General features: G+C 67.0%; 55 protein-coding genes and 1 tRNA gene (1 of these 56 running past the window's edge). 12 read left to right on the top strand and 44 right to left on the bottom strand.

Annotation, left to right across the window (positions count from 1 at the left end):
* From AC4BAR_RS08830 to AC4BAR_RS08735, 20 genes are all read right to left on the bottom strand, one after another.
* A protein-coding gene (locus AC4BAR_RS08830) for a pyridoxine 5'-phosphate synthase (protein WP_490627482.1) crosses the window boundary here: on the bottom strand, positions 1-469 show its 5' portion. The gene continues 269 nt to the left of window position 1, outside the view; only the first 469 of its 738 coding nucleotides appear in the window; it begins with the start codon at positions 467-469; its stop codon lies beyond the left edge, outside the window.
* A gap of 127 nt (positions 470-596) precedes the next feature.
* On the bottom strand, positions 597-1,370 hold the full coding sequence (gene recO, locus AC4BAR_RS08825; protein WP_490627481.1) for a DNA repair protein RecO: 774 nt from the start codon (positions 1,368-1,370) through the stop codon (positions 597-599).
* A 133-nt stretch (positions 1,371-1,503) separates the two neighbouring features.
* Positions 1,504-2,457, bottom strand: coding sequence for a GTPase Era (gene era, locus AC4BAR_RS08820; RefSeq protein WP_490627921.1), 954 nt, complete (start codon positions 2,455-2,457; stop codon positions 1,504-1,506).
* A 41-nt stretch (positions 2,458-2,498) separates the two neighbouring features.
* Positions 2,499-3,194: a ribonuclease III gene (gene rnc / locus AC4BAR_RS08815; protein WP_490627480.1), complete on the bottom strand. Its 696-nt coding sequence runs from the start codon at positions 3,192-3,194 to the stop codon at positions 2,499-2,501.
* Position 3,195: 1 nt separating this feature from the next.
* Positions 3,196-3,537: a DUF4845 domain-containing protein gene (locus AC4BAR_RS08810; protein ID WP_490627479.1), complete on the bottom strand. Its 342-nt coding sequence runs from the start codon at positions 3,535-3,537 to the stop codon at positions 3,196-3,198.
* A gap of 19 nt (positions 3,538-3,556) precedes the next feature.
* Complete coding sequence (gene lepB / locus AC4BAR_RS08805) at positions 3,557-4,525, bottom strand: signal peptidase I (RefSeq protein ID WP_490627478.1); 969 nt, start codon at positions 4,523-4,525, stop codon at positions 3,557-3,559.
* A complete protein-coding gene (gene lepA / locus AC4BAR_RS08800) occupies positions 4,522-6,333 on the bottom strand; it encodes a translation elongation factor 4 (RefSeq protein WP_490627477.1) in 1,812 nt (603 codons plus the stop codon). Before lepA ends, lepB begins: the two co-directional genes overlap by 4 nt.
* Before the next feature lie 540 nt (positions 6,334-6,873).
* Complete coding sequence (locus AC4BAR_RS08795; RefSeq protein WP_490627476.1) at positions 6,874-8,352, bottom strand: DegQ family serine endoprotease; 1,479 nt, start codon at positions 8,350-8,352, stop codon at positions 6,874-6,876.
* 22 nt (positions 8,353-8,374) lie between these two features.
* Complete coding sequence (locus AC4BAR_RS08790) at positions 8,375-9,421, bottom strand: MucB/RseB C-terminal domain-containing protein (RefSeq protein WP_490627475.1); 1,047 nt, start codon at positions 9,419-9,421, stop codon at positions 8,375-8,377.
* Positions 9,421-10,080: a sigma-E factor negative regulatory protein gene (locus AC4BAR_RS08785; RefSeq protein ID WP_490627474.1), complete on the bottom strand. Its 660-nt coding sequence runs from the start codon at positions 10,078-10,080 to the stop codon at positions 9,421-9,423. Before AC4BAR_RS08785 ends, AC4BAR_RS08790 begins: the two co-directional genes overlap by 1 nt.
* 64 nt (positions 10,081-10,144) lie before the next feature.
* Positions 10,145-10,795: an RNA polymerase sigma factor RpoE gene (rpoE, locus tag AC4BAR_RS08780; RefSeq protein ID WP_490627473.1), complete on the bottom strand. Its 651-nt coding sequence runs from the start codon at positions 10,793-10,795 to the stop codon at positions 10,145-10,147.
* A gap of 13 nt (positions 10,796-10,808) precedes the next feature.
* Positions 10,809-11,258, bottom strand: a complete 450-nt coding sequence (locus AC4BAR_RS08775; RefSeq protein WP_490627472.1) for a hypothetical protein — start codon at positions 11,256-11,258, stop codon at positions 10,809-10,811.
* Between the two features lie 35 nt (positions 11,259-11,293).
* A complete protein-coding gene (gene fabF, locus AC4BAR_RS08770) occupies positions 11,294-12,541 on the bottom strand; it encodes a beta-ketoacyl-ACP synthase II (protein ID WP_490627471.1) in 1,248 nt (415 codons plus the stop codon).
* A gap of 129 nt (positions 12,542-12,670) precedes the next feature.
* Positions 12,671-12,913, bottom strand: coding sequence for an acyl carrier protein (gene acpP, locus AC4BAR_RS08765; protein ID WP_490627470.1), 243 nt, complete (start codon positions 12,911-12,913; stop codon positions 12,671-12,673).
* A gap of 106 nt (positions 12,914-13,019) precedes the next feature.
* A complete protein-coding gene (gene fabG, locus AC4BAR_RS08760) occupies positions 13,020-13,769 on the bottom strand; it encodes a 3-oxoacyl-ACP reductase FabG (protein WP_490627469.1) in 750 nt (249 codons plus the stop codon).
* Entirely contained in the window at positions 13,766-14,716 is a 951-nt protein-coding gene (gene fabD / locus AC4BAR_RS08755) for an ACP S-malonyltransferase (protein ID WP_490627468.1), read from the bottom strand. Before fabD ends, fabG begins: the two co-directional genes overlap by 4 nt.
* Before the next feature lie 63 nt (positions 14,717-14,779).
* Complete coding sequence (locus AC4BAR_RS08750; protein WP_490627467.1) at positions 14,780-15,757, bottom strand: beta-ketoacyl-ACP synthase III; 978 nt, start codon at positions 15,755-15,757, stop codon at positions 14,780-14,782.
* Positions 15,758-15,760: 3 nt separating this feature from the next.
* Positions 15,761-16,831: a phosphate acyltransferase PlsX gene (gene plsX / locus AC4BAR_RS08745; protein ID WP_490627466.1), complete on the bottom strand. Its 1,071-nt coding sequence runs from the start codon at positions 16,829-16,831 to the stop codon at positions 15,761-15,763.
* A 91-nt stretch (positions 16,832-16,922) separates the two neighbouring features.
* A complete protein-coding gene (gene rpmF / locus AC4BAR_RS08740; protein WP_019575026.1) occupies positions 16,923-17,105 on the bottom strand; it encodes a 50S ribosomal protein L32 in 183 nt (60 codons plus the stop codon).
* A gap of 97 nt (positions 17,106-17,202) precedes the next feature.
* Complete coding sequence (locus AC4BAR_RS08735) at positions 17,203-17,757, bottom strand: YceD family protein (protein ID WP_490627465.1); 555 nt, start codon at positions 17,755-17,757, stop codon at positions 17,203-17,205.
* Positions 17,758-17,782: 25 nt separating this feature from the next.
* Here AC4BAR_RS08735 and AC4BAR_RS08730 point away from each other — a divergent pair, with 25 nt between their 5' ends.
* Entirely contained in the window at positions 17,783-18,397 is a 615-nt protein-coding gene (locus AC4BAR_RS08730) for a Maf family nucleotide pyrophosphatase (RefSeq protein WP_490627464.1), read from the top strand.
* Complete coding sequence (locus AC4BAR_RS08725) at positions 18,394-19,170, top strand: SAM-dependent methyltransferase (RefSeq protein WP_490627463.1); 777 nt, start codon at positions 18,394-18,396, stop codon at positions 19,168-19,170. The genes AC4BAR_RS08730 and AC4BAR_RS08725 overlap by 4 nt, the downstream gene beginning before the upstream one ends.
* A 10-nt stretch (positions 19,171-19,180) precedes the next feature.
* On the opposite strand, the gene AC4BAR_RS08720 is transcribed toward AC4BAR_RS08725, so the two are convergent.
* The 4 genes from AC4BAR_RS08720 to AC4BAR_RS08705 are packed head-to-tail and all read right to left on the bottom strand — an operon-like array spanning position 19,181 to position 22,273.
* Positions 19,181-20,173: a S49 family peptidase gene (locus tag AC4BAR_RS08720; protein WP_490627462.1), complete on the bottom strand. Its 993-nt coding sequence runs from the start codon at positions 20,171-20,173 to the stop codon at positions 19,181-19,183.
* Between the two features lies 1 nt (position 20,174).
* Positions 20,175-20,543 (bottom strand): Rieske (2Fe-2S) protein, encoded by a 369-nt coding sequence (locus AC4BAR_RS08715; RefSeq protein WP_490627461.1) that lies wholly within the window; start codon positions 20,541-20,543, stop codon positions 20,175-20,177.
* A 20-nt stretch (positions 20,544-20,563) separates the two neighbouring features.
* The gene (locus AC4BAR_RS08710) at positions 20,564-21,229 is read right to left on the bottom strand and encodes an HAD family hydrolase (protein WP_490627460.1); all 666 of its coding nucleotides are present in this window, start codon (positions 21,227-21,229) and stop codon (positions 20,564-20,566) included.
* A 24-nt stretch (positions 21,230-21,253) separates the two neighbouring features.
* Positions 21,254-22,273: an RluA family pseudouridine synthase gene (locus AC4BAR_RS08705; RefSeq protein WP_490627459.1), complete on the bottom strand. Its 1,020-nt coding sequence runs from the start codon at positions 22,271-22,273 to the stop codon at positions 21,254-21,256.
* Positions 22,274-22,850: 577 nt separating this feature from the next.
* Here AC4BAR_RS08705 and AC4BAR_RS08700 point away from each other — a divergent pair.
* Positions 22,851-25,919: an Rne/Rng family ribonuclease gene (locus AC4BAR_RS08700; protein ID WP_490627458.1), complete on the top strand. Its 3,069-nt coding sequence runs from the start codon at positions 22,851-22,853 to the stop codon at positions 25,917-25,919.
* 83 nt (positions 25,920-26,002) lie between these two features.
* Here AC4BAR_RS08700 and AC4BAR_RS08695 read toward each other — a convergent pair whose 3' ends face one another.
* From AC4BAR_RS08695 to AC4BAR_RS08660, 8 genes are all read right to left on the bottom strand, one after another.
* Positions 26,003-26,848, bottom strand: a complete 846-nt coding sequence (locus AC4BAR_RS08695; RefSeq protein WP_490627457.1) for a DUF4198 domain-containing protein — start codon at positions 26,846-26,848, stop codon at positions 26,003-26,005.
* 79 nt (positions 26,849-26,927) lie between these two features.
* Positions 26,928-27,932 carry a GGDEF domain-containing protein gene (locus tag AC4BAR_RS08690; RefSeq protein WP_490627456.1) on the bottom strand — a complete coding sequence of 335 codons (1,005 nt, stop codon included), beginning with the start codon at positions 27,930-27,932 and terminating at the stop codon, positions 26,928-26,930.
* A 29-nt stretch (positions 27,933-27,961) separates the two neighbouring features.
* Complete coding sequence (locus tag AC4BAR_RS08685) at positions 27,962-29,239, bottom strand: heme biosynthesis protein HemY (protein WP_490627455.1); 1,278 nt, start codon at positions 29,237-29,239, stop codon at positions 27,962-27,964.
* 9 nt (positions 29,240-29,248) lie between these two features.
* Entirely contained in the window at positions 29,249-30,304 is a 1,056-nt protein-coding gene (locus AC4BAR_RS08680; RefSeq protein WP_490627454.1) for a uroporphyrinogen-III C-methyltransferase, read from the bottom strand.
* Complete coding sequence (locus tag AC4BAR_RS08675) at positions 30,301-31,110, bottom strand: uroporphyrinogen-III synthase (protein ID WP_490627453.1); 810 nt, start codon at positions 31,108-31,110, stop codon at positions 30,301-30,303. The genes AC4BAR_RS08680 and AC4BAR_RS08675 overlap by 4 nt, the downstream gene beginning before the upstream one ends.
* A gap of 21 nt (positions 31,111-31,131) precedes the next feature.
* On the bottom strand, positions 31,132-32,058 hold the full coding sequence (hemC, locus tag AC4BAR_RS08670) for a hydroxymethylbilane synthase (protein ID WP_490627452.1): 927 nt from the start codon (positions 32,056-32,058) through the stop codon (positions 31,132-31,134).
* Positions 32,059-32,127: 69 nt separating this feature from the next.
* Positions 32,128-32,877: a LytR/AlgR family response regulator transcription factor gene (locus tag AC4BAR_RS08665; protein WP_490627451.1), complete on the bottom strand. Its 750-nt coding sequence runs from the start codon at positions 32,875-32,877 to the stop codon at positions 32,128-32,130.
* Entirely contained in the window at positions 32,874-33,914 is a 1,041-nt protein-coding gene (locus tag AC4BAR_RS08660; protein ID WP_490627450.1) for a histidine kinase, read from the bottom strand. The genes AC4BAR_RS08665 and AC4BAR_RS08660 overlap by 4 nt, the downstream gene beginning before the upstream one ends.
* 92 nt (positions 33,915-34,006) lie before the next feature.
* Here AC4BAR_RS08660 and argH point away from each other — a divergent pair, with 92 nt between their 5' ends.
* Complete coding sequence (gene argH / locus AC4BAR_RS08655) at positions 34,007-35,404, top strand: argininosuccinate lyase (protein ID WP_490627920.1); 1,398 nt, start codon at positions 34,007-34,009, stop codon at positions 35,402-35,404.
* Between the two features lie 9 nt (positions 35,405-35,413).
* Here argH and AC4BAR_RS08650 read toward each other — a convergent pair whose 3' ends face one another.
* Positions 35,414-35,881 carry a nitrate reductase associated protein gene (locus AC4BAR_RS08650; RefSeq protein ID WP_490627449.1) on the bottom strand — a complete coding sequence of 156 codons (468 nt, stop codon included), beginning with the start codon at positions 35,879-35,881 and terminating at the stop codon, positions 35,414-35,416.
* Between the two features lie 160 nt (positions 35,882-36,041).
* Between AC4BAR_RS08650 and AC4BAR_RS08645 the strand changes: the two genes are divergently transcribed.
* The 3 genes from AC4BAR_RS08645 to dinB all read left to right on the top strand — a co-directional run bounded on the left by AC4BAR_RS08645 (position 36,042) and on the right by dinB (position 39,045).
* Positions 36,042-36,527 (top strand): hemerythrin domain-containing protein, encoded by a 486-nt coding sequence (locus tag AC4BAR_RS08645; protein WP_490627448.1) that lies wholly within the window; start codon positions 36,042-36,044, stop codon positions 36,525-36,527.
* Positions 36,528-36,673: 146 nt separating this feature from the next.
* Positions 36,674-37,825: an alpha-hydroxy acid oxidase gene (locus tag AC4BAR_RS08640; protein WP_490627447.1), complete on the top strand. Its 1,152-nt coding sequence runs from the start codon at positions 36,674-36,676 to the stop codon at positions 37,823-37,825.
* Between the two features lie 29 nt (positions 37,826-37,854).
* The gene (gene dinB, locus AC4BAR_RS08635; protein WP_490627919.1) at positions 37,855-39,045 is read left to right on the top strand and encodes a DNA polymerase IV; all 1,191 of its coding nucleotides are present in this window, start codon (positions 37,855-37,857) and stop codon (positions 39,043-39,045) included.
* Between the two features lie 67 nt (positions 39,046-39,112).
* Here the strand turns inward: dinB and AC4BAR_RS08630 are convergent, their stop codons facing one another.
* Entirely contained in the window at positions 39,113-39,382 is a 270-nt protein-coding gene (locus AC4BAR_RS08630) for a hypothetical protein (protein WP_490627446.1), read from the bottom strand.
* Positions 39,383-39,391: 9 nt separating this feature from the next.
* A complete protein-coding gene (locus AC4BAR_RS08625) occupies positions 39,392-40,963 on the bottom strand; it encodes a DUF4331 domain-containing protein (protein ID WP_490627445.1) in 1,572 nt (523 codons plus the stop codon).
* A 263-nt stretch (positions 40,964-41,226) separates the two neighbouring features.
* On the opposite strand from AC4BAR_RS08625, the gene AC4BAR_RS08620 reads away from it, so the two are divergent.
* Positions 41,227-43,299, top strand: a complete 2,073-nt coding sequence (locus tag AC4BAR_RS08620; RefSeq protein WP_490627444.1) for a TonB-dependent receptor — start codon at positions 41,227-41,229, stop codon at positions 43,297-43,299.
* A gap of 139 nt (positions 43,300-43,438) precedes the next feature.
* Entirely contained in the window at positions 43,439-43,717 is a 279-nt protein-coding gene (locus AC4BAR_RS08615) for a hypothetical protein (protein ID WP_490627443.1), read from the top strand.
* Between the two features lie 12 nt (positions 43,718-43,729).
* On the opposite strand, the gene queF is transcribed toward AC4BAR_RS08615, so the two are convergent.
* The 5 genes from queF to AC4BAR_RS08590 form a co-directional block, all read right to left on the bottom strand.
* The gene (queF, locus tag AC4BAR_RS08610; protein ID WP_490627442.1) at positions 43,730-44,599 is read right to left on the bottom strand and encodes an NADPH-dependent 7-cyano-7-deazaguanine reductase QueF; all 870 of its coding nucleotides are present in this window, start codon (positions 44,597-44,599) and stop codon (positions 43,730-43,732) included.
* Positions 44,596-45,495 (bottom strand): alpha/beta fold hydrolase, encoded by a 900-nt coding sequence (locus AC4BAR_RS08605; protein WP_490627441.1) that lies wholly within the window; start codon positions 45,493-45,495, stop codon positions 44,596-44,598. Before AC4BAR_RS08605 ends, queF begins: the two co-directional genes overlap by 4 nt.
* Before the next feature lie 20 nt (positions 45,496-45,515).
* Positions 45,516-46,295: a peroxide stress protein YaaA gene (gene yaaA / locus AC4BAR_RS08600; protein WP_490627440.1), complete on the bottom strand. Its 780-nt coding sequence runs from the start codon at positions 46,293-46,295 to the stop codon at positions 45,516-45,518.
* A 70-nt stretch (positions 46,296-46,365) separates the two neighbouring features.
* Positions 46,366-46,950 (bottom strand): DUF3501 family protein, encoded by a 585-nt coding sequence (locus tag AC4BAR_RS08595; RefSeq protein WP_490627439.1) that lies wholly within the window; start codon positions 46,948-46,950, stop codon positions 46,366-46,368.
* Between the two features lie 10 nt (positions 46,951-46,960).
* Positions 46,961-47,383, bottom strand: coding sequence for a rubrerythrin family protein (locus tag AC4BAR_RS08590; RefSeq protein ID WP_490627438.1), 423 nt, complete (start codon positions 47,381-47,383; stop codon positions 46,961-46,963).
* A 164-nt stretch (positions 47,384-47,547) separates the two neighbouring features.
* On the opposite strand from AC4BAR_RS08590, the gene AC4BAR_RS08585 reads away from it, so the two are divergent.
* Both AC4BAR_RS08585 and galU read left to right on the top strand, forming a co-directional pair.
* The gene (locus tag AC4BAR_RS08585; protein WP_490627437.1) at positions 47,548-50,517 is read left to right on the top strand and encodes a valine--tRNA ligase; all 2,970 of its coding nucleotides are present in this window, start codon (positions 47,548-47,550) and stop codon (positions 50,515-50,517) included.
* Between the two features lie 15 nt (positions 50,518-50,532).
* On the top strand, positions 50,533-51,420 hold the full coding sequence (gene galU, locus AC4BAR_RS08580; RefSeq protein WP_490627436.1) for a UTP--glucose-1-phosphate uridylyltransferase GalU: 888 nt from the start codon (positions 50,533-50,535) through the stop codon (positions 51,418-51,420).
* A 12-nt stretch (positions 51,421-51,432) separates the two neighbouring features.
* Here galU and AC4BAR_RS08575 read toward each other — a convergent pair whose 3' ends face one another.
* From AC4BAR_RS08575 to cysM, 3 genes are read right to left on the bottom strand one after another with little or no spacing between them, the layout of a single operon-like run.
* Entirely contained in the window at positions 51,433-51,660 is a 228-nt protein-coding gene (locus AC4BAR_RS08575; protein WP_490627435.1) for a sulfurtransferase TusA family protein, read from the bottom strand.
* 47 nt (positions 51,661-51,707) lie between these two features.
* Positions 51,708-52,241, bottom strand: a complete 534-nt coding sequence (locus AC4BAR_RS08570; RefSeq protein WP_490627434.1) for an NUDIX hydrolase — start codon at positions 52,239-52,241, stop codon at positions 51,708-51,710.
* A gap of 16 nt (positions 52,242-52,257) precedes the next feature.
* Positions 52,258-53,160 carry a cysteine synthase CysM gene (gene cysM, locus AC4BAR_RS08565; protein WP_490627433.1) on the bottom strand — a complete coding sequence of 301 codons (903 nt, stop codon included), beginning with the start codon at positions 53,158-53,160 and terminating at the stop codon, positions 52,258-52,260.
* Between the two features lie 41 nt (positions 53,161-53,201).
* Between cysM and AC4BAR_RS08560 the strand changes: the two genes are divergently transcribed.
* A tRNA-Leu gene (locus AC4BAR_RS08560) sits at positions 53,202-53,286 on the top strand.
* Between the two features lie 122 nt (positions 53,287-53,408).
* Here AC4BAR_RS08560 and AC4BAR_RS08555 read toward each other — a convergent pair.
* Positions 53,409-55,419, bottom strand: a 2,011-nt coding sequence (locus AC4BAR_RS08555; protein ID WP_490627432.1) for a Calx-beta domain-containing protein, incomplete at its 5' end; no start/stop codon positions are given.

Raw genomic sequence — 55,419 nt, 5'->3', positions numbered from 1 at the left:
CCACCCGGTCGGCGCCCACCGCACCGGCGGCGGCCATGGCCTCGGGCAGCGGGTCCATGAACAGACTCACCCGCACACCTAGTGCCTGGCACTCGCTGATCAGCGGCGCCAGCCGCTCGGCATCGGCGGGAAAGCTCCAGCCATGGTCGCTGGTGAACTGGCCTTCGCCGTCGGGCACAAAGGTGGCCTGGTGGGGCCGGTGCTGGCGCACGAAGTCCATCAGGTTGTGGAAGGGGTTGCCTTCGATGTTGTACTCGCGGTCGGGCCAGGCTTGCAGCAAGGCGGCCAGATCGGCCACGTCGTCGGCCCGGATGTGGCGCGCGTCGGGCCTCGGGTGCACCGTGATGCCCTGCGCGCCCGCCTGCAGGCACAGCGTGGCCGCCCGCGTGACCGACGGAATACCCAGGTGCCGGGTGTTGCGCACCAGGGCCACCTTGTTGAGGTTGACGGACAACGATGTACGAATCACAGACGATTCCTCTGAACAGCGGCAATGGCAAAGCCAGACATGTTTTTCCGCCGGGCCGCCCCAAGGAAAAACGCTGCCCCCTCGGGGGGCAGCGAAGGACACGAAGTGACGAGCGTGGGGGTCATGTTCATAGATTTTGAAGGTCCACCATCAGCTGCCGGGTGTGCAGCGTAGCCACCCCACAATGGTAGTGCAGCACCTGGCGCAGCTGGCTGCGCAGCGGGCCCAACGCGGGCGCGCAGGCGCGCAGCGTGGCGGCGAACACGCTGGCCGAGGTGGGGCCGCTGTCCAGCGCCGACTGCAGAGCCAGCCACTGGGCACCGGGCAGGTGGGCGCGGTCGTCGGCATGGGCTTGGCGCAGGCCGCCTTCGGCCAGCAGCACGTAGTCCAGGTCCTCGGCCAGCGGCGCCAGCGACGCGGTTTGCAGGTGCAGTTCGGGCAACAGGCCGATCTCGCGCAGCAGTACCAGTTCAAAGGCCCGCAAGGCCAGCTGCAGGCCGTCGTTGCCGGCGCTGTTGAACTCGGTGGCCAGCAGGCGCACCGCGGCGGCATAGGCGTCAAACAAACCGGGGTGCGGGTCGTCACGGGCCAGCAAACGCATCAGCAACTCGTTGAGGTAGTAGCCCGACATCAGCGCGTCGCCGATGGGCATGATGTGGCCACCCACCCATTCGGCGCCCTTGAGGGTGCGGATTTCGGCGTCTCCGCCGAAGGCCAGTTCCAGCGGCTGCAGCGGCAGCAGCACCGGCCGGAAATTGGAGCTGGGCCGCTTGACCCCCTTGGCCACCAGCGCCACCCGGCCCTGGTGACGGGTGAACACCTCCAGAATCAGGCTGGACTCGCTCCAGTCGTAGCGGTGCAGCACATAGGCGGGTTCATGCGAAGTGCGCGAGGCAGCCACACCGACAGCGCCTCAGATACTCGCCGCAGCGCGGGCAATGATGGAGGCCGGGTTCTCCGCCGGGCCGCGCAGCAGCGAAACGCGGCCCCCTCGGGGGGAAGGAAGCCACACGCAGTGGGCGACCGTGGGGGCGTCATTCATAGCCAAAGGAGCGAACGCGCGCCTCGTCATCCGCCCAGCCCGAGCGCACTTTCACCCAGACCTCGATGAACACCTTGGCATCCATCAGCCGCTCCAGCTCGACCCGGGTTTCGGTACCGATGCGCTTGATGCGTTCGCCCTTGTCGCCGATCACCATGGCCTTGTGGCCGTCGCGCTCGACCACGATGGTGGCGGCAATCTTCACCAGCCGCTTCTGGCCTTTGCGGGCCGGCGGCTCTTCCTCGAACTTGTCGATGACCACGGTGGAGGTGTAGGGCAGCTCGTCGCCGGTCAGGCGGAACAGCTTTTCGCGCACCATCTCGCTGGCCAGAAACTTCTCGCTGCGGTCGGTGAGTTCGTCTTCGGCGTAGAACCAGGGCTGCTCGGGCAAAAACTTCTCGCAAATGCCCAGCAGGCGCTCGATGTCCTTGGCATTTTTGGCCGACATGGGCACAAACTCGGTGAAGGCATGGCGCTGCTGCATTTCCTGCAGCCAGGGCGCGATGTCGGCGCGGCGGGTCACCTGGTCGAGCTTGTTGGCCACCAGCAGCGAGGGTGTGCCCTCTTTCAGCAACGCCAGCACCTTGGCATCGGCCTGGTTGAACATGCCGGCCTCGACCACAAACAGCACCAGATCCACATCGCCCAAGGCGCCCAGCACGGTCTTGTTCAGCGAATGGTTGAGCGCATTGCCATGGCGGGTCTGGAAGCCTGGCGTGTCGACAAACACAAACTGCGTTGGCCCCACGGTGCGCATGCCGGTGATGCGGTGCCGGGTGGTCTGGGCCTTGCGCGAGGTGATGCTGATCTTCTGCCCCACCAGGGCGTTGAGCAGGGTGGACTTACCCACATTGGGTTTGCCGACGATGGCGATCAGGCCACAGCGCTGGCCGGCCACCGGCGACGTCGCTGGCGGCAACTCCAAGCCCGACGGGCTGCTGCCCATCGTCGCGTCTTCGTCAGGCGCTACCGAATCAGGAGCAGCATTCATGGGGTGTGGACTTTCAAAGTGTTCAGCATGGCCGCCGCAGCGGCCTGTTCGCCGGCACGGCGCGAGCCGCCGATGCCGCGCTCGACCTGGTTCAGCTCGGTGACCAGGCATTCGACGTCGAAGGTCTGGCGATGCGCCTCGCCCAACGTGGCCACCACGCGATACACCGGCAGCTTCATCTTGCGGCCCTGCAGCCATTCCTGCAACTCGGTTTTCGGGTCTTTGGCGGCGGCCTGCATGCCGGGGTTGATCTGCACGTCTTTGAACAGCCGCTCCACCAGGGCGCTGGCCTGGCCAAAGCCACCGTCGAGGTAGACCGCGCCGATCAGCGCCTCCAGCGCATCGGCCAGGATGGAAGGCCGCTTGTGGCCGCCGGACTTGGCCTCGCCCTCGCCCAGCTTGAGCACCGCCGACACGTTGAGCACGGTGGCCAGCTGGTGCAACGTGTCCTGCTTGACCAGGTTGGCCCGCACGCGGGACAACTCGCCTTCCGACAAAGTGCCCAAGGCGCGGTACAGCATGTCGGCCACCGCCAGGTTGAGCACCGAGTCGCCCAGAAACTCCAGCCGCTCGTTGTGGTCGGCCGAGAAGCTGCGGTGGGTCAGGGCCCGCTCGAGCAGGGCCGGTCGGCTGAAGCGGTGCTGCAGACGGGTCTGCAGGGCCTCGAGATCGTGCGAAACGGAAACGCCCACCTTATCGGGAACGCCCAGCGTATTTGATCAGGATGAACACCGGCCCGGCCACCGGAATCTCGCGGTTGTAGGCGAAGCTCACCACCACCTTGTCGTTTTCCTTGGTGATGGTCAGGTCCTTTGCGGTGATGGAGCTGATGTTGTCGATGGCGGCCGCGTTGTCGAAAATGCGACGCACCTCCACCACGGTATTGCCATCGGCGGCCTTGTTGGCGGCCTTCAGGATGGCCTGGTACTCGATGGCCGTCGGGATGGCCTGGGCCACCAGCACCCCCAACACCGCAATGATGCCGCCGAAGAACAGCAGGCCAATGAAGGTCAGGCCACGTTGCTGATATCGCATGAAGTCCCCCTCGATGAGCTCAGTTGAACGGGCCGATGCGCTTCAGGCTGGAGAAGTTCATCCAGACAAAAAACGCCTTGCCCACGATGTTCTGGTCAGGCACAAAACCCCAGTAGCGCGAATCCAGCGAATTGTCGCGGTTGTCGCCCATCATGAAATAGTGGCCTGCTGGCACCTTGCAGACCACGCCCTCGGTACTGTAATTGCAGTTTTTGCGGAACGCAAAGTCGTCGGCGCCGGCAATGAAAGCGGGGCGCTCGTCGTCGTTCAGCAGGCGGTGTGGCTGGGTGCCCAGGCTTTCCTGGAACTGCTTGTAGTAACGCAGGTTGTCTTCGTCGAAGAAATCACTCAGCTTGGTGGCGGCCACCGGCTGGCCGTTGATGGTGAGCCGCTTGTTCAGGTAGGCCACCTCGTCGCCGGGCAGGCCCACCACCCGCTTGATGTAGTCCAGGCTGGGCTTGGGCGGGTAATGGAAGACCATCACATCGCCGCGGGCCGGGGGGGTGCCCTGGGTGATCTTGGTGCCCAGCACCGGCAGCCGCAGACCGTAGTGGAATTTGTTGACCAGGATCAGGTCGCCAATCAGCAGCGTGGGGATCATCGAGCCCGACGGAATCTTGAACGGCTCGAACATGAAGGAGCGCAGCACAAACACCGCCGCAATCACCGGAAACAGGCCGGCGGTCCAGTCCAGCCACCAGGGCTGCATGATCAGCCGGGCCTGGGTGTCGGCCAGGTTGGTGTCGTCGCTGCGTATGCCCTGGCCGGCCAGGGTGTCACGGCGCTTTTGTGCCTGGGCGATCACCGCCTGGGCCGCGGCCTGGCGCTTAGGCAGAAAGTGGAAGCGCTCGGCCAGCCAGTACAGGCCGCTGACCACGGTGGCCATGAACAGCAGCAGCGAGAAGTTGCCATCGATGAGGCCGGCGTACCAGGCGCCGGCGTAGCCCAGAAAGGCGGCCAACACCAAGCCAGTGATGCCTTGAATCATTCTTCCACCTGCAAAATGGCCAGAAACGCTTCTTGCGGCACTTCGACCGAGCCGATCTGCTTCATGCGTTTCTTGCCTGCTTTTTGTTTTTCGAGGAGTTTGCGTTTGCGCGAAATGTCGCCGCCATAACACTTGGCCAGCACGTTCTTGCGCAGCGCTTTGATTGTCTCACGGGCAATGATGTTGACCCCGATGGCGGCCTGGATGGCGACGTCGTACATCTGGCGCGAAATGATCTCGCGCATCTTGGCCACCACCGCCCGGCCGCGGTACTGGCTCTGGCTGCGGTGCACGATGATGGACAGCGCATCGACCTTCTCGCCGTTGAGCAAAATGTCGACCTTGACCACGTCAGACGCACGGAATTCCTTGAACTCGTAGTCCATGGACGCATAGCCGCGGCTGACGCTCTTGAGTTTGTCAAAGAAGTCCAGCACGATCTCGCCCAGCGGCATCTCGTAGGTGAGCATCACCTGCTTGCCGTGGTAGGCCATGTTCATCTGCACGCCGCGCTTCTGGTTGGCCAGCGTCATCACCGCACCCACGTATTCCTGCGGCATGTACAGGTGCACGGTGACGATGGGCTCGCGGATCTCGGCCATCTTGCCCACGTCCGGCATCTTGGAAGGGTTCTCCACCATCAGCACATCGCCACCGTTCTTCACCACCTGGTAGACCACGCTGGGGGCGGTGGTGATCAGGTCCTGGTCGAACTCACGCTCCAGGCGCTCCTGCACGATCTCCATGTGCAGCAGGCCCAGAAAGCCGCAGCGGAAGCCAAAGCCCAGGGCCTGGCTGACCTCGGGCTCGTAGTGCAGCGAGGCGTCGTTGAGCTTGAGCTTTTCCAGGCTGTCGCGCAGCGAGTCGTACTCGCTGGCTTCGGTCGGGTAGAGGCCGGCAAACACCTGGGGCTGGATTTCCTTGAAGCCGGGCAGCGCCTCGGTGGCAGTGGCCGCTGCACCGCCGGTGCCGGGACGGATCAGCGTGACGGTGTCGCCGACCTTGGCGGCCTGCAACTCTTTGATGCCGGCAATGATGTAACCCACCTCGCCGGCCTCCAGCGAGGCGCGCGGCTCGTTGGCCGGGGTGAACACGCCCAGGTTGTCGGCGTTGTACATCGCGCCGGTGGCCATCATCTTGATGCGCTCGCCCTTGGCAAGACGGCCGTCGACCACCCGCACCAACATCACCACCCCCACATAGGAGTCGAACCAGCTGTCGATGATCATCGCCCGCAGCGGGCCATTGGGATTGCCCTTGGGCGGCGGAATGCGGGCCACCACGGCTTCCAGAATCTCGTCGATGCCCATGCCGGTCTTGGCCGAGCAGGGAATCGCGTCGGTGGCGTCAATGCCAATCACGTCCTCGACCTCGCTGCGCGCGTTGTCGGGGTCGGCGTTGGGCAGGTCCATCTTGTTCAGTACCGGCACCACCTCCACACCGAGGTCGAGTGCGGTGTAGCAGTTGGCCACCGTCTGCGCCTCCACACCCTGCGAAGCATCCACCACCAGCAGCGCGCCCTCGCAAGCCGACAGCGAACGCGAGACCTCGTACGAGAAGTCCACATGGCCCGGCGTGTCGATCAGGTTGAGGTTGTAGACCTGCCCGTCCTGGGCCTTGTACTTCAGCGCGGCGGTCTGCGCCTTGATGGTTATCCCACGCTCTTTTTCAAGGTCCATCGAGTCCAGCACCTGCGCTTCCATCTCGCGGGCTTCCAGCCCGCCGCAGCGCTGGATCAGCCGGTCAGCAAGCGTGGATTTGCCATGGTCGATGTGCGCAATGATCGAGAAATTTCTGATGTGATTCATCAACGGAAAGCCACAAGTGATTGAATTGAAAGAGGCGCAGGCAAGAAAAAAGGGCGCGTCATGGTGAGACGCGCCCTGAACCAACAATCTATGGCAACTGCGATAGTTGGGACTTCATTGTAGGCAAAAAGCGCCGTCGGCACACCCCGGGAAGGGGTCAGAGGGGCGCGTTGCGGCCGAGCAACAAGGTTCTTATTCACAACTTATCAACAGTTTAAGTGGGTAACTGATCGGACGGCTTGTGGGTGGCCTGTGGATCACCGGTGGACATGCCTTGGATATCTCGTATGGTGGTTTCAGCCGCCGTCGATATGTCAAAAACCAACTGACAACATCCTCATTTTAACCAAAGTTGGCATGAGACTATTCGATGTGAGCAATCGCCAACATCAAAAGACCACGTTCAACGCGGTCGAAAAAAAAGCCGGGGGCTGTGGTTTTCCGAGAAAAACACCATGAAAAAACCCCAAACCCGAGTCCGGGCTGGGGTTTCCGCGGGGGCCCCAGACCGCCCTGCGGCGGGCTGGCGAGGCCCGATGTTCAGCGGGCGGGCACGCGGATCAACGCGAACTGGGCCAGGTCGCCACGACGGAACAGCACGCTGATCGGCTTGGCCTTGTCGGCCTTGGCCACGGCGGCCTCGAACTGCTTGAGGTTGCTCACCTCGGTGTTGGCAATCTGGGTGATCACATCGCCTTCGCGCAGGCCGGCCCGGGCCGCGCCTTCGGTGGCGGCATCCACCTTCACACCACCGCGGATTTTCAGCTCGGCTTTTTGCTCGGCGCTCAGCTCGCTCACCGCCAGGCCCAGCACTTGGCTGGCGGCTGGTGCGGCTTTGGCTGGCGCCGCCTTCTCGGTGTCACGCACCGCCACCTTCTCCGGCGCGATCTCGGCCACCACCACGCTGAGCTCCTTGGTCGTGCCGCGACGGAAAACGGTCAGTGTGCTCTTGGTACCGGGCTTGGTGTTGCCCACCAGGCGCGGCAGGTCCGACGATTTCTCGATCGCCTTGCCATCGAACTTGACGATGATGTCGCCCGGCTCCACGCCGGCCTTGTCGGCGGGTGCACCGCTCTCGACATTACGCACCAGCGCGCCCTGGGCCTTGCCCAGGCCGATGGACTCGGCCACTTCCTTGGTCACCTGGTCGATCTGTACACCGATGCGGCCGCGCAGCACCCGGCCATTGGCGCGCAGTTGGTCGGCCACCCGGGTCGCCTCGTCGATGGGGATGGCGAACGAGATGCCCTGGAAACCGCCCGAGCGCGAGTAGATCTGGCTGTTGATACCCACCACCTCGCCACGCAGGTTGATCAGCGGACCGCCCGAGTTGCCCGGGTTGATGGCCACATCGGTCTGGATGAAGGGCAGGTAATCACCAGTGTCGCGCTGCTTGGCACTGACGATGCCGGCGGTGACGGTGTTCTCCAGGCCGAACGGCGAACCGATGGCCATCACCCACTCACCGACCTTGAGCCGGCTGACATCGCCGATCTTCACCGCCGGCAGACCGGTGGCTTCGATCTTCACCACCGCCACGTCGGAGCGTTTGTCGGCACCGATGATGCGGGCCTTGAACTCGCGGTTGTCGGTGAGCGTCACCACCACCTCGTCGGCGCCCTCCACCACATGGGCGTTGGTCATCACAAAACCGTCGGCGGTGAGGATGAAGCCCGAACCCACGCCGCGCGGCTTTTCCTCATCGGGCTGGGCCTGGGGCGGGCCCTGGCGCGGCGAGGGGCGCGGCATCGGGATGCGGTCACCGAAGAAGCGGCGGAACAGCTCCTGCATCTCGTCTTCGCTGGCGCCAGTACCGACCTTGACCTTCTCGACCGTGCGGATGTTGACCACCGACGGCCCGGCCTGCTCCACCAGCTCGGTGAAATCGGGCAGGCCGCGCGGCACCGGGGCCGATTGCGCGGCAATCTGGCGGGTGGGCATCAGCGCCACCGTGGCACCCACGGCCAACGCCCCGACCGCCACCAGGGAGCGGACTTTTTTCCAATCGACTGCGATCATGTTCGACCTTTCATGCTCATCTTCATTTCTTGCGCTCCAGCGCCTGGGCAAAGGCCTGCAGCGTGGGGGCCGGCACCTCACCCACCGCGGTGAGCCACCACTGGGCCACCCGTTTGGTGAGGGTTTGCGTGGCGCCCATCGCCATCGCGGTTTCCTGTTTGTGCCGCTGTTCGTCCACAGGTTCAATGAACAGCGATACCGAGGCCAGTCCATCGGAGAACACCCATTGCATTGCGTTTTGCGCGGCCTGGGGCTCACCCACACCACGACGGTAACAGCTCACCGATTTGAAGCCGGGCACAGGGGATTTCAACCACCAGCCCTCGGCCGCCGCGGTGGTTTTGACCCGGTTGGTTTTTTCCACCCGGTAGCCCTCGGTCTGGGCCATCTGCTGGGCCAGTTTGTCCAGCCGCAGCGGCGCGTCCAGCTGCAGTTCGGAGAATGCCGCCTGCTCCAGCACCGCACCGTCCACGTCCAGGGTTTGCAATTTGACCACCAGGCCCGATTTCTTTTCGGTCCAGACCCGGTAACCGAAGCGGTGGGCATCGCGTGGCGCCAGCACCACCACCTCGGTGTCGTGGCCAGCCACCCGCTCGGGCCGGGTCAAAGTCACCGGCTGGACGGTGTAGAACTCGGGAATCGCGGTGTCGCTGGACATCAGCAAACGCGGGAACACGCCCAGCGCCTCGCGTTTGTCCTGCCGCACCACCTTGGTGTCGGGCGAGAAAGTCGTCACCTGGTCGTTGTGGCGAAAGGTCAGCCGCGGCGGGCCGCTCAGCGACTCGACCCGCTCGATCTGCTGGTCGCCGTCGCACACATGCCAGATGCGGGCGCTGGACATGCTGGCCCCGGACGACACCACAAAGGTGCCCATGTAGGCGTTGCGCCGCGTGCCTTCGTGCATGCGCATCAACCAGTCGTTGATGGAGCGGCCGGCCGAAGCACCCACCGCCGACGCGGCCGGGGCAGGCACCGGGCTTTCGGCCGCCACCAGACTGGCCGCCAGGCTGGCGGTCAGGGCCCAGGCCATGCGGCCCACGGTGGTCCAGGGCGCAGCGGTCGGACGCATCAGCGGGCCGCGCCTTCAAAGGTGGCGTTGCGCAAAAAGCCCGACGGCATCTGCAGCGCCGAATTGCCGCCCAGCTGGTGGTGGGCCGCCAGCATCTCGTCCAGCACCGGGTCGCGCCACACCACGCCGTTGGGGCTGTTGACCCAGACCGGCGCCGGGCCCACCGCCGCGGAAGCCACCGCCACCCGGGGCGGCTGGCTTTGGGCCAGCGTGGCGTCGGGACGGGCGTTGCCGGTCAGGCCCATGGCCCAGGCCAGCACCGCCGCGGTGGACAGCGACGCCAGACCAGCCACCAGCTTCCAGCGCCAGAGGCTGTCGTTGGCGGCCTCCCGGCCACCCAGGGGCAGGCCCGCCGAGGGCGCAGGCACTGCGGCTGCAACCGGGGGGGCGGCCGGCGCGCTGTCGGCGGCCAGTTCCAGCGCCAGCCGCTGACGGAAACGGGCCACAAAGGCCGAATCATGGACTGGGTCGATGGCCGACTGGGGCGCCCGCATGGCGTCGCCGATCGCGTGGTAGCGGTACCAGGCCGCGCCAGCGGCGGCGTCCTGCGCCAGCAGCGCCAGCGCCTCGGCCACCGCGTCGTCGGCCAACATGCCGTCGGCCAGCGCCGACACTGCCTCGCGGCGGTCCAGGGGATCGGGAGAGTGGAGTTGCGTCATCGAGTCACCGCCTTGTCCAAAGTCGTTTGCCTGTGTTGTGCCTGTTGCTTCCATGGCCCTGCCCTCACCAGCGTTTGCCCGTCTGGCTGTCCAGCATCGGTCGAACCTTGGCAGAAATCGCCTCGCGGGCCCGGAAAATCCGCGACCGCACCGTGCCGATGGGGCAGCCCATCACCTCGGAAATCTCGTCATAACTGAGGCCTTCTATTTCCCGCAGCGTCACCGCCTGACGCAGGTCGTCCGGCAAGGCCTCCATGGCTGCGTTCACCGCCTCGGCGATTTCGCGGCTGGCCAGCAAGGCCTCCGGCGTCTCGGTGGTGGTTAGTTCGCGTTCAGGGCGGTAAGTTTCATCGTCGTCACCGACAGATTTGGCAGCGCTCTCAAAAACCAGCGGATCGCGGCGCAAATCCACCAGCGCCTTCTTGGCGGTGTTGACGGCAATCCGGTACAGCCAGGTGTAGAACTGGGCGTCGCCACGGAACTGGTGCAGCGCCCGGTAGGCCCGGATGAAGGTCTCCTGGGCGATGTCTTCCACCAGTTCGGCGTCGCGCACCATGCGGCCGATCAGGCGCTCGATGCGGCGCTGGTATTTGATGACCAGCAACTCGAAGGCCCGCTGGTCGCCGCCGTTGGCGCGTGCCACCAGCGTGGCGTCGCTGTCGGGCGCGGGCGGCGGAAGAGGCGCGGGAGCGGGGTCGGCGGTGGGGTCGGTCATGGGCGGCAGCGGGTCAGGGCCGCGGGGCCGGAGCCGGCACGCTGGCGCGCGAATATACCGCACGGCGCAGGTCGTCCCAGCGCAAGGGGTCGGTGGCGCGTTCGGCCCACAGCCACAGCGCCGGCCGGCCGGGTCGGCGGCCACACAACAGCAACCCGGCCTGGCCGTCCAGGTGCAGCGTGAGCATTGAAAGCGGCTCGGTGTGACCGGTGGCGTCGGGCAGCCACTGCCAATGCCCGGCCTCGAACTGCAGCAGGCCGCCCGGCAGGCTGTGCCACCAGCGCCAAGCCAGGCCCCCGCACAAGGCCACCGTGGCGGCCATGGCCAGCGTCTGCCAGAACGCCCCCACGGTCCAGGCATAACCAGCCGTGGATACCAAGCCCAGCCCCCACAGGCCCAGCACCAGGCCGCCCAGAAAACGCGAACGCCCCACCGGATACAGGACCGATGGGGCGTGGTGCATGGGGGTTCAGGGAAATGGCTGGCCCTGAGAGGGGGTCAGGCGAAGCGCTTGAAGACCAGCGTGCCGTTGGTTCCGCCGAAGCCGAAGTTGTTTTTCACCGCCACATCGATCTTCAGGTCGCGTGCGGTGTTGGCGCAGTAGTCCAGGTCGCACTCGGGGTCCTGGTTGAAGATGTTGATCGTGGGCGGGCTTTTCTGGTGGTGCAGCGCCAGCACGGTGAACACGCTCTCGATGCCACCGGCTCCGCCCAGCAAATGGCCGGTCATGGACTTGGTGGAGTTGACCACGATCTTTTTGGCATGGTCGCCCAGCGCCGCCTTGATGGCGTTGCTCTCGTTGATGTCACCCAACGGCGTGGAGGTGCCGTGGGCGTTCAGGTAGTCCACCTGGTCGGTGTTCAGGCCGGCGTTGCGCAGCGCATTCAACATGGCGCGGCGCGGGCCGTCCATGTTGGGGGCGGTCATGTGGCCAGCGTCGGCGCTCATGCCAAAACCCGCCAGTTCGGCGTAAATTTTGGCGCCACGGGCCTTGGCGTGTTCGTACTCTTCCAGCACCATGCAGCCGGCGCCCTCGCCCAGCACAAAGCCGTCGCGGTCCTTGTCCCAGGGGCGGGAGGCGGTGGTGGGGTCGTCGTTGCGGGTGGACAGCGCGCGCATCGCGGCAAACCCGCCAATGCCCAGTGGCGACACGGTGGATTCGGCACCGCCGGCGACGATGACGTCGGCGTCGCCGTACTCGATCATGCGGCCGGCCTCACCGATGCAGTGCAGGCCGGTGGTGCAGGCGGTGACGATGGCGATGTTCGGGCCCTTGAAGCCAAAACGCATCGACACATGGCCGGCGATCATGTTGGTGATGGAGGCTGGCACAAAGAACGGCGAGATGCGGCGCGGGCCGCGGTTCACCAGTTCGCTGTGGGTGTCTTCGATCATCGGCAGGCCGCCGATGCCGGAGCCGATCACGCAGCCGATGCGGGTGGCGGCGTCTTCACCCAGGGCTGCGCCGGTGGGCAAACCGGCGTCGGCCACGGCTTGCGCTGCGGCGGCAATGCCGTAATGGATGAAGGTGTCCATCGTCCGCGCTTCCTTGGACCCGATGTAGGTTTCCAGAGGGAAGTTCTTCACCTCGCCGGCAATTTTGCAGGCGAAGTTGGCGGCATCAAACTTGGTGATCAGGCCAATGCCAGACTGGCCGGCCAGCAGGTTGGCCCAGGCCTCGGCCACCGTGTTGCCCACGGGACTGATGCACCCCAAACCAGTGACGACAACGCGACGACGGGACATAGATGTCTTGTAGAAAAGCTGAAAGCTGGAAGGCCAGGCCTTCCGGGGCGCCCACGGACATCAAGCCCGGGGCATGGGACCCGCCGCCGCGCCGCAACCCGTCGGCCAGCCGGCAGGGCCCCCGAACGCTCAGGCCGCCTTGTGGTGGGTGTTGGCGTAGTCGATGGCGTTTTGCACCGTGGTGATCTTCTCGGCGTCTTCGTCGGGAATTTCGATGCCGAATTCGTCTTCGAGCGCCATCACCAGTTCCACCGTGTCCAGCGAGTCGGCACCCAGATCGGCCACGAAGGCCTTTTCATTGGTGACTTGGGACTCTTCCACGCCGAGCTGCTCGGCAATGATTTTTTTGACACGTGATTCGATATCGCTCATGGTTCCCTCGGAGGGTTGTGAAAACAGTCCGTGATTTTAGCCGCCCTAGGGACCGGTCCCTAAAACTGGCTGGCCGCACGGACGATGCGGCAGGAGAAAGAGGCTGTCAGGCCATGAACATGCCGCCGTTGACGTGCAGTTCCTGGCCGGTGATGTAGCCGGCCTGCGGCGACGCCAGGTAGGCCACCGCATGGGCAATGTCCTGCGGTTTGCCCAGGTGGCCCAGCGGAATCTGGGCCAGCAGCGCCTGCTGCTGTGCTTCGGGCAGGCTGGCGGTCATGTCGGTCTCGATGAAGCCAGGCGCCACACAGTTGACCGTGATATTGCGCGAGCCCAGCTCGCGGGCCAGGGCCCGGGTCATGCCGGCCACACCGGCCTTGGCGGCGGCGTAGTTGGCCTGGCCGGCGTTGCCGGAGGCGCCCACCACGCTGGTGATGCTGATGATGCGGCCGTGGCGCTGCTTCATCATGGGTCGGATGACGGCCCGGCTGAGGCGGAACACCGCCTTCAGGTTGGTGTCGAGCACCGCGTCCCAGTCGTCGTCCTTCAGGCGCATGGCCAGCATGTCGCGGGTGATGCCGGCGTTGTTGACCAACACCTGCAGGCCACCATGTTCCTTGACGATGGCCTCCACCAGCGCATCGGCGGCCGCGCCATCGTTGACGTCGAGCGTTGCTCCGCGGCAGCCGGGAAAGGCCGCCAAGGCGGCGCTGATCTTGGCCGCACCGTCGTCGGTGGTGGCGGTGCCCACCACCTTCAGGCCGCGGACGGCCAGTTCATGGGCAATGGCGGCGCCAATGCCGCGCGAGGCGCCGGTGACCAGGGCCACCTGACCCGCCAATGTGGGTTCGCTCATGCCAGTTGTCCTTTCGCCTCGGCCAGGGTGGCGGGGTCGTACACCGCCAGGCCGGTCAATTCTGCGTCGACGCGTTTGCTCAGGCTGGCCAGCACCTTGCCGGGGCCGCATTCCACCAAGGTGCCCAGGCCACGGGCCTTGAGTGCCAGCACACATTCCACCCAGCGCACCGGGCCAAACGCCTGGCGCACCAGCGCGTCACGGATGCGCTCGGCGTCGGTTTCCACCGCCACGTCGATGTTGTTCACCAACGGGATTTGCGGTGCCGCCAGGGCCACGCCGGCCAGGCGCTCGCGCAGCCGGTCGGCGGCAGGCTTCATCAGGCTGGAATGGAACGGGGCCGACACCGGCAGCGGCAGCGCGCGCTTGGCGCCACCGGCCTTCAGCACTTCGCAGGCCTTGTCCACCGCGGCCTTGCTGCCGGCAATCACCGTCTGCGCCGGGTCGTTGAAATTCACCGCTTCCACCACCTCGGCGCTGCCAGCACCAAACCCGGCCGTGACCTCGGCGCAGAGCGCGCTGACCTTGGCCGAATCCAGGCCCAGAATGGCGGCCATCGCGCCGGTGCCCACCGGCACCGCGTCCTGCATGGCCTGGGCGCGGAAACGCACCAGCGGCACCGCATCGGCCAGGCTCAGCACGCCGGAGGCCACCAGCGCGGTGTACTCGCCCAGCGAATGACCAGCCACAGCCGCCGGGACTGGGCCGCCCTCGGCCCGCCAGGCGCGGTAGGCGGCAATGCCGGCCACCAGCATCACCGGCTGGGTGTTGGTGGTCAGGGCCAGCGCTTCCTTGGGGCCTTGTTGAATCAAGGCGGCGATGTCTTCGCCCAGCGCGTCAGAGGCTTCACGCAAGGTGTCACGCACCGCGGGGTGGTCGCCCCAGGCGTCCAGCATGCCCACGGATTGGGAGCCCTGGCCCGGAAATACGATTGCAAAGGATGTCATGGCGTGTCGGGATGAATGTCAGATCAAATCAGGCGCTAAACAGCGTCTTTTCTGGCGCTCGCGCTACAGCGTCAGGAGCACCGCGCCCCAGGTGAAGCCACCGCCCACGCCTTCCAGCATCAGGGTGTCGCCCTTTTGGATCTTGCCGCTGCGCACCGCGGTGTCCAACGCCAGCGGAATGGACGCGGCCGAAGTGTTGCCATGCTGGTCCACCGTGACGATGAGCTTGTCCAGCGGCAGCTTGAGCTTCTTGGCCGTGCTCTGCATGATGCGGATGTTGGCCTGGTGGGGAATCAGCCAGTCGATGTCGGCGTCGGTCAGTCGGGCCTTGGCCAGCGTGGCCCGGGCGGCGTCTTCCAGCACACCCACGGCCAGCTTGAACACCGCCTGGCCATCCATCTTGAGCACCGGGTCGCCGGTGACCTTGCCACCCGACACATGGCCAGGCACACACAGAATGCCCACATGCTTGCCGTCGGCATGCAGATCGGTGGCCAGGATGCCGGGGGTGTCAGAGGCTTCCAGCACCACCGCGCCGGCGCCGTCGCCAAACAACACACAGGTGGTGCGATCGGTGAAGTCGAGAATGCGCGAGAACACCTCGGCGCCGATCACCAACGCTTTGGTGGCGCTGCCGGCCTTGATCATCGCGTCGGCCACCGTCAGCGCATAAACAAAACCGCTGCACACCGCCTGCACATCAAAGGCCGGGCAACCGGCGATGCCCAGTTTGTGCTGCACCATGCAGGCCACCGACGGGAACACCATGTCGGGGGTGGAGGTGGCGACGATGATCAGGTCAATGTCTTGTGCGACCACACCGGCCGAAGCCAGCGCCTGGCGGGCGGCCTCGGTACCAAGGTCGCTGCTGCAGACCTCGGGGGCGGCAAAGTGGCGGGCCCGGATGCCGGTGCGCTCAACGATCCAGTCGTCCGAGCTTTCCACGCCCTGGGTGGCCAGTTCGGCCACCAGGTCGGCGTTGCTCAGCCGACGGGGAGGCAAATAACTGCCGGTGCCAGTGATGCGGGAATAAAGCGTCATGTCTCAGTGGGTGGGTGCGACCAAGGCGGCGGCTGGCGGAAGCACCGGCACCACCAGGGCGTCGACCGGGGCCAGCAAAGGCGCAGCCCGCGCAATGCGGGCCTGGACGCGTTCCAGCAGGTTGTTTCTGGCGGCATCATACGCGCGGTTCAGGGCCTGCTCGAAGGCGAAGGCGTCGGCCGAACCATGGCTCTTGAACACCAGCCCGCGCAGGCCCAACAGCGCCGCCCCGTTGTAACGCCGGTGATCCACCCGACGCTTGAACGCCAGAAGCACTGGATAAGCGCAAATGGCGGCAATCTTGGTGAAGATGTTGCGCGAAAACTCCGCCTTGAGGAAATCGCTGATCATCGATGCCAGACCTTCGCTGGCCTTCAAGGCCACGTTGCCGACAAAACCGTCACACACAACGATGTCGGCTGTGCCCTTGAAGATGTCATTGCCTTCGACGTTGCCAACAAAGTTCAGGTCACCATGGTTGGCGGCAGATCGCAGCAATTCGCCGGCTTTTTTGATGGTTTCACCACCTTTAATGACTTCTTCGCCGATGTTCAGCAAGCCCACGGTGGGTTGCTCGTCATTTTTCAGCACCGACACCAGGGCCGAACCCATCACCGCGAACTGCAGCAAATGCTCGGCGGTGCAATCCACGTTGGCACCCAAGTCCAGCACCGTGGTGGCGCCACCGCGAGCATTGGGCATCTGGGTGGCAATGGCGGGGCGATCGATGCCTTCGACGGTTTTCAGAAGATAGCGCGCAATGGCCATCAAAGCACCCGTATTGCCAGCAGATACGGCCGCCAAGGCCTCGCCACCCTTGACCTGCTGGATGGCAACCCGCATCGACGAGTCTTTTTTGCGGCGCAAAGCCACCTCGACCGGATCGTCCATGCTGACCACCTCGGTGGCAGGCACGGCGCGGGCGCGGGGGTGTTGGAAGCCGCTCAGGCTGGCAGGCAGACCCACCAACAGCAGCATGGCATCGGGGTGGGCGTCGAGAAACTGCCGGCAGGCGGGCAGCGTGACCGCCGGCCCATGGTCGCCACCCATGCAATCCACAGCCAGGGTGATCATGGGCGCTTGACGCAGTCGAAAAAGAAGGCGGGCATCAAAACAAAGGCCCGACGCTGCGCGGGGCAGCTCGGGCCTTGCATGTGCGAGACGCTCAGGCTTCGGACTTGTTCTTCAGCACCTGACGGCCACGGTAAAAGCCGTTGGGGCTGATGTGGTGGCGCAGGTGGATTTCGCCGGTCGTGGGTTCCACAGCGATGCCGGGCACGTTCAGTGCGTTGTGCGAACGGTGCATGCCGCGCTTGGAAGGGGACTTTTTGTTTTGCTGGACGGCCATGATCCGCTCCTGGGTAAATGTGGGGTGGGTGAAAAGCGCAACGAACGGCACAAGCCCCCATCGCACGAAGCCTCAGATTATAGCCTAAGGTCTTGATTTAATTCAATTTGCCAGTACGCAGCTTGGCCAACACGGCGAAGGGGTTGGGTTTCCCACCGCCCTCCTCCGCCTCATCGGCGGCGTCGCCCGTCCCCAGGTGGGGCAGTTCGACAGGGCAAACCTCGTGGGTGGGCACGATGGGCAGCTCCATCAACAGCTCGTCTTCCACCAGCGCCAGCAGGTCAAAGTCGGCGCTCAGCGCCAGCAGGTCTTCCTCGACCTCGTCGTCCAATGACTCTGCCGTGGCCTCGTCGGCGACGAAACGGAACCAGCGGTCAAAGGCCAGCGGCACCGCCACCGGGCCCAGGCAGCGCTGACAGGTCAAGGGCACGCTGGCCTGGCCTTGCAAATGCAGCCAGACCTCGTCGTCTCCGCCGGTTTGCGGCCGGCTTTCGCCGGTGGCGGTCCAGGACACGGTGAATTCGGCGTCGGTGGACTGGGCGTCTTCACTCAAACGGGGGTAGCGGGCCAGCGGATCGGTGGCCGACAGCGTGGCCCCGGCCTGGGCGAAGGCCCGCACCTGCAGGGCACCGGGCTGAAAGGTCTTGCTCATGCCGGCAGTGTAAGAGAATCCCTGCATGACGCCTCCCGCCCCCCTGCCCGTTCAGCGCCCCCTGGTGCTGGGCTCCACCTCGCGCTACCGCCACGAACTGTTGTCCCGGTTGCGGCTGCCGTTCGCCGTGGTGGCCCCTGATGTCGACGAAACCCCTTTGCCTGGCGAAGCACCGGCCGCCCTGGCCGTGCGGCTGGCCCTGGCCAAGGCCAGGGCGGTGGCGGCCCAACACCCTGCGGCGGTGGTGATCGGCTCCGACCAGGTGGCCGACCTGAACGGCCAGCCGTTGGGCAAACCCGGCAGCCACGAACGCGCCACCGCCCAGCTGCGCGCCATGCGCGGCCAGACCGTGGTGTTTCAGACCGCAGTGGCGGTGGTTTGCCAGGACAGCGGTTTTGAGGCGGTGGAATTGGTGCCGGTGGAAGTGCGTTTCCGCGCTTACGACGATGCCGAGATCGAAGCCTACCTGCGCGCCGAAACGCCTTACGACTGCGCCGGCAGCGCCAAAAGCGAGGGCCTGGGCATTGTGATGCTGGACGCCATTGCCAGCGACGACGCCACCGCGCTGGTGGGCCTGCCGATGATCAAGACCTGTGCCCTGCTGCGTGCAGCCGGGCTGAACCTGCTGCCCACCCCATGACCGCCCCCTCACCTCGCGGCCGCCTTTTCCTGGTGCCCGGCCCGCTGGATTTCGGCTGCGCCGAGCCGGCCCCGCTGACCGACGTGCTGCCACTGGCCACGCTCAAGGCCGCCGCCCGCCTGACCCACTGGATCGCCGAAAACGCCAAGACCACCCGCGCCTACCTGAAGCGTGTCGATGCCATCGCCCCGTTGGCGTTGCCGCTGCAGGCCCAGCAGATCGTCGAGCTGCCACACGCGGTGCACAAGAAAGGCGACCACCAGGTGGGTGTTGGCTTCGACGCCAAGGCGCTGCTGGCGCCGGCGCTGCTGGGCCACGACATCGGCCTGGTCAGCGAGGCCGGCATGCCGGCAATTGCCGACCCCGGCAGCTCGGTGGTGCGGGCCGCGCACGACATGGGTTTGACGGTGGTGCCGCTGGTGGGTCCGGTGTCGCTGCTGCTGGCCTTGGCCGCCAGCGGGCTGAACGGGCAGAACTTCGCCTTCACCGGCTACCTGCCGCAGGACCCGGCCGCCCGCGCGGTGGCTGTCAAACAGTTGGAAACGCTGGCGCTGAGGGGTGGCCAGGCGCAGATCGTGATCGAGACGCCCTACCGCAACGCCGCGCTGCTGCAAGGCCTGTTGGAGGTGTTGAGCCCCAACACCCGGCTGGCGGTGAGCTGTGGCCTGACGCTGCCGCAGGCCCGCACCCGCAGCCAGACCGTCAAGGTCTGGCGGGAATCGGAGGCTTTTGATTTTGGCGGCTTGCCGGCGGTGTTCGCGATCGGACGCTGATGGCGCTGGCTCAGCGCAGCGCGGGCATCGCCTTCAGCGCACCGACCATGCCTTCGCCCATGGCCGCGCCGAAGCGTTTGGCCAGCCGCTCGGCCAGGTTGTCGTGGCGGGTGTAGTCGACCAGGTCTTCGGCCTTGATGACCTCGCGCGCCACGTAGTCCAGGCTGCCCAGGTGGTCGGCCAGGCCCAGCTCGATGGCCTGCTGGCCACTCCAGAACAGGCCGGTGAAGGTTTCCGGGGTTTCCTTGAGCCGGTCGCCACGGCCGGTCTTGACCACGTCGATGAACTGCTTGTGGATCTGGTTCAGCAGCGACTGGGCGAACACCCGGTGTTTGTCGGTCTGCGGGCTGAAGGGGTCGAGAAAGCCCTTGTTTTCACCGGCGGTCATCAGCCGGCGCTCCACGCCCAGCTTGTCCATCAGGCCGGTGAAGCCAAAGCCGTCCATCAGCACGCCAATGCTGCCGACGATACTGGCCTTGTCGACGTAAATCTGGTCGGCCGACACCGCGATGTAATAGGCCGCCGAAGCGCAGGACTCTTCCACCACCGCGTACACCGGCTTCTTGTGTTTGGCTTTGAGCCGCAGCACCTCGTCGTTGATCATGCCGGCCTGCACCGGACTGCCGCCGGGCGAATTGATCAACAGCACCACCCCCTTGGCGCCGCTGTCGTCAAAGGCCGCGCGCAGGGCGTCGATCACCAGGTCGGCGCTGGCATCAGCGCCCGCAGCGATCTCGCCCTTGATGGACACCACCGCCGTGTGGGGCGTGGAACTCTCGGCCCCGGTCTTGCCCGACTTGCCGAACAACGCCCAGGCCATGGCCACAAAAAACACCAGCCAGGCCAGCCGGACAAAGGTGCGCCAACGGCGGGCCGACTTCTGCTCGGCCAGCGTGGACAGGGCCAGCTGCTCCAGCACGCCGCGCTCCCAGCCCGGGGCCTGTGGGGGGCCGGCGGGGGATTTTTCGAAACCGAGCGGTCCGTTCAGCGTGGGTTCGGTCATGTCAAAACTCAACAGGCAGTAGGTTGTAGGCAGTATGCCAGTACACCACCCCCTCGGTTTCGCTGAGGGCAATGCGCACCAGGCCACCGCGGCAGGGGCCGCCGGCGCATTGGCCGGTGTTGGGCTGGTAGGCCGCGCCATGGGTGGCACACAACAACCACTGGCCGGTGTCGTCAAAAAAGCGGTTGGGCTGGAAATCCAACTCCATCGCCACATGGCTGCAGCGGTTCAGGTAGGCGTGCACCTGGCCCTGGAAACGCACCGCAAAGGCCCGGCAGGTCTGGCCGGCGTAGACCACGTCAAAGGGCACGGCCAGACCTGAATCGACCAGGTCACGTGCATTGCACAGCGGGACAAGTTCGTTGGCCATGGGCTCGGGCGGGTTGAAGGTCAGCCGTTGTGCAGCAGCCAGTCGTGCAGATCGGCCACCGAATGCGCCACCCACAGCGGTGACAGGCTGGCAAAACCGTCGGGCCGGTGGGCGCCGTAGCTGACCCCCACCGCCGCGCAGCCGGCGTTGCGGGCCAGTTGCAGGTCGTGCGTGGTGTCGCCCACCATCAGGGTGCGCTCGGGCGGTACGCCCAGCTCGGCCATCAGCTCCTGCAGCATGCGCGGGTGGGGCTTGCCCGCGGTTTCGTCGGCGGTGCGGGAGCTGTCGAACAAGCCGCGCAGCGCCACCGCGGCCAGCACCTCGTCCAGCCCGGCGCGCGATTTGCCGGTGGCCACGGCCAGCAGGTGCTGGCGGTCCTTCAGCGCGGCCAGCATGGGCAGCACGCCGTCGAACAGGCTCAGGTCGTGTTGCTGGGCGGTGTAATGGTGGCGGTAGCGCTGACCCAGTTCGGGGTAGCGCTCGACCGGCACGTCGGGCGCCGCATGGGCCAGGGCCTGCATCAGCCCCATGCCGATCACGTAGGAGGCGTCGTGGTCGCTGGGCACGGTGCCACCCACGTCGGCCACCGCGCGCTGGATGCTGCGGGTGATCAGCGCGGTGGAATCGAACAGCGTACCGTCCCAGTCGAAGGCGATCAGGTCAAACTGGCGCGGGCGTGTTGTCATGGTGTGGGGCAAGGGGCCGGGCCCTCAGGCGGGCGCGGCATGGCTGAGGAATTGTTCCAGATCGGCGGGCAGTTCGGCCTGCAAGTCGATGCGTTCGCCGCTGGCCGGGTGTTTGAAATGCAGCCGCCAGGCGTGCAGAAACATGCGTTTGAGCGGCGCCGGCCCGGCTTTCTGCAACCGGCGGTTGGCCTCGAAATCGCCGTATTTGTCGTCGCCGGCGATCACATGGCCTTGCGAGGCCAGATGGACCCGGATCTGGTGGGTGCGGCCGGTCTTGATGGTCACTTCCAGCAGTGTGCAGGCCTGAAAACGCCGCGCCACCTTGACCAGGGTGATGGAGCGCAGGCCGTCCGGGTCGTCCTTGGCCACCACCTTGACGCGGCGCTCACCCTCAGCGTCCAGGTATTTGTGCAGCGGCAGGTCCAGCACCTTTTTGTTGGCGGGCCAGGCGCCCAGCACCAGTGCCAAATAGGTCTTGCCCATGGCCTTGTCGCCCTGGTGTTCGCGCAGCTGGTCTTGCAGCGCCAGCAGCGCGCTGCGCTTTTTGGCCACCAGCAGAATGCCCGAGGTTTCGCGGTCCAGCCGGTGCACCAGCTCCAGAAACTTGGCCTGGGGCCGGGCCATGCGCAATTGCTCGATCACCCCAAAGCTCACGCCGCTCCCGCCATGCACCGCCATGCCAGCAGGCTTGTGCAGCGCCAGCAGGTGCTCGTCTTCCCACAGCACCGGGAACTCGCGTGGCGGCGCGGTGCGGGCCATCTCGGCCTCTTTGTCGGCCGCCCGTTCCGACTGCCGCACTGGCGGCACCCGCACCAGGTCGCCCACGGCCACCCGGGTGTCGGCCGCCACCCGGCCCTTGTTGATGCGCACCTCGCCGCTGCGGATGATGCGGTAGACATGGGTCTTGGGCACCCCCTTGAGCTGGCGAATCAGGTAGTTGTCGAGCCGCTGGCCGGCCGAATCCTCGTCCACCGTGAGGGTCTTGACAGCGGGTGGTGCACCCGGTGGCTCGGGCGACGGCTTGCCCCCTATAATGTGTTTCACCAGCGAGGCGTTGTAAGTGGTTGATTTGTCTGGAGTTTAGTCCACACCCAACCCGCAACCCCACTGGAAGGTTGATGCCACCCTGCCCAGGGCGCACAGACGACAGGCCAGTTGCCTGCCGTGGCGCTCCCCGGTCAGGGCCAAGGCGACACATTGAAACACCGAGACGGAATACCCTGAGTTCACGAGCCGCATGGCTTGTGAACGGATCGACGCGAAATGTTTGTGCTGACAGCTTGGCTCTTTGACGGTCTGCGGTGGCTTTTGCCCCCCGGATGGTTGACGACGCCCGTGCCTGCCACCCCCGGCTGTGGGGTGTTTTTTGCGGCAGTTCCTGCCGCAGAGCCACAACAGCTTTTTTTCGCACCCATCCACGTGCCCCAGCTGAGGCCACCGCGTTGATGCGCGCTCTGGCCATGGCGATTCTGGCAATTCCCTTCGTTTCAACGCGTTCGCTCCGGCATCGTTGGTCCCCCCAGGGGATGTGACGTCGCAAGACGCGAGAGGCCGCGCCCTGTGCGCCGGGTCACCGTACCCGGCTCCGGCGCTTGCCTGCATTGACGAAAAGGAACGCATCATGAAGCGGATGCTGATCAACGCCACCCAGCCCGAAGAGCGCCGGTTGGCCATTGTCGACGGACAAAAACTCCTCGACTACGAAATCGAAATCGAAGGGCGCGAACAGCGCAAAGGCAACATCTACAAGGCCGTCGTCACCCGCGTCGAGCCTTCGCTGGAAGCCTGTTTCGTCGACTACGGCGAAGACCGCCACGGCTTCCTGCCGTTCAAGGAAATCTCCAAGCAGTATTTCGCCCCCGGTGTCGCGCCCAGCCAGGCCCGCATCCAGGACGTGATCAAGGAAGGCAACGAGCTGCTGGTCCAGGTGGAAAAAGAAGAACGTGGCAACAAGGGCGCGGCCCTGACCACCTTCGTCAGCCTGGCCGGCCGTTACGTGGTGCTGATGCCCAACAACCCGCGCGGCGGTGGCGTGAGCCGCCGCATCGAAGGTGAAGACCGGGCCGAGCTCAAAGAAAACATGGACCAGTTGGAATACCCCAACGGCATGTCCATCATCGCCCGCACCGCCGGCATCGGCCGCACCGCGCCCGAACTGCAGTGGGACCTGAACTACCTGCTCAAGCTGTGGAACGCCATCGACGGCGCCGCCAAGGGCACCAAGGGCGCCTTCCTGATTTACCAGGAATCCAGCCTGGTGATCCGCGCGATCCGTGATTACTTCAACCACGACATCGGCGACATCCTGATCGACACCGACGACATCTACGACCAGGCCCAGCAGTTCATGGCCCACGTGATGCCGGAGCATGCGGCCCGCGTCAAACGCTACCGCGACGACGCGCCGCTGTTCAGCCGCTTTCAGATCGAGCACCAGATCGAATCGGCCTACGCCCGCACCGTGACCCTGCCCTCCGGCGGCGCCATCGTGATCGACCACACCGAAGCCCTGGTCTCGGTGGACGTCAACTCGGCCCGCGCCATCAAGGGCGGCGACATCGAGGAAACCGCCACCCGCACCAACCTGGAAGCCGCCGACGAAGTGGCACGCCAGATGCGGCTGCGCGACCTCGGCGGCCTGATCGTCATCGACTTCATCGACATGGAAGAGTCGCGCAACCGCCGCGAGGTGGAAAACCGCCTGCGCGACGCGCTGCGCCAGGACCGCGCCCGGGTGCAGTTCGGCACCATCTCCAAGTTTGGTCTGATGGAAATGAGCCGCCAGCGCCTCAAGCCGGCGCTCAGCGAAGGCGCCTCCATCCCCTGCCCGCGTTGCGGCGGCTCCGGCCACATCCGCGACACCGAAAGCTCGGCGCTGCAAATCCTGCGCATCATCCAGGAAGAGGCCATGAAGGACAGCACCGCCTCGGTGCTGTGCCAGGTGCCGGTGGACGTGGCCTCGTTCCTGCTGAACGAGAAGCGCTCCGAGATCGCCAAGATCGAGCTCAAGCAGCGCATCAATGTGCTGATGGTGCCCAACAAGACGCTGGAAACGCCCAACTACAAGCTGGAGCGCCTGAAGCACGACGACCCCCGCCTCGACAACATCGACGCCAGCTACAAGCTGGCCGACGAGATCGAAGACCCGACCACCGTCACCCGCCGCAGCCAGGAACGCAGCAACAAGCAAGAGCCAGTGATCAAGGGCGTGCTGCCCGATGCGCCGGCCCCGCAGGCCGCGCCCCGCGCCGAGGCAGTGGCTGCACCGGTGGCCGCGGCACCGCGCCAGCCGGCCAAGCCTGTGGCTGCCCCCGCCCCCGCACCGGCGCCTGCCAAGACCGGCTTCTTCGGCTGGTTGACCGGCCTGTTCGGTGGCAGCGCCCCCGCCGCCCCGGTGGCCGCACCGGCCAAGGAAGAGAAGAAGGAAGAAGTGCGCCGCGACGGCCAGGCCCCGCGTGGTGAACGCGGCGAGCGTGGTGAGCGCCACGGCGAACGGGGCGGCCGTGGCCGTGGCCGTGGCCGCGATGGCGAACGCAGCGAGCGTGGTGACCGTCCTCCCCGCGGCGAAGGCGGTGAGCGTGGCCCGCGCGCCGAGCGTGCCCCCCGTGCCGAAGGCCAGGACCGCCCCGAAGGCGGCCGTGGCGAGCGCGGCGAACGTGGCGAAGGCCGCCGTGGTGGCCGTGGCGGTGAGCGTGGCGAACGCGGTGAACAGGGCGAAGGTCGCCGGGGTCCGCGTGACGCCGAAGCCAAGCCGTTGGCACTGGACAGCGCCGCCGTACCGGCCGAGCCACTGGCAGCAGGCAACGTCACCGTGGACGAGTCGGGCGCGGAAGTGCGCAGCGAGCGTCCGCCGCGTGGCGAAGGCCGACGTGGTGGCCGTGGCCGCGGTCGTGGCGACGGCGGTGAGCGTGGCGAACCACGCCAAGACGGCGAGGCCGGCAATGGCACGGCCGAGGCCTCCGCCGATGCTGAGCCGCGCGCTCCGCGCCCCGACCGTCGCAACGAGCGCCGTGACGCCGCTGAGGGCCAGCCGGCGCAAGCCGACGCCCAGGGCGTGACCGACACCTCCACCGCCGAGGCCCCGTCTGCTGACGCTGGCCCAGCCGACGGCGCGCCGCGCGAACGCCGCAGCCGCGACCGCTATGGCCGTGACCGCCGCGAACGTGGCGAAGGCCGCGTCGAGCGGGGCGATCGCCCTGCCGCGGCCGAAGGCGACACCCAGCCGCTGTTCAGCACCGAAGCCGCCCAGGCCGCCGACGCGGTGAGCACCCCGGTCGCCCCCCGCACGCTGCTGGAAGACATGGTGGCACCCGCAGAGACCGCCCCCGCCGTGGTAGCGGCAGCGGTGGTGGCCGAAGCCGCGCCAGCACCGGTCCCTGCGCCCGCCCCTGTGACGGTGGCACCCGCTGCCCCGGCAGCCTCGGTGGCGGCAGCGGTGAGCTTCACCCTGCCAATGGCCGAGTTGCAGCAAATCGCCCAAGGCTCCGGCCTGGAGTGGGTGGGCTCGGACAGCGCCAAGGTGGCGGCGGTGCAGGCGGCGATTGCCGCTGAACCCAAGCCGGCACGTGTACCCCGCGAGCGCCCGCCGGCAGTGACCCTGGACGACGGCCCGCTGGTGCTGGTGGAAACCAAGCGCGACCTGCGCAACCTGACCCTGCCCTTCGAGACCGACGAGGCCCCTGCCGCTTAAAGTTGCAGCCCGGGGCGGGACCCGCCCCTCGTGACAACGGCGCCCTCGGGCGCCGTTGTTGTTGGTGGTGGCTCAGCCGGTGCTCAACGCGGCACCTCGAAGGCCAGCGTCACAAAGCGGCTTTCCCAGGTGTCTGGCGTGTCGGGCGAGGGGTAGAGATCGGTGCCACGCAGCAACCAGCCGCCGGCGAACGGCACCGTGATGCGGGCCCGGCCCTCGTCGTCGGTGGTGGTCCAGCGGCCATAGGGCAACTGGTCGCTGACCAGTTCCACCGGAAACTGCGGCAAGGGCTTGCCCAGCCGCAGCACCTGGAAGCTCAGCTCGCTGCGGGGCTTGAGCGGCTGGCGGTGCTCCAGCACGATGTCCATCGCCAGGCCGCTGGGCTGGCCATCGCCGGCCAGCGCGTCCAGGGCCTGGCGCTGGGGGTCGGCCGCCGCCAGGTCGATGCGGGCGTATTTGGTGTAACGCTCTTTCCAGGTCACGCCGCGCTGGCGCATCTCCTCCCAGGCGTTGCGCACCGCCGCGGGGGGCCGGATTTCGGCGAAATACACCGCCACGATCTCTGGCGTGAGTTCCACGCTGTAGGGCCTCAGCTCGGCCCAGCACGACAGGCCGCCGGCGGCCGCCGGCCACGGGGTTTGCAATGTCAGGTGGTCGGCCCCCTCGGCCTTGGGCAACAAGGCCAGCCGGCGACCGCCGGCGCGGCAGGCGGCCTGCTGCAGGCTGCTGGCCATGGGGTTGAACTGGCGTTGCGGGTAGCGGGTGCCGGTGCTCAGCGCCAGGCTCAGGGTCCGGGCCGGGGTGCCCTCGCGGCTGAACCAGGTGTCGTGGGCCCAGGCGCTGGGCATGCCGCCCGCGCACAGGCTGGCCAGCGCGGCGACCCGCGCCCATCGGCGAACTGGGATGAAAAACGGAACGGCGAAAACCATGCAACCCCCTCGGACGCCCACCACGATGGCAAGCACCAGCCAGCATAGCCGCTGGCCCTCGCCAATGGGTGGTCCGGGGTCACTCGGTGTCGGCGCAGGCCTGGCCGCCGCCCCGGGCTTTGGCCAGGCGCAGCGCCGATTCGGCCCGGGCCAGGGCCGCCCCCGGGGCATCGCCAGGCCGCAAGGCGGTGAAGCCAATGGCGGTGGTGAGCGGCGGCGCCAACGTGGCCCCGTGCACGGCCACACTGGCCAGGCAGCGGTCCAGCACCGCCCGCAGCGCGCTCTGGCCGGGACAGCGCAACATCAGCACGAAGGCCCCGCCGCCGAAGCGGAACAGCCGGTCCTGGCAGCGCAGCGTCTGCAGCAGGCACTGACCCAGGGCCACCAGCACATCGTCACCGGCCAGATGCCCCTGGGCCTCGTTGAAGCGGCGGAACTGGTCGAGGTTGGCCACGGCCAGCCAGCCCTGGTCGGCCTCACCGCCCTGCCGGCGTTCCACCGCCGGCGCTTGGTCCGGGGCCGGTACGGGCGCTGGCAGGCCACGCAAGGCACTGTCAAAGCTGGCGTCAAAGGCCTGGCGGTTGAGCAGGCCGGTCAGGCTGTCGCGCAGACCGGCGTCGAGCGCGCTGTGGGCCTGGCGGTACACCCGCTGCAGGCGGTCAAACAGCTGGGGGGCGGCAAAGGGCAAGGCCAGCGGGGCGCTGAGCTCCACCACGGCCGGCGCCTGTTCGTCTCCCAGCAACGGCAACCAGGCCTTGTGGGTGGCCGGGCTGGCGTCGTCGTCGTCGGGCAGGCCACTGACGCTGTCGCCGCTGGTCAAGCAGGCCAGGCGCTCGGGTGCACTGGCCAGCGGCGGCAGGCGGTCGAGGTCCAACCACAGCGGAGCCGGCACCGCCGCTGCGCCGGGGCCGGCGGTGCGGGCCCGCTCGAACCAGCGCCGGTCGTCCGGCTCGCCGGTGACACCATACAACACCACCGAACAGGGGGCCAGCAGGTCGGCCAGCGCCTCCACCAGGGCGGCGTCCAGGGCCGTCGGGTTGGGCTGGGCGCCCAGTCGGGAAAGGTGGCTGTTCAGCGGGCTCATGCAGCCTTATCGGCTGCGGCACCGCAAACTCAAGCGCTGGCGGCGCGCCGGTACGCCTCGTTGGCGGCGGTCGAATCGCCGCGCTGCTCGGCCAGCTGGGCCAGGGCCCGCCAGGCGCTGCGCTGCAGCGCCGGGTCCTCGAGCCGGCCGACGGCCTGGCTCAGCAGCTGCTGGGCTTTGCCCCACAGCTGCTGCTGCAAACAGGCTTTGCCGGCCAGGTACTGCAGCGCCGGGTCGCGTGGGTTGCGCTGCACGGCCGACTCGATGCGGGCCAGCCAGGCGCCGTCCAGACCGGTCCCGGAAGCGGCAAAACCGGCCTCCAGCACACGGATCAGCTTCAGCCGCTGGGCCTCGCTCAGGGCGTCGGCCTGCTCGGTCATGCGCTCCCACACCGGCAGCAGCCACTGGCGGGCCTGGGCGGCGTCACCGTCCAGCGCCAGCAGGCGTTGCACCGCGTGGAAAGCCACGTCGGGCAGCAGCCGCTCGCCCGCTTCCAGGCTGTCCCAGGCGGCGCGCAGCTGGGTCTGGTCATGGGCGCCGCTCAGCAGGTCGATGGCCAGCCCGCGGATGATGCTCTGGGCGGCCTCGGCGGAAAAGGCCCGGTGCTTGGCCAGCAGCCGCGCCGTTTCCAGCGCCGGCTGGCTGCGCCGGGCCAAGCGGGCGGCTTTGAGCTTGAGACGCAGTGCCAGGGTGCGGCGCTGCGCGCCTTGGGGCAGGCGGTCCAGCCAGTCCAGCGCGGCCGGGGCGTCGCGCTGCACCAGGGCCCAGCGGGCGGCCGACAAGGTGGCGGCCTCGCGGGTTTCTTGGCCGGCGCGGTAGCCGCTGGCGTCCAGCGCCAGTTGCAGGTGCTGGTCGCGGCCGGTGGGGTCTTGCAGCGACTGCGCGCATTCGGCCGCCAGCAGGTGGGCCAGGGCCTGGACCTGGGCGGTGTTGGGGCCGCCGGGCACGGCTTGCTTCAGTGCACTGGCCTGCTCCAGCGCGGCCTGCGACAGCTTGCTGGCCCGGATGAAACGGCCGGCCAGCAGGTGCGACAGGCTGTCGAGCAGGGCGGCGTGCATGGCCCGCTCTTTTTGCTGGGTGCGCCAGCGGCGGGCCTGGCGTGGCAGGTCAAACAGCGCGGCCAGCGCGCGCGACGCCGCATACAGCAGCACAAAGGCGCCCATCAGGCCCAGCAGCACCAGGTTCAGCGACAGGTCGATGCGCCAGGGCGGCCAGAACACCGTGACGGTGCTCTGGTTGTTGCCAGCGAACAAAGCCACCGCCGCGGCAATGCCGAACAGCGCCAGAAACCAAAGGGCCGCACGCATGGCCGCCCCTCACCGGCCCGCGGCCGCGGTGGCCAGGGCCGACAGCGTGTCGTCGACCCGCGGCAGCGCGGTGTTCTTGGCCTGGGCCTGGACCTGGGCCAGCAGCGCCAGTGTGGTCTGGGTCTTGCGCGCGCCGGCATCGGCGAACTTGCGCAGCGTGGCGGCCACGGCCGTCAGGTCTTGCTGGGTGGCGTCACCCTGGCGGGCCAGCAGACCCAGGCGGGCGTTGAGCAATTTGAGCTTGAGGTTTTCGCGCAGGAAAAAGCCCTGGTCGGGCGACAGCAACACCGCCTCGGGCTGCTCGATGCGGCTGACCCGCACCAGCGCCCGCAACTCGCTGCCGACCACATGCAGGGCACGCTCCCACCAGGCATCGGTGGCCGAGGCCGCGCCGCCCTTGGCACCCTGGGCCGCGGCCGGGGTGGCCACCGCGTTGGCCAGCGGCAACTCGTCGACCAGCCGGGTCAATTCGTCGAGCTTGATCAGCAGGCCCGGCAAATCGGTCACGGTGGCGGCCTTGATGCGGTCGAGGTCACGCGCCACCGCCCGCTGCAGCGGCGTCAGCCGGGGCTGGGCGGCACGGGCGATGCGCTGGTCGGCGGTTTTCAGAGCCAGCATCAGCGGCTCGACGCTGCCAGTGACCTGGGCCTGCTGTTGCGCCAGACGGATGGCCGACTCGATGTCGACCACCAGGTTTTCGTCGCGGGAGCGTGACAGGCTTTGCATCAGCTCTTCGAGCTGGCTTCGCTGCAAGGCCACCTCGCTGAGACGGGCTTCGGACACCGCCAGCTTGGCGGCGGTTTCGCGGGCCAGGTCTTGCGCGCCCTTGGCCAGTGCACGGGCTTCCATGGCCTGGCTGCCACTGTCCAGGCTGCGCCGGGCCAGTTCTTCCTGGATGCCAGCGAGCTTTTGCCACAGCAGCACCGAACTCAACAAAGCCAGCAGCGCCAGCCCGGCCAGGCCCCAGACCAGCCAGCGCGAGGCGCGGGGAACAGGGTGTCCCGGGGCGGCGGTGGTGGACGGTGTCCCGCCGGCCAGGCCATCGTCAGGGGGCGTTGCACTCATGCGATCGATTCTATCGAGGCGGCCACCGCGCTCAGGTTGGGACGTGACATGCAAACAACACCGAAGCCGGCCGCCCGCGCGGCATCGGCAATCCGCGGGTGGGTGGCCACGGCGCGGGCCTGCGCCCAGTCGGGTGCCGGCGGCTCGGCGGCCATGGCCGCCACCAGGTTGGCCACCGCCTCGGAGCTGCTGAACAGCCAGACCGAGCCGTCATGGGCCGCCGCCTGGGCCAGCGCGCGCTGGGCGGCGCTGAAGACCGGTGGCCTGCGCTCGTAGACCGCGACCAGGGTGACCTCCGCGCCGGCCGCCTGCAGCTGCTGGGCCAGCCAGTCGCGCCCAGCGCTGCGGCCCTCGGCGTCGCTGCCGCGCACGATCAACGCGTGCTGCCCCGGCAGTACCGTGGGCTGGGCCACCTGCCACAAGGCCTCGGAATCGAACTGGCCGGCCTGCGGGTCAGGGGCCACGATGGCCTGGTCAGGCACACCGGCGCGGCGCAAGGCCTCGGCCGTGCCGGGGCCCGGCGCCCAGCAGCGCGGTGCACCGGGGGCGGCCCAGTCCAGCACCAGGCCGGCCGGCCGGGCCTCGAAAAAATGGTTCACGGCATTGCCGCTGACAAACATCAGCACCGCGTACTGGGGATGGGGGCCCAAGCCCGACCAGCAGGCCGCCAGGGCCGCCTGGGCCTCGGGACGCGAGGGCCCGGCAATGGCAATCAGCGGCAAGGACGCCACCACCCAGCCCGGCCGCGTCAGGCCCGCCACCCAGGGGCCCGCATCGCCTTGTGGGCGGGTGACGATGACGCGCACGGGCGGCGTTTCAGCGCCCACTCAGCGCGCGCCCTGGGCCCGCAGCTGGGCGGCGACCTGCTCACCCAGCAAGGCCGCGGCCGCGTTGTCGCTGGGCGCACCCGAAATCTGCGACCGCAGCAGCGTGGCCGAGCCTTCCGGGTCACCCCAGGCAGCGCGCAGCTGCAGCTGGTCGCCCTGCCATTGGGCAAAGGCGGCCAGCGGCATGGAGCAACTGCCCCCCATGGCCCGGCTCACCGCGCGTTCGGCCGACACCGCCAGCCAGGTGGGCGGGTGGGCGAAAGGCCGCAGCGCGTCGACCAGGTCGCTGCGGTCGCTGCGCACCTCGATGCCCAGGGCACCCTGGCCGGCTGCGGGCAGCATCTGCTCGGGCTCGAACACGGTGCGGATGCGGTCGGCCAGGCCCAGCCGCATCAGGCCGGCCGCGGCCAGCACGATGGCGTCGAACTGGCCTTCGTCAAGTTTGCGCAGCCGGGTGTCGAGGTTGCCGCGCAGCGGCTCGATCTTCAGATCGGGCCGCAGCGCGCGCAGCAGCACCACCCGGCGCAGGCTGGAGGTGCCCACCACCGCACCGGGTGGCAGCGCATCGAGCGAGGCGTAGCGGCTGGAGACCCAGGCGTCGCGCGGGTTCTCGCGTTCCATCACGCAGGCCAGGCTGAAGCCCTCGGGCAGGTCCATGGGCACGTCTTTCAGCGAATGCACCGCGATGTCGGCCCGGCCCTCTTCCAGCGCCACCTCGAGTTCCTTGACGAACAAGCCCTTGCCACCGACCTTGCTCAGCGAGCGGTCGAGGATCTGGTCGCCCTTGGTGGTCATGCCCAGCAGCGACACGCGGTGGCCGGCCTGTTCCAGCAAGGCCTTCACATGCTCGGCCTGCCAAAGCGCCAACCGGCTCTCGCGGGTGGCAATCACAATGGGTTTGGCGGGGGGGGTGCGCTCAGAAGTCACGGCGGGTCTCGGCTGTTGTCGGGCGATGCTAGCACGCCGTTTTTGCCCGGACACCGGGTGGTCGAGCGCTCAGTGGGCCAGCGCCTCGCGCACCGCCGCCAGCTGTCGGCGCGACACCGGCAGGTGCTCGGTCAGGCCGTCCAGGCGCACCGCCCAGCCGTCGCCCTCTTCCGAGTCATGGTGTTTTTCCAGCGCCCGCACCGCGTGGCGGGCCACCAGGGTGTTGCGGTGGATGCGCATGAAATGGTCGCCGAAACGCTGTTCCAGTTCGTGCAGCGACTGGTCCAGCACATGCTCGCGGGCGGCGGTGCGCGCCGTCACGTACTTCAACTCGGCCTTCAGGTAGAGCACCTCGATCAGCGGCACGCGCTGGGTGCGGCCCCGGTCCTGCACCACCAGCACCCGGGCCGCCTCGGCCTGGGCCCGGCGCATCTGGGTGATCTTGCGCTCGGCTTTCTGCAGGCACAGCTGCAGGCGTTCCAGCCGCACCGGCTTGGTCAGGTAGTCCAGCGCCTCCACCTCGAAGGCCTGCAGCGCATGGCCGGCATGGGCGGTGACGAACACCACCGCCACCGGCAGCGGCCGGTCGGCGAGTTGCTGGGCCCAGGCCATGCCGTCAAGGCCGGGCATCTGGATGTCGAGCAGCACCAGGTCCACCGGGTGGGCGCTCAGCGCCTTCACCGCCTCGCCCACGTCGGCCGCCTCGGCCACCACTTCCACGCGCGGCGCGGCGACATCGCCCAGCACGGTGCGCAACCGTGACCGAGCCAGCGGCTCGTCGTCGACCAGCAACACACGCAGGGTGGGGACAGGGTTCATGCGGGCACCTCGATGCGGGCGCGGTAGACGCCATTTTTCAATCCGGTCTGGAACTGGCCTTCCACATCGTGCAGCAGGTTCAGCCGGTCGCGCAGGTTGGCCAGCGCCAGGCCCTGGCCGGCCGGCCCCTGGCCCGCCGGCACGGTGTTGCTGACCTTGACCACCACCCGCTGGCCTCGCCGCTGGGTGCTGATCTTCAGTTTGGCGCCGCTGACACTGGGCTCGACGCCGTGTTTGACGGCGTTCTCCACCAGCGGCTGCAGCAGCAGCGGCGGCAGCCGGGCGCCGTTGGCCGCCGGGTCCAGCGACCAGCTGACCTGCAGGCGCTTGCCAAACCGCACCTGCTCGATGGCCAGGTAGCGCTCGGCCAGCGCGATCTCGTCGGCCAGGGTCACGGTCTGGTGCTGCTCGGCCAAGGCGCTGCGAAACAAATCACTCAGGTCTTCCAGCAAGGCCTCGGCGCGGGCCGGCTCGGCCCGCACCAGGGCGATGGCGCTGTTCAGCGCGTTGAACAGAAAGTGCGGCCGGATGCGGGCCTGCAACTCGGCCAGCCGGGCGGTGGTGGTGGCCGGCATCTGGCTGCGGGCCCGCCAGACCAGCGCCGTCACCAGGCCATGGGCCAGCAAGACCCCGGTGGCCGCGCTGGCCAGCCAGGGGCTGGCCTCGGTACCGCCCGGCCAGCCGACCAGGGCCAGCAAGGCACAGGCTTGCAAACCGGCCAAGGCGCCCAGCGTGGTACCGGCAACAAACTGCCAGCGCCAGGGCCAACGGCCCAAGACCCGCCGCAGGCTGCAGGCCACGATCAACCAGCTCAGCGTGGCGGGCAAGGCGCCGCCGGTCAGCAGGGCCAGCCGGCCCAGCCAGTCCATCGCGCTGACCGCGCCAAACATCGCGCCCACCGCCACCACCGCTTCCACGTACAGCACGGCCCGCAACACCACCCCGGCGTGGCAGGCGTCGAACACCAACACCGGCTCGGTGGCAGGGGCGCCGGCGGGCGGGTCGGCGAAGGCCGATAAAATTGAGGTGTTCTGCATGCCAATGGGGAATGTGCCCCGATTATTGGCATTCCTGCCGCCGCCGCAAGGCCGGCCTGCCCAACCCGGCGTTCTGCCCCGCATTGCCCACCATGAGCCACAACCAGTTCGACAAAAAATCCGAGGCGTGGTCTGCGCTGTTCTCCGAGCCCATGAGCGACCTGGTCAAGCGCTACACCGCCAGCGTGTTCTTCGACAAACGGTTGTGGCAGGCCGACATCGCCGGCAGCCTGGCCCATGCCGGCATGCTGGCCGCGCGCGGCATCATCTCCACCGACGACCACGCGGCCATCCAGAAGGGCATGGCGCAGATCAGCAGCGAAATCGAGTCCGGCCAGTTCGACTGGAAGCTCGACCTGGAAGACGTGCACCTGAACATCGAGGCCCGGCTGACGGCCCTGGTGGGCGACGCCGGCAAGCGGCTGCACACCGGCCGCAGCCGCAACGACCAGGTCGCCACCGACGTGCGGCTGTGGCTGCGCGGCGAGATCGACCTGATTGGCGGCCTGCTGACCGACCTGCAAAAGGCGCTGGTGGACATTGCCGAGCAGAACGCCGCCGTCATCCTGCCCGGCTTCACCCATTTGCAGGTGGCCCAGCCGGTGAGTTTTGGCCACCACATGCTGGCCTATGTGGAGATGTTCGCCCGCGACGCCGAACGCATGCTGGATGTGCGCAAACGCGTCAACCGCCTGCCGCTGGGCGCAGCCGCGCTGGCCGGCACCAGCTACCCGCTGGACCGCGAGCAGGTGGCGCAAACCCTGGGCATGGAGGGCGTGTGCCAGAACAGCCTGGACGCGGTGAGCGACCGCGACTTCGCCATCGAATTCACGGCAGCCGCCAGCCTGGCCATGGTGCACATCAGCCGCTTCAGCGAGGAACTGATTCTGTGGATGAGCCAGAGCTTTGGCTTCATCGACATCGCCGACCGCTTCTGCACCGGCTCCAGCATCATGCCGCAGAAGAAAAACCCCGACGTGCCGGAACTGGCACGCGGCAAGACCGGCCGGGTGGTGGGCCATCTGATGGGCCTGATCACCCTGATGAAGGGCCAGCCGCTGGCCTACAACAAGGACAACCAGGAAGACAAGGAGCCGCTGTTCGACACGGTGGACACGCTGAAAGACACGCTGCGCATCTTTGCCGAGATGGTGGGTGGCATCACCGTCAAGCCGCAGGCCATGGAGGCCGCCGCCCGCCGCGGCTACGCCACCGCCACGGATTTGGCCGACTACCTGGTGAAAAAGGGCCTGCCCTTCCGCGACGCCCACGAAACCGTGGCCCATGCGGTGAAGACCGCCATCGCCCAGGGCCTGGATTTGTCCGAGCTGCCGCTGGCCACGCTGCAGCAGTTCCACCCGGCGATTGAAGCCGATGTGTTCGGTGTGCTGAGCCTGCAGGGCTCGCTGGACGCCCGGCAAACCCTGGGTGGCACGGCGCCGGTGCAGGTGCGGGCGCAGATTGCCCGACACCGGGCCCGGCTGGCCTGAAGGCGCCGCTCAAGCCTGGCTGGCGCCGAACTCCAGCAACGCCGGCACGAAGTTGGCGTTGTCGTGGCCCTCGCGGGTCAGCTTGAGCAGGGCAAAGCGCTGCAGCGGCGACAACCGGGCCCAGCGTTCCTGCGTCGGCGGCAACAGGCCGCGGGCGCGCGCCAAGTGGTCCACCGGCAAGGGCACCTCGCTGGCACCACGCCAGGCTGGGTGAGGGTCCAGCGCCACGTCTTGGGCTGGCTCGCCCATCCGCGCGGCGATCAGCTGGCGCAACCACTGCCCGTAGGCGGCCACCTCTGGCTCGGCAGTGCAGGGCCCGTCCACCAGCTGGCGCCGCTCGTCCACCGAAAAGCGTGACCACTGGCGCAGCGTGAGCTTGACGCCGCAATGGTCCAGCTTGAACCGCACCACCATGGGAATGCAGCGCAGCGTGCCCTCGAAGTCACGCTCAAAGTGAAAAATCGGACCGTCGCTCATGATTCGTTGTATTTAAAAAGACACAACGAAACAAGCAACTCCCGGGCCAGAAGCGCTGCACCGGCCTGGGGCGCGGGCCGTGACAAAAGTCCGCGGGCCAGCCGGCCAGCCCCGCGCAAACCCGGTGACAGGGATTTCTGCGATCTGGCACACTCCCGTCATGAACGCCTCGATGAACATCCCGTCCTGGTCGGATGACTTGCTGCTCCACGACGAGCGCACCGACACCACCCACCGCGAATTCATGCAGCTGCTGCGCTCGTCCTTCATGGCCACAGAGAGCAACCGCCTGCAACGCTTCCAGAAACTGCTGGAGCACACGGTGGAACACTTTGCGCAGGAAGACCGCTGGATGCTGGCCACCGGCATGGAAGACGGCAACTGCCACAGCAAAGATCACACCATGATCCTCGAGACCATGCGCGAGGTGGAAAAGCGCGCCCTGGGCGGTGACATGAGCTTCATCCCGGTGATGAACCAGGCCCTGGCCCAATGGTTTCCCGACCATGCCAAGACCAAGGATGCCGGCCTGACCCAGTACCTGCAGGAAATCGGCTTCGACACCACCGCAGAAAAGCTGGCCAACCCGGACACCGCCCAACTGAACCCGCACGGCGGCTGCGGCACCCTAAAGGCCTGCGCCTGAGGCCCTGGCCCTCCCCCACCAAACCGCCTGCCAGGCGGCTTTTTTCATGGGGCCTGCCGCGGTCGCCCAGGTGGCTGTCCCCGCCAGGATGAGCGGCCGATAATCGAGCGCTATCGCGGCCCCTCGGCCGACGTCGGGAGCGCCACTTGACCGTCATCACCACCATCGAAGACCTGCGCCTGCTGGCCAAGAAGCGCGTGCCGCGCATGTTCTACGACTACGCCGACTCCGGCTCCTGGACCGAGGGCACCTACCGCGCCAACGAGGGCGATTTCCAGAAAATCCTGCTGCGCCAGCGGGTGGCGGTGAACATGGACAACCGCAGCACCGCGGTGCAGATGATCGGCCAGCCGGCCGCCATGCCGGTGGCGATTGCCCCGGTGGGCCTGACCGGCATGCAGCATGCCGACGGCGAGATCCATGCCGCCCGCGCGGCCGAGAAATTCGGCATCCCGTTCACCCTGTCCACCATGAGCATCTGCTCCATCGAGGACATTGCCGAGCACACCAGCGCCCCCTTCTGGTTCCAGCTTTACATGATGCGCGACCGCGAGGCCATGGCCCGCATGATTGACCGCGCCAAGGCCGCGCGCTGCAGCGCCCTGGTGCTGACGCTGGACCTGCAGGTGATTGGCCAGCGCCACAAGGATTTGAAGAACGGCCTGACCGCGCCGCCCAAACCCACGCTGGCCAACATCCTCAACCTGATGACCAAGCCGCGCTGGTGTCTGGGCATGGCCCGCACCCGCCGTCACACCTTCCGCAACCTGGTGGGCCATGTGCAGGGCGTGAGCGACATGCGTTCGCTGTCGGCCTGGACCAACGAGCAGTTCGACCCCCGGCTGTCCTGGGCCGACGTGGCCTGGGTCAAGGAGCGCTGGGGTGGCAAGCTCATCCTCAAGGGCATCATGGACGTGGAAGACGCCGAACTCGCGGTCAAGGCCGGCGCGGATGCCATCGTGGTCAGCAACCATGGCGGCCGCCAACTCGACGGTGCGCCCTCCAGCATCACCGCCCTGCCCGCCATCGTGGCCGCGGTGGGCGCGCAGACCGAGGTCTGGATGGACGGCGGCATCCGCTCCGGCCAGGACGTGCTGAAGGCCTGGGCCCTGGGCGCACGCGGCACCATGATCGGCCGCGCCATGGTTTACGGCCTGGGCGCGATGGGCGAGGCCGGCGTGAGCAAGGCGCTGCAAATCATCCACAAAGAGCTGGACGTGACCATGGCCTTCTGTGGCCACACCGAACTGCGGCGGGTGGACAAAACCATTTTGCTGCCCGGCACCTACCCGGTGTGAGCACCCCGCGCCGCATCGCCCACCTGGACATGGACGCGTTCTACGCGTCGGTGGAGTTGCTGCGCTATCCCCAGCTGACCGGCCTGCCGGTTGTGATTGGCGGCGGCCGGCGGCGGCTGGACGACGCGCTGCTGGCCAGCCATGCCGACACCCCGCTGGACCGCATCCCGGTGGCGGCGTTTCCGCTGCTGAAGGACTACACCGGCCGCGGCGTCATCACCACCGCCACCTACGCCGCCCGGGCCTTTGGTGTGGGCTCGGCCATGGGGCTGATGAAGGCCGCCAAGCTCTGCCCCCAGGCCATCCTGCTGCCGGTGGACTTTGACGAGTACCGGCGCTTCTCGCGCGCCTTCAAGGCGGTGGTGACCGAGATCGCCCCCGTGATGGAAGACCGCGGCGTGGACGAGGTCTACATCGACTTCACCGAGGTGCCCGGCGGCCAGCGCGAGGGCGGCCGGGTGCTGGCGCGGCTGATCCAGAAAAGCGTGCTCAACGCCACCGGCCTGAGCTGCTCCATCGGCGTGGCGCCCAACAAGCTGCTGGCCAAGATGGCCAGCGAGTTCCACAAGCCACGCGGTATCACCATCCTGCAGCCCGAGGAGTTGCAGGCCCGCATCTGGCCGCTGCCGGTGCGCAAGCTCAACGGCATCGGTCCCAAGGCCGAGGCCAGGCTGGCCGGTCATGGCATCGCCACGCTGGGCGACCTGGCAGCGCGCGACCGCGACTGGCTGGTGGCGCAGTTTGGCAAAAGTTACGGCGCCTGGCTGTTTGACGCGGCCTGGGGCCGCGACGACCGGCCGGTGGTGACCGAAAGCGAGCCGGTGTCCATGAGCCGGGAAACCACCTTCGAGCGCGACCTGCACGCGGTGCACGACCGGGCCGAGCTGGGCGCGCTGTTCACCACGCTGTGCGAAAAGCTGGCGGCCGACCTGCAGCGCAAAGGCTGGGCCGGCAAGACGGTGGGCATCAAGCTGCGTTTTGACGATTTCCAAAGCCTGACCCGCGACCACACACTGGACCAGCCGGTGGCCGACGCGGCCAGCATCCGCCGCGCCGCCGGCCTGTGCCTGAAGCGGGCGCCGCTGGAGCGGCGGCTGCGGCTGCTGGGGGTGCGGGTGGGCAAGCTGAGCCCCTGGGACCCCTCGCGCCCCGCGGCCCCAGCGGACGCGCCCCCGGCCCCGACCTCCTCTCACCCCGACCTGTTTGACCCGCCCCAATGACAACGGCGGGCCAAAGCCCGCCGTTGTCATCACAAAACCACCGACCGCAGTCGGTGGGCCGGGCCGCTCAAGGCAGCGCCGTGGGCTCCGAGGTCTCGTCCGAGGCCAGCACCGCATTGCCCAACAGAATGGGCTCCGAGGTGTCGCTGGTCTTCTGCTGCAGCGCCAGCATGAAGAGGATGAGTTCATTGATGCTGGTGGTCGTGTTGGTGGGCACGTCCGAACCAGCCACATAGTCCTGGCCGTTGCCGCCGCAGGCGGCCAGCAGGCCCGCCACAACCAGCGCGAGCGCCGCCAGCCTGACCGGCTTTTTAAGGTTTTTCACAGGTGAGTTCATGGGTCACCTTCAGTTGGGGAAGTTCTTCGCGCCCGGCAGCGGGGCGTTCAAGTAGGGGAAGCTGGTCCGTGGCAGGTCGGCGGCCGTGGCGCGCACACCGTCCACAAAGGCCACACCACCGGCGGGCGCATCGGCCGGCTTGCAGCCGACCTTCAGCGTGTCGGTGGTGCCGGTGGCCACGCACAACACACCCATGGCCACGCGCAGCGAGGCGTCCACCACGTCGTCGATGGGGCGACGGCCGTTCGGGAAGCCAGCCGTGTCACCACCCAGCACACCCAGCGGGTTCTGCATGGCCAGCGGCTTGGCGGCGATCGAGGTGTTCAGACGCTGCATTTCAGCCAGCGGGCCACCCACGCCCAGGCCGGTGATGTTGGCCGGGCGGTTGACGCCAGGCACACCGGTCAGGAAGGCGGTCAGCAGGTCGGTGCGGGGGAAGTTGGTCGGTGCCACAGCGGTCGGGAACAGGATCTCGATCAATGCCGGCAGCGTGGGATTGGTCACGTAGTCGGCAAAGTTGGCCGCGTCGTTGGACGGCTTGGAGGCGTTGAACTTGTCCTTGTCACGCAGACCGATCACCACCTCGTTGACCAGCGGCATGCCCAGGCGGGAGACCTGGGTCCAGGCGCCACCGACACGCTCATTGACCTGCAGACCGGAGCCGGGCGCGCCATTGACGAGCTTGGCCTGGCGCAGGCTGGCGGTGGTCCAGGCACCGATGACGGGGTCACCGCCCGAGGTCGAGGCCTTCAGACAGCTGGCCGGCACTTCCAGTGCAATGGAGGTGACGTTCTTGTCGGTCAATTCGCCAAAGGCACCGGCGGTGGCGTTCAGCGCCGCCGCATTGCTTTCGCTGGTGATGACCGCGCCGGGGGCGTTGATCAAGTCAAAAATCGTCCCGAGATTGACCGAAAACGCTTCCTTGCGCTGGCCCACAAACACCTTGCCGGGTGCGGAGCAGCCCGGAATGTTGACGGTGTTGATGAAGCTGTTGGCATAGCTGTCGTAGGCCGCGGCATTGCCAAAGGTCTTTTCACCGATGTAGTCGATGGGCTTGGCAAAGGTGCTGCTGCCGCCGTTGGCGTTGGTCACCACAGAGCGGGTGCCGCCACGGCGGTCGCCGCGGACCACGGTCACGGTGTAGCTCTCGGTGTAGCTCAAAGCGCCGGTGGTGGCGGTGATGGGGCTGGCCTGGCGCAGCGGAATCGCCACGTTCTTGCCGCCGACCGGGATTTCGATGCCCTTGCCGCCGTTGGCCAGCGTGTTGCTGAAGCGGAACTGGAAGGTCAGGTCTTCCTTGCCGTCGCCGTTGTTGTCCACATGGATTTCGTACAGCGCGTTGGGGTCCAGCGAGAAGTAGTTGGGGCCGCCGTACGGGTCTTGCAACGGCAGGTAGTTGGCAATCAGCGTCACGTTGCCTTCGCGGCCGGGTTCGTAGCTGTTGAACATGTAGAAATCGGTGCCATCCACCTTGGGGGTGGTGGTGATGCCGGGGGCTTCACGGTGGCTGGATGCGAGAGCCGCACCGGCTGCCAGCAGCAAAAGGCCGCCTTTTGCGAGATGCCGAAATTTGAACGCCATGGGAACTCCTCGTTGGTTGAATCGTTGGCTGAATGGACTGTTCGGTCCAAAACCAGCCTATCCCTTTACGGCGCTCCCGTCTGTCTGGATGCAGTCCCCCTGCTTGCACCACGGTGAAGAGGGCCATCGCATCCAATCCCTGTCGCACCACGTACCTGTCGTGCGGATGCAATAACATGCATTTCTCTTACGCTGACAAAGTCACCATCCCGGTGGCACCCACCGCGGCGTCAGCGCCACGACCCCTGCCCCCCAAAGAGCCCATGCGCCAGCCTGCCGTCCCTCCCTTTCCCATGGTCACGCTGCTGGCCTCGCTGCTGGCCCTGGCCTGGGCGCCGGTCCATGCACAGGCCCTGCCCGACCGGGAGTTGAAGGCGGTGCAGGTGGAGGCCTCGCGGACCAGCCAGCTCGGCGAAGCCGCCACCGCCAACACCGGCGTGGTGACCCAAGAGCAGCTCGACGCCCGCACCGTTTACCGGGCGGCCGAATTGCTGGAGGTCACGCCCGGCCTGGTGGTCAGCCAGCACAGTGGCGAAGGCAAGGCCAACCAGTTCTACCTGCGCGGCTTCAACCTCGACCATGGCACCGACCTGCGCACCACCGTCGACGGCATGCTGGTCAACCAGCGCAGCCACGGCCATGGCCAGGGCTGGACCGACCTGAACTTTCTGATTCCGGAGCTGGCCACCCAGCTGGACTACAAAAAGGGGCCGTTCTACGCCGCCGAAGGCGATTTCGCCACCGCTGGCGCGGTGAGCATCAGCTACGCCAACACCCTGAAGCAAGGCATTGCCAGCATAGGCCTCGGCCAGAACGGCTACCGCCGCACGCTGCTGGCCGACTCGCCGCAGTGGGGCCAGGGCCACCTGCTGTACGCACTGGAATGGTTCAAGAACGACGGGCCCTACCTGGTGGGCGACAACTACCGCAAGCTCAACGGCGTGCTGCGCTACAGCGAGGGCACGGCCGCCCAGGGCTTTGATGTGACTGCCATGGCCTACCGCTCCGGCGACTACCACGCCACCGACCAGATCCCGCGGCGCGCGGTGGCGGCCGGCACGCTGAACCGCTTTGACGCAATCGACCAGACCGACGGCGGTCGGGTGGCACGCTACAGTCTGTCGGGCGGCTGGCACGAGGTCACCGACAGCACCCGCACCCAGGTCCACGCCTACCTGGTGCAAAACCGGCTGCAGCTGTTCTCCAACTTCACTTACTTCCTGGACGACCCGGTCAACGGCGACCAGTTCGCCCAGCCCGACAAACGGGTGTCGGCCGGGCTGAACGCCAGCCGCAGCTGGACCAGCACCTGGCTGGGCCGGGAGAGCGAAACCACGCTGGGCCTGCAGCTGCAGAAAGACAACATCCGCAACGGCCTCTACAGCACGGCGGCGCGGCAAACCCTGTCCACCACCCGGCAGGACCATATCCTGGAAAGCAGCCTGGGCCTGTACGCCGAAAACAGCACCCGCTGGGCCGAGAAATTCCGCACCGTGGCCGGCCTGCGGCTGGACGCCTACCGCTTCCAGGTGGACAGCAACAACCCGGCCAATTCGGGCCGCGGCAGCGACAGCATCGCCAGCCCCAAACTCAACCTGATCTTCGGCCCCTGGGCCCAAACCGAGTTCTTCGCCGGTGTGGGCAGCGGCTTCCACAGCAACGACGCCCGCGGCACCACCATCACTGTGGACCCCAAGACCAACGACCCGGTGAGCCAGGTGCCGGCGCTGGTGCGTTCGCGTGGCCTGGAGTTGGGTGTGCGCAGCGAGTTCATCCCCGGGCTGCAGTCGTCGTTGTCGTTCTACCGGTTGGACTTCGACTCCGAGCTGGTGTTTGTCGGCGACGCCGGCACCACCGAGGCCGGCCGGCCCAGCCGCCGGGTGGGTTTTGAGTTCTCCAACTACTACAAAGCCAACCGCTGGCTGACCATCGACGCCGACATCGCTTTTGCCCGGGCCCGTTTCCGCGACACCGATGTGGTGGGCCAGCGCATCCCCGGCGCGGTGGAAGGTGTGGCCTCGGTGGCGCTGGCGGTGGACAAGCTGGGCCCCTGGTTTGGCGCGCTGCAGCTGCGCTACTTCGGCCCGCGGCCGCTGCTGGAAGACAACAGCGTGCGCTCCGGCCAGACCGCCACCGTCAACGGCCGCATCGGCTACAAGTTCAGCCCCACGCTGCGGCTGGAGTTGGAGGGCTTCAACCTGACCAACAGCCAGGCCTCGGCCATCGATTATTTCTACACCTCGCGGCTGCGCGGCGAGGCCAGCGCGGTGGCCGATGTGCACTTTCATCCCATCGAGTCGCGCAGCTTCCGGCTGACCCTGGTGGCCAACTTCTGAGAAGCTGTTCACGGTCGGCGCCGGCGCCGCACAAATAAGCCGGCCGCAGCCGGTTTTTCCGGCGATGTTCCCCCTCTTTTGAGTTGACGATAGCTTACCGAATGCTTACATTGAAATCGTCAACCAATGGGGGTTTGTCATGGTCGTGTGCCTGTCACTCAACGAGCTGCAACGCATCAAACAATGGCACGTGGACCATCGCCACGACCACCCCATTGAGTACCACCTGTGGGACACGGTGCTGATCCTGTGGGTCATGGGCTGCATCGGCTGGCTGCCCACCACCTTGTTCCATGTCTGGTGGGCGTTGCCACTGTGTGTGGTGGCCTTTGTCATGCCCGCCACCTACGTCGGCTGGCGGGCCCAGGCCCATGCGCAGCAGAAATTGCGCTGCGAGTGGCTGCCGCCGCAGCGCTGACGCCTCAGCCCCTCACTGGCGGGCGGTGCGCAGGTTGGGCGGCAGGCCCTGCGGGTGGCTGGTGCGAAAAGGGTTGATGTCCAGCCCGCCGCGCCGGGTGTAGCGGGCGTACACCGTCAGCTTGGTGGGTTTGCAGCGCGTCCACACATCCATGAAGATGCGCTCCACACATTGCTCGTGGAACTCATGGTGGTTGCGGTAGCTGACGATGTACTGCATCAGCCCACCCTGGTCGATCTGCGGCCCGCTGTAGCGAATCTGCACGCTGCCCCAGTCGGGCTGGCCGGTCACCAGGCAATTGCTTTTCAGCAGCTGGCTGGTCAGCACCTCGCTCACCGGCTTCTCATCGAAAGCCGCCGTCAGCAACTCCGGCGCCGGCGTGTAGCGGTTGCACTCGATGTCCAGCCGGTCCAGGCTCAGCCCTTCCAGTTCCTGCACAGTCTCGGCGCCAAACTGCTCGGGCAGCACCAGCTTCACCCCAACGGAGGCCAGCACCGGCCCGCCGCGCCAGACCGCCTCGCTGAGGTCGGCCCGCAGCCGCTGCTGCAGCGCGCCGGCGTCGGCAAAGGCGGTGGCGTTGAAGCTGTTCAGGTAGAGCTTGAGCGACTTGCTCTCGATGATGTGGGTGGATTCGCAGGGCACGGTGACATGGGCCAGCGCCACCTGCGGCTTGCCGCGCGGCGTGAGCCAACTCAGCTCGAAAGCGGTCCACAGATCGGCGCCAAAAAACGGCGGGTGGGCGCCCAGGCCCAGCTCGGCCCGCTTGTCGGCCCGCGGCAAGGGGAACAGCAGCGTGGGGTCGTAGTGCGGCGCGTAGGCCACCGGCTTGCCCAGTGGCGAATCCAGCGGTGAACCGGTGGAGGCGTGGGAGTGGTCGTTCATGCGGCGGCCGCCGGGGAATGGGCGCGGTGAAAAGGCACGAGTTCGGTCAGCAGGCGCTCAACCACGCCACGCGGCAGGTCGTGGCCCATGCCGTCCACCGCCACCAGGCTGGCGCCGGGGATGCGCTTGGCCGTGTCTTCGCCACAGGCGAACGGCACCAGCGGGTCGGCCTTGCCGTGCACCACCAGCGTGGGCGAACTGACCTGGGCCAGGCCGCGGGCCCGGCCATGGTCGGCCATGATGGCGGCCATCTGCCGGGTCACACCGGCCGGGTGGTAGTTGCGGGCCATGCTGGCGGCCACCCGGGCGCGCAGCTCCGCCTCGGGCGTGGGGAAACCGGGGCTGCCGATCACCGTGAACAGGCCCACGGCATGGTTCACCAGGTCGTCGAGCTGGCGGCTGCGGGGCCGGCTCAGCAAGGCCTTGAGCACATGGGCTTGCGCCTGCGGCAGGCCGCGGGCGCCGCTGGAGCTCATCACGCTGGTCAGGCTCAGCACCCGTTGCGGCGCGGCCATGGCCACCCGCTGGGCAATCATACCGCCCATGCTGGCCCCCACCACATGGGCTTGCGGGATGCCCAGCGCGTCGAGCACACCCAGCGCGTCGGCCGCCATGTCGGCCAGACCATAGGGGGCCCGCACCGGCAGGCCCATGCGGAACTTCAAGCCTTCCCACAGCAGGTTGGGCGTGCCCAGGTGGTCCAGGTGTTGCGACAGGCCGATGTCGCGGTTGTCCATGCGGATCACCCGGAAGCCGGCCGCCACCAGGCCGTCAACCAGCGGCTGCGGCCAGGCCACCAGCTGCATGCCCAGGCCCATGATGAGCAGCACCGCCGGGCGGCTGGCGTCGCCGCTGTCGTCGATCTCGATCTGCAGTTGGTTGGCTTTGATTTGCATGGCGGGGTGGTTTGGGAAGATCAGGCCGGCCGGCGGCGAAACACCAGTTTGTTGGGTGCGGAGACGCTGGCGTCGAAGGCATAGCCCTCGGCGTTGAAGCCTTCCAGCTGCTGGGGCAGCGTCAGCCGCTGCGTGATGGCATGGCGGGCCATCAGGCCACGGGCGCGTTTGGCCATGAAGCTGATGACCTTGTACTGACCGGCATCGGGCCGCCATTCCTCGAACACACAGTCGATCACCCTGGCCTTGAGCGCCTTGCGGTCCACCGCCTTGGCGTACTCCTGCGAGGCCAGGTTGACCACAACCGGCGTGCGGTCGGTGCGCAGCCGCTGGTTCAGGTGCTCGGACAGCTGCGCCCCCCAGAACTTGTACAGGTTGGCGCCGCGCGGGTTGGCCAGCGCCGTGCCCATTTCCAGCCGGTAGGGCTGCATCCAGTCCAGCGGCCGCAGCACACCGTACAGGCCGCTGAGGATGGCCAGGTGGTCTTGCGCCCACAGCAGGTCGTCAGGGCCCAGGGTTTTGGCGTCCAGGCCCTCGTAGACATCGCCGTTGAAGGCCAGCACCGCCTGCTTGGCATTCTTGGCGGTGAAGCGGGTTGACCAGGCCTGGTAGCGGGCCACGTTGAGCGCGGCCAGCGGGTCGCTCAGGTCCATCAGCCGGGCGATCTGCTGCGGCGACTGCGGTTTGAGCAGTTCGATCAGCTCGGCCGACTGGCTGACGAAGGCGGGCCGGGTGTGGGGCAGATCGCCCGCCAGGGTGTCGTAGTCCAGCGATTTGGCCGGGGAAAGCAAGAACAGCATGGCGCAGGGCAACCCGAAAAAGTGCAGGCTCAGAGAGCGACAGCGGATTATCCCGGTTCGGCCAAATCCCTCAGTGCAGGTCGCCCAACAGCGAGGCCATGGTGTCGGCGGCCATCAGCGTTTCGGCCCGGTAATGGGGGTGGTCGCAGCCCAGCGAGGCCCCTGCGCCGGCCTTCAGCGCCGCCACCAGGGCCGGTGCCAGCTCGAAACGCAGGAAATGCACGGCCGAGGTCTTTTCGCCGTTGCTGCGGTCCAGGTCCTCGTCGGCAATGGCGTAGACCGGCGACTGGCCGGCCACGGTGACGAAAACCCGGTCTTCGATGCCGATCAGTTGGGCCAGCGCCCGCCTGCGTTCGTGCACATCGGGGTAGGCGATCATCATCGTGGCCTTCCAGTTGTGGCCGTCGGGCAGCAACGGGGCGTAGGCGGCGATCTCGCGGGCGATGTCCTCGTCTTCAAAGAGCTTTTCGATGCGCAGCATCTCCTGGATCTGGTAGCGCACCGTGGTTTCGCTCTCGAACTGCAGCGTGATGTGGCCGCCCAGGGCCACCGTGCGGCGCCGGCGGTGGGCCATGACCTCGGGCTGGTGGGTTCGGCGGTGGCGGCTGTAGGCCTCCAGCGTCATCAGGCTGTCGCGGGTGATGGGGCCAGTCATGGGTGTGGCCTCAGTCCACCAGTTCGGCCAGTGCCTTGGCGTAGCGGCTGGCATGCGAACGCTCGGCCTTGGCCAGGGTTTCGAACCAGTCGGCCACCTCGTCGTGGCCTTCTTCGCGGGCGGTCTGGGCCATGCCGGGGTACATGTCGGCGTACTCATGGGTTTCGCCGGCCACCGCGGCCTTGAGGTTGTCGCGGGTGGCGCCGATCGGCAGGCCGGTGGCCGGGTCGCCGCATTGCTCCAGCCACTCCAGGTGGCCGTGGGCATGGCCGGTTTCGCCCTCGGCGGTGGAACGGAACAGCGCGGCCACGTCGCTGCGGCCCTCGATGTCGGCCTTGTTGGCGAAATACAGGTAACGGCGGTTGGCCTGCGATTCACCGGCGAAAGCGGTTTTCAGGTTTTCTTCGGTCTTGGAGCCTTTGAGTGTGGGCATGGAACTCTCCTGGAATGCGGCACGACGGGCTTTGCGTCCGCCATGCGTCAAGGTTAACGCCAACGGCCGCGCCCCCCCAACCTCGGCTTTAAAATCCCTGCTGATTCCTGCCCCACCCCCGACGGCATCCCTGTGCGATGCCGTTGTCCTTTTTCTGGCCCACCATGACCGACACCGTGCCGCAACCCGGCCTGCAATCCCTGTCCAAATCGTTTGAACCGGCCGCGCTCGAAGCGCACTGGGGCCCGGAATGGGAAAAGCGCGGCTATGGCGTGGCCGGCTTCCGCGGCACCCAGGCGCCCCAGGCCGGCGCCCCGGCCTTTGCCATCCAGCTGCCACCGCCCAACGTGACCGGTACGCTGCACATGGGCCATGCCTTCAACCAGACCATCATGGACAGCCTGACCCGCTACCACCGCATGGCCGGCTTCAACACGGTCTGGGTGCCGGGTACCGACCACGCCGGCATTGCCACCCAGATCGTGGTGGAGCGCCAACTGCAGGAGCAACAACTCAGCCGCCACGACCTGGGCCGCAAGAACTTTGTCGCCAAGGTCTGGGAATGGAAAGAGCAAAGCGGCAACACCATCACCACCCAGATGCGCCGCATGGGCGACAGCGTGGACTGGAGCCGCGAGTACTTCACCATGGACGACAAGCTCTCCAAAGTGGTGACCGACACCTTTGTGCGGCTGTACGAGCAAGGCCTGATCTACCGCGGCAAGCGCCTGGTGAACTGGGACCCGGTGCTGATGAGCGCGGTGTCCGACCTGGAGGTGGAAAGCGAAGAGGAAGACGGCAGCCTGTGGCACATCGCCTACCCGCTGGCTGATGGCTCCGGCTCGCTCACGGTTGCGACAACACGGCCTGAAACCATGCTCGGCGATGTGGCGGTGATGGTGCACCCGGAAGACGAGCGCTACGCCCATCTGATTGGCAAGCTGGTCAAGCTGCCCTTGTGCGACCGCGACATCCCGGTGATTGCAGATGACTACGTGGACAAGGCCTTTGGCACCGGCGTGGTGAAGGTCACACCGGCCCACGACCCCAACGACTATGCCGTGGGCCAGCGCCACAAGCTGCCGATGATCGGCGTGCTGACGCTGGACGCCAAGATCAACGCACAAGCCCCCGCCGCCTACCAGGGCCTGGACCGTTTTGTGGCCCGCAAGAAGATCGTGGCCGACCTGGACGCGCTGGGCGCGCTGGTCGAGGTGAAGAAACACAAGCTGATGGTGCCGCGCTGCACCCGCACAGGTCAGATCGTCGAGCCCATGCTGACCGACCAGTGGTTTGTCGCCATGAGCAAGGTCAGCGAGCAAGATCCCACGGGCAAGAGCATCGCGCAAAAAGCCATCGACGCCGTGGCCAGCGGCCAGGTGCAGTTTGTGCCCGAGAACTGGGTCAACACCTACAACCAGTGGATGAACAACATCCAGGACTGGTGCATCTCTCGCCAGCTCTGGTGGGGCCACCAGATCCCGGCCTGGTACGACGAAGACGGCCAGGTCATCGTCGCCCGCAACGAAGCCGAGGCCCAGGCCAAGGCACCAGGCAAAACCTTGACCCGCGACCCCGATGTGCTGGACACCTGGTACTCGTCGGCCTTGGTCCCCTTCAGCACCATGGGCTGGCCAGAAGCCGCCGCAGCGCAGGGACAGGGCTTGGCCGAACCCAGCGATTTGGCGAGCGCAGCGAGTATGAGCGGGGGCGGTCAAGCCCTGGCCCGCAGCGGCACCAACACCCTGAACGACTACGACCTCTACCTCCCCAGCACCGTGCTGGTCACCGGCTACGACATCATCTTCTTCTGGGTCGCCCGGATGATCATGATGACCACCCACTTCACCGGCCGGGTGCCGTTCAAACATGTCTACATCCACGGCCTGGTGCGCGACGCGCAAGGCCAGAAAATGAGCAAGTCCGAAGGCAACGTGCTCGACCCGGTGGACCTGATCGACGGCATCACGCTGGCCCCGCTGCTGGACAAACGCACCACCGGCCTGCGCAAGCCCGAAACCGCGCCCAAGGTGCGCAAGCAGACCGAAAAAGAATTCCCCGACGGCATTCCCGCCTACGGCGCCGACGCGCTGCGCTTCACCTTCGCGTCGCTGGCCTCGCTGGGCCGCAGCATCAACTTCGACAGCAAACGCTGCGAGGGCTACCGCAACTTCTGCAACAAACTGTGGAACGCCACCCGCTTTGTGCTGATGAACTGCGAAGGCCAGGACTGCGGCTTCAAACCCCATGGCGCCGACGAATGTGTGCCCGGCGGCTACCTCGACTTCGGCCCCGCCGACCGCTGGATCGTCTCCGCGCTGCAGCGCACCGAGGCCGAGGTGGCCAAGGGCTTTGCCGAGTACCGGCTCGACAACGTGGCGAACGCCATCTACCGCTTTGTGTGGGACGAGTTCTGCGACTGGTATTTGGAAATTGCCAAGGTGCAGATCCAGACCGGCGACGCGGCTGTGCAGCGCGCCACCCGCCGCACGCTGATCCGCACGCTGGAAACCATTTTGCGGCTGGCCCACCCCATCATTCCCTTCATCACCGAAGAGTTGTGGCAAAAGGTGTCGCTGGTGGCCGACCGAGCCGGCGAATCGGTCAGCATCGCCGCCTACCCGGTCAGCCAGCCCGAGCGCATCGACGAGGTCGCCGAAGCCCATGTCGCCAAGCTCAAGGCCCTGGTGGACGCCTGCCGCAATTTGCGCGGCGAGATGAACGTCTCCCCCGCCACCCGGCTGCCGCTGTACGCGGTGGCCGGCACGGCCGCCGAGGCCGCCTTTTTGCGCGGCGCCGCACCGGTGCTGCAGGCACTGGCCAAGCTCAGCGAGGTCAAGGTGTTCGACGACGAGGCCGCCTGGAGCGCCGCCGCCCAGGCCTCGCCGGTGGCGGTGGTGGGCGAGGCCCGCTTCTGCTTGTTCATGGAAATCGACGTCGCCGCCGAAAAGGCCAGGCTGGGCAAAGAAGCGGCGCGGCTGGAAGGCGAGATTGCCAAAGCCCATGGCAAGCTGTCCAACGAGGCCTTTGTGGCCAAGGCCCCACCCGCGGTGATTACCCAGGAGCGCCAGCGGGTGGCCGATTTCACCGCCACGCTGGCCAAGCTGCGCGAGCAACTGGCCCGGCTGGGCTGACCCCAGGCACCGACCATGACCCACGCCCCGCTGACCAAGGCCGTCTTCCCCGTGGCGGGGCTGGGCACGCGTTTCCTGCCGGCCACCAAGGCCCAACCCAAGGAAATGCTGCCCATCGTCGACAAACCGCTGATCCAGTACGCGGTGGAAGAGGCCTACGCGGCCGGCATCCGCCACATGATCTTCGTCACCGGCCGCAGCAAGCGCGCCATCGAAGACCATTTCGACACCGCCTACGAGCTGGAAAACGAGCTGGAGACCGCCGGCAAACAGGCCTTGCTGGACCTGGTGCGCTCGGTGCAACCGGCCGACATGGACTGCTCCTACGTGCGCCAGCCGCGCTCGCTGGGCCTGGGCCATGCGGTGCTGTGCGCCGAGCACCTGGTGGGCAACGAGCCCTTTGCGGTGCTGCTGGCCGACGACCTGATGGTGGGCCTGGCGGACGGTGCGCCGGTGCTGGTGCAGATGGCCCGGCATTTTGTGCAGGCCCAATGTTCGCTGCTGGCGGTGCAGGAGGTGCCGGCCGAACACACACGGCGCTACGGCATCGTGGCCGGCGAGCGGCTGGCCGATGGCACTGTGGACGTGCGGCAGTTGGTGGAGAAGCCTGCGCCGGAGGTCGCGCCTTCACGCCTGGCGGTGGCCGGCCGCTACATCCTGACGCCGGCGGTGTTTGCGCAAATCCGCGCACAACCGCGCGGCGTGGGCGGAGAAATCCAGCTCACCGACGGCATTGCCGGCCTGCTGCCCTCCGAGCGGGTGCTGGCCTTTCCCTATGCCGGCAAGCGCTATGACTGCGGCAGCAAACAGGGGTTTCTGGAAGCCACGGTGGAACTGGCCTTGCAGCACCCCGAGGTGGGTGCCGATTTTCAAACCTACCTGCGGGGTTTGAAGCTGGCCTGAGGCTGGACCGCCTCAGCGGCGGCGCAGCAGGTGGATAAAGTCGCTGCCCACGGTTTGCTGCTCGACCAGCTCGTTGCCAGTTTGTTTGGCAAAGGCCATGAAGTCGCGCACCGAGCCGGGGTCGGTGGACACCACCTTGAGCAGCTGACCGCTGGCCATGTCGGTCAAGGCCTTTTTTGCCTTCAGGATGGGCAAGGGGCAGTTCAGGCCGCGGGTGTCAATTTCCTTGTCGCTGTGCATGGGTCGCTGTCCTCGGTTGGTGGCCGATTTTACGCAATTGGTCCGCCTCAGGGGCGATTGAACTCGATGAATTGCGGCTCGTGGCCACGGGCACGCAGCCAGTCGGCCAGTGCATAACCGGTGCCGGCCGGCCAGCATTTCACCGCCTCGGGCGCGTACAGCTTGTACTCCACCAGCTCCGGCGACAGCTTGACCTCGCCCTCGGCCACCGCATGAAAAGCGATGATGACCTGGTTCATGCGCTGGAAGTCGTAGACGCCGATCAGGCTGAGCGCCGTCACATCGAGGTTGGTTTCTTCCTTGATCTCGCGGGCAATGCCCTCCTGGGCGCTTTCACCGGCCTCCATGAAGCCGGTGATCAGCGCGAACACCCGGCCGCTCCAGGCGGCATTGCGGGCCAGCAGCACCTGGCCCTGGTACTCGATCACCGCCGCCAGCACCGGCGTCGGGTTGTTCCAGTGGGTGAAGCCACAGGCCACGCAGCGCAGCCGCTGTTTCTCGCCGCCGTCCTCCAACTGGGCCAGCCACTCCAGCGGCGTGGCGCATTGCGGGCAAAAGCGGAACTCGGTGCGGGGGGTCACGGTGGGGGCTGGGGGCTCAGGCGGGGAACACGCCGGTGGACAGGTAGCGGTCGCCGCGGTCGCAGACGATGAAGACCACGGTGGCGTCGCGCTCGCGTTTGGCGATTTCCAGCGCCACCCAGCAGGCGCCAGCGGCCGAGATGCCGGCAAAGATGCCCTCCTCGCGCGCCATGCGCCGGCACATTTCCTCGGCGGCGTCCTGGCTCACAAGCACCGTCTCGTCGACATGGGTGGGGTCGTAGATCTTGGGCATGTAGGCCTCGGGCCATTTGCGGATGCCCGGGATGCGCGAGCCCTCCGAGGGCTGGGCGCCGATGATCTGAATGGCCGGGTTCTTTTCCTTCAGAAAACGCGACACGCCGGTGATGGTGCCGGTGGTGCCCATGGCGCTGACGAAATGCGTCACCCGGCCTAGGGTGTCGTCCCAGATCTCGGGGCCGGTGGTCTCGTAGTGGACGCGCGGGTTGTCGGGGTTGGCAAACTGGTCCAGCACCCGGCCCTGGCCCTGGCGCTGCATGTTCTCGGCCAGGTCGCGGGCGTACTCCATGCCGCCGCTCTTGGGCGTCAGGATCAGCTCGGCGCCAAAGGCCTTCATGGTCTGGGCGCGCTCGACCGACAGGTCTTCCGGCATCACCAGCACCATGCGGTAACCCTTGATGGCCGCGGCCATGGCCAGCGCAATCCCGGTGTTGCCCGAGGTGGCCTCAATCAGGGTGTCGCCCGGCTTGATCTCGCCGCGCTGCTCGGCGCGCTTGATCATGGACAGCGCCGGCCGGTCTTTCACCGAGCCGGCCGGGTTGTTGCCCTCCAGTTTGCCCAGCACCACATTGCCGCGGGCGGCGTTGTCCGATGCACCGATGCGCTGCAAGGCCACCAGCGGTGTCTTGCCAATGGCGTCCTCTATCGTGGGGTAAGTCATACCCCGCACTGTGCCATAATTTCAGCTTTGGTTTCGGACCCGCCCGGGTGGTGAAATTGGTAGACGCAGGGGACTCAAAATCCCCCGCCGCAAGGCGTGCCGGTTCGATTCCGGCCCCGGGCACCATTTGAAAGGCCGGAAGCTCCAACGAGCTTCCGGCCTTTTTCTTTTGGCTAAGCAAAAGCCCCGCGGGCGGCAAGGCCTGCGGGGCTTTTGAAGGTGAGCCGGGCCGCCCAGGCCCGAGGGGCTTATGCGTCGGTCTTGATGTGGCCGTCGGCCAGCAGCTTGGTCAGGATGGCCACGTCCGAGGCACCGCCGGCCGAGGCTTGCAAGGCGCTGAGCTGCACGTTCTCCAGCGTGACGGTCTGGGTCACAGGCGCACCGGCTGTCACATGCACCGAAATCACCGTCTGGCCACTGCCATTGGCAGAGAAGTCCAGGAACTGATCCAGACTGGCAGCGGTCTGGTGTTCACCCGTGAGCAGATCCTTGAAGTCCAGCACGTCGCCACCACTGACAGGCACACCACCGGAATAAACCACCGGGGTCAGATCAAAGTCCTTGATCACGTCCATTGTGGGAGAACCCGCCACACCCTGGTCGCTGAGCGCCCATTTGAAGGTGTCGGCACCGGTGCCACCGGTCAGCACGTCGTTGCCGTAGCCGCCAAACAGGGTGTCGTTGTCGGCACCGCCATCCAGCGTGTCCTGGCCCAGACCACCCATCAGCACATCGTTGCCGGTGCCGCCAGACAGCGTGTCGTTGCCTGCCCGGCCGTCGATGAAGTCATTCCCGGCACCGCCAGACAACACGTCATTGGCCGTTGTGCCGTAGGAGACGTCGTTGCCACCCTGGTAGTCCACCGTCTGGCCGGTTTGGGCCACAGGGACAGCAACCGCCAATTCACCGCCGTTGGGGTCGGTGCTCAGCCAGTCGCGGTCGTTGCCAGCGGTGGAAGTGGGCGCCGTATTGGCACCGGAATCAAAGCTGGTCGTGTAGTTGTCCGCATAGTTCTGGTGCGGCAACACGAATTCGTCCGAGTTGATCAATTGGATGCTGGTGGCGGTGGTGGTGCCAGCCAGATGGATCTCGAAGGAATTGCTCTGACTGATGGTCACATTGGCGCCGTTGGCCGTCAGGTAGAACCGGAAAAGGGTGCTGCCGTTGTCGGAGTACAAGCGCTCGACGATGTAGCTGGTGCCGGCGGGAATGCCCACACCGGTCACGGTCAAACCGGAACCAACATCACCCACCACACGCAAATCCCAGTGGATCGTGCGATCGGCCAGCAGCGTGATGTTGCCGTCCTTGGGACGGATGTCGTAGCCCGCCAAGCCGTTCTCGATGTTCATCTGGAACGCGGCACCACTGCCGTAGATCACTGGCGGTGGCAGGTCGTCGTTGGTGATGGTGCCCGTCGCGGAAGGCGTGGTGGCGGTCAGGCTCAGGCCATTGCTGGTGGCGCTGGTGATGGTGGCAATCACGGTCTCGTCGGTCTCTACCGTGCCGTCTGCCGTCGGGTCGATCGTCACGGTGGCGGTGGTCGCGCCGGCCAGGATGGTCACCGTGCCAGTGATGGCCGAGCCGGTGTAGTCGCTGCCGTTGGTGGCCGTGCCGCCCAAGGTGTAGTTGATCACCGTGTCGAACGCCGAGGCGCTGCTGACCGTGAAGGTGTACACCAAGTTGGTTGCGCCGTCTTCGGACACCGCCGCTGGCGCGACCGCAACTGACACCGTCGGTTGGTCGTTGTCGGTGATGGTGCCTGTGGCCGATGGCACGGTGGCTGTCAGCCCAGTGCCATTGCTGACGGCACTGGTGATCGCTGCGATCACCGTCTCGTTGTTCTCGAACACGGTGTCGGCTGTCGGGTCGATGGTGATGCTGGCGGTGGTGGCACCAGCCAGAATGGTCACCGAGCCGGTGAGCCCCGATCCGGTGTAGTCCGTGCCGTTGGTGGCCGTGCCGCTCAGGCTGTAGTTGACCACCGTGTCGAAGGCCGAGGCATTGCTCAGCGTGAAGGTGTACACCAGGTTGGGTGCACCGTCTTCCAGCACGCTGCTCGGGCTCACAGACACCGCCACCGTGGGCTGGTCGTTGTCGGTGATGGTGCCCACGCCGGTGGCGTCGCTGATGGTGCTGCCGGCGCTGTTGTTCGACAGCGTGACGGTCAGGGTCTCGTTGCCTTCGAACAATGTGTCTTGCGTGGTCTGCACCGTGAAGGTCTTGGTGGTTTCGCCCTGGTTGAAAGTCAGCGTGCCG

The sequence above is a fragment of the Rhodoferax sp. SPJ4 genome, from assembly GCF_058216275.1.
The sequence above is the reverse complement of the archived record's forward strand: the minus strand, read 5'-3'. Positions and strand labels throughout refer to the sequence as shown.

What these genes read in the sequence shown, in the direction of transcription:
- AC4BAR_RS08585 (WP_490627437.1), top strand. Translation starts at nt 47,548, where the DNA reads ATGACCGACACCGTGCCGCAACCCGGCCTGCAATCCCTGTCCAAATCG.
- AC4BAR_RS08575 (WP_490627435.1), bottom strand. Translation starts at nt 51,660, where the DNA reads ATGCACAGCGACAAGGAAATTGACACCCGCGGCCTGAACTGCCCCTTG.
- queF (WP_490627442.1), bottom strand. Translation starts at nt 44,599, where the DNA reads ATGAACGACCACTCCCACGCCTCCACCGGTTCACCGCTGGATTCGCCA.
- AC4BAR_RS08775 (WP_490627472.1), bottom strand. Translation starts at nt 11,258, where the DNA reads ATGCACCACGCCCCATCGGTCCTGTATCCGGTGGGGCGTTCGCGTTTT.
- AC4BAR_RS08680 (WP_490627454.1), bottom strand. Translation starts at nt 30,304, where the DNA reads ATGAGTGCAACGCCCCCTGACGATGGCCTGGCCGGCGGGACACCGTCC.
- AC4BAR_RS08710 (WP_490627460.1), bottom strand. Translation starts at nt 21,229, where the DNA reads ATGACAACACGCCCGCGCCAGTTTGACCTGATCGCCTTCGACTGGGAC.
- AC4BAR_RS08615 (WP_490627443.1), top strand. Translation starts at nt 43,439, where the DNA reads ATGGTCGTGTGCCTGTCACTCAACGAGCTGCAACGCATCAAACAATGG.
- AC4BAR_RS08720 (WP_490627462.1), bottom strand. Translation starts at nt 20,173, where the DNA reads ATGACCGAACCCACGCTGAACGGACCGCTCGGTTTCGAAAAATCCCCC.
- AC4BAR_RS08595 (WP_490627439.1), bottom strand. Translation starts at nt 46,950, where the DNA reads ATGACTGGCCCCATCACCCGCGACAGCCTGATGACGCTGGAGGCCTAC.
- AC4BAR_RS08660 (WP_490627450.1), bottom strand. Translation starts at nt 33,914, where the DNA reads ATGCAGAACACCTCAATTTTATCGGCCTTCGCCGACCCGCCCGCCGGC.
- rpmF (WP_019575026.1), bottom strand. Translation starts at nt 17,105, where the DNA reads ATGGCCGTCCAGCAAAACAAAAAGTCCCCTTCCAAGCGCGGCATGCAC.
- plsX (WP_490627466.1), bottom strand. Translation starts at nt 16,831, where the DNA reads ATGATCACCCTGGCTGTGGATTGCATGGGTGGCGACCATGGGCCGGCG.
- fabF (WP_490627471.1), bottom strand. Translation starts at nt 12,541, where the DNA reads ATGTCCCGTCGTCGCGTTGTCGTCACTGGTTTGGGGTGCATCAGTCCC.
- AC4BAR_RS08665 (WP_490627451.1), bottom strand. Translation starts at nt 32,877, where the DNA reads ATGAACCCTGTCCCCACCCTGCGTGTGTTGCTGGTCGACGACGAGCCG.
- AC4BAR_RS08605 (WP_490627441.1), bottom strand. Translation starts at nt 45,495, where the DNA reads ATGCAAATCAAAGCCAACCAACTGCAGATCGAGATCGACGACAGCGGC.
- fabG (WP_490627469.1), bottom strand. Translation starts at nt 13,769, where the DNA reads ATGAGCGAACCCACATTGGCGGGTCAGGTGGCCCTGGTCACCGGCGCC.
- acpP (WP_490627470.1), bottom strand. Translation starts at nt 12,913, where the DNA reads ATGAGCGATATCGAATCACGTGTCAAAAAAATCATTGCCGAGCAGCTC.
- AC4BAR_RS08725 (WP_490627463.1), top strand. Translation starts at nt 18,394, where the DNA reads ATGACCGCCCCCTCACCTCGCGGCCGCCTTTTCCTGGTGCCCGGCCCG.
- yaaA (WP_490627440.1), bottom strand. Translation starts at nt 46,295, where the DNA reads ATGCTGTTCTTGCTTTCCCCGGCCAAATCGCTGGACTACGACACCCTG.
- AC4BAR_RS08715 (WP_490627461.1), bottom strand. Translation starts at nt 20,543, where the DNA reads ATGGCCAACGAACTTGTCCCGCTGTGCAATGCACGTGACCTGGTCGAT.
- argH (WP_490627920.1), top strand. Translation starts at nt 34,007, where the DNA reads ATGAGCCACAACCAGTTCGACAAAAAATCCGAGGCGTGGTCTGCGCTG.
- dinB (WP_490627919.1), top strand. Translation starts at nt 37,855, where the DNA reads ATGGACGCGTTCTACGCGTCGGTGGAGTTGCTGCGCTATCCCCAGCTG.
- fabD (WP_490627468.1), bottom strand. Translation starts at nt 14,716, where the DNA reads ATGACATCCTTTGCAATCGTATTTCCGGGCCAGGGCTCCCAATCCGTG.
- AC4BAR_RS08690 (WP_490627456.1), bottom strand. Translation starts at nt 27,932, where the DNA reads ATGAGCCCGCTGAACAGCCACCTTTCCCGACTGGGCGCCCAGCCCAAC.
- AC4BAR_RS08630 (WP_490627446.1), bottom strand. Translation starts at nt 39,382, where the DNA reads ATGAACTCACCTGTGAAAAACCTTAAAAAGCCGGTCAGGCTGGCGGCG.
- AC4BAR_RS08750 (WP_490627467.1), bottom strand. Translation starts at nt 15,757, where the DNA reads ATGACGCTTTATTCCCGCATCACTGGCACCGGCAGTTATTTGCCTCCC.
- AC4BAR_RS08645 (WP_490627448.1), top strand. Translation starts at nt 36,042, where the DNA reads ATGAACGCCTCGATGAACATCCCGTCCTGGTCGGATGACTTGCTGCTC.
- AC4BAR_RS08650 (WP_490627449.1), bottom strand. Translation starts at nt 35,881, where the DNA reads ATGAGCGACGGTCCGATTTTTCACTTTGAGCGTGACTTCGAGGGCACG.
- AC4BAR_RS08685 (WP_490627455.1), bottom strand. Translation starts at nt 29,239, where the DNA reads ATGCGTGCGGCCCTTTGGTTTCTGGCGCTGTTCGGCATTGCCGCGGCG.
- AC4BAR_RS08735 (WP_490627465.1), bottom strand. Translation starts at nt 17,757, where the DNA reads ATGAGCAAGACCTTTCAGCCCGGTGCCCTGCAGGTGCGGGCCTTCGCC.
- AC4BAR_RS08625 (WP_490627445.1), bottom strand. Translation starts at nt 40,963, where the DNA reads ATGGCGTTCAAATTTCGGCATCTCGCAAAAGGCGGCCTTTTGCTGCTG.
- AC4BAR_RS08590 (WP_490627438.1), bottom strand. Translation starts at nt 47,383, where the DNA reads ATGCCCACACTCAAAGGCTCCAAGACCGAAGAAAACCTGAAAACCGCT.
- AC4BAR_RS08790 (WP_490627475.1), bottom strand. Translation starts at nt 9,421, where the DNA reads ATGCGTCCGACCGCTGCGCCCTGGACCACCGTGGGCCGCATGGCCTGG.
- AC4BAR_RS08730 (WP_490627464.1), top strand. Translation starts at nt 17,783, where the DNA reads ATGACGCCTCCCGCCCCCCTGCCCGTTCAGCGCCCCCTGGTGCTGGGC.
- rpoE (WP_490627473.1), bottom strand. Translation starts at nt 10,795, where the DNA reads ATGACCGACCCCACCGCCGACCCCGCTCCCGCGCCTCTTCCGCCGCCC.
- AC4BAR_RS08785 (WP_490627474.1), bottom strand. Translation starts at nt 10,080, where the DNA reads ATGACGCAACTCCACTCTCCCGATCCCCTGGACCGCCGCGAGGCAGTG.
- era (WP_490627921.1), bottom strand. Translation starts at nt 2,457, where the DNA reads ATGGGCAGCAGCCCGTCGGGCTTGGAGTTGCCGCCAGCGACGTCGCCG.
- lepB (WP_490627478.1), bottom strand. Translation starts at nt 4,525, where the DNA reads ATGATTCAAGGCATCACTGGCTTGGTGTTGGCCGCCTTTCTGGGCTAC.
- AC4BAR_RS08695 (WP_490627457.1), bottom strand. Translation starts at nt 26,848, where the DNA reads ATGGTTTTCGCCGTTCCGTTTTTCATCCCAGTTCGCCGATGGGCGCGG.
- AC4BAR_RS08700 (WP_490627458.1), top strand. Translation starts at nt 22,851, where the DNA reads ATGAAGCGGATGCTGATCAACGCCACCCAGCCCGAAGAGCGCCGGTTG.
- galU (WP_490627436.1), top strand. Translation starts at nt 50,533, where the DNA reads ATGACCCACGCCCCGCTGACCAAGGCCGTCTTCCCCGTGGCGGGGCTG.
- AC4BAR_RS08620 (WP_490627444.1), top strand. Translation starts at nt 41,227, where the DNA reads ATGCGCCAGCCTGCCGTCCCTCCCTTTCCCATGGTCACGCTGCTGGCC.
- AC4BAR_RS08795 (WP_490627476.1), bottom strand. Translation starts at nt 8,352, where the DNA reads ATGATCGCAGTCGATTGGAAAAAAGTCCGCTCCCTGGTGGCGGTCGGG.
- cysM (WP_490627433.1), bottom strand. Translation starts at nt 53,160, where the DNA reads ATGACTTACCCCACGATAGAGGACGCCATTGGCAAGACACCGCTGGTG.
- AC4BAR_RS08810 (WP_490627479.1), bottom strand. Translation starts at nt 3,537, where the DNA reads ATGCGATATCAGCAACGTGGCCTGACCTTCATTGGCCTGCTGTTCTTC.
- lepA (WP_490627477.1), bottom strand. Translation starts at nt 6,333, where the DNA reads ATGAATCACATCAGAAATTTCTCGATCATTGCGCACATCGACCATGGC.